Raw genomic sequence first — 57,671 nt, 5'->3', positions numbered from 1 at the left:
TCACTGGTACCTCACTCTTAAAGACTCTCGCGCTCAAGTTAAATGTGCCATGTTCCGTGGTAACAATCGTCGCGTCACTTTCAAACCAGCTAACGGCAATCAAGTATTAGTTAAAGCACGTCTGTCTCTGTACGAACCACGTGGTGACTATCAATTGATCGTCGAAAGCATGCATCCAGAAGGTGATGGTCGTCTGCAACAAGAGTTCGAAGCACTTAAGATGAAACTGGCAGCAGAAGGTTTGTTTGCTCAAACCAACAAGCAGCCTTTACCTGAGCACCCAAAACGCGTTGGTGTGATCACCTCAAAAACCGGTGCAGCACTGTACGACATCTTAGACGTATTGAAACGCCGTGATCCTTCCCTACCCGTGGTGGTTTACCCGACCATGGTGCAAGGTGAAGAAGCGGCCATTCAAATTGCGCAGGCAATCGGCCGTGCAAACAGTCGTGACGAATGTGATGTATTGATTGTTGGTCGTGGTGGCGGTTCGTTAGAAGACCTTTGGTGCTTTAACAACGAAGTCCTTGCTCGCACTATTGCTGCAAGCCAAATTCCGATCATCAGTGCAGTTGGTCATGAGGTTGATGTGACAATTGCTGACTTTGTAGCGGACATGCGAGCGCCGACCCCATCAGCGGCGGCTGAATTGGTAAGTCGCGATAACAGCCACAAAGATCAAGCTTTGGTGACTCGCCAACATAAGCTAGCCAGTGCAATGCGTTACTACCTAGCGCAACAAAAACAGCAATCGGCTCAACTGATGCACCGCTTAGATCGCCAGCATCCAAGCTATCAATTGCAGCGCCAGACGCAACAACTTGATGAGTTGGACATGCGCCTACAACGCGCAATGCAACGATTCATCACAACGCGCCAACAAGCTGTTGAGCGTAAGCATCATCGCCTACAACTGAACTCACCAGTAAAGCGCTTGGCTGAGCAGAAGTCGAAGCTTGATCGAGTCGAGCAAAAATTGCTGGATGCGATGGACCGTAAGTTACTGACCATGCGCCATCAACTGGCCATCGCGGCTGAGAAGCTAGATACGGTAAGCCCACTGGCAACGCTAAAACGTGGCTACTCGATCACTCAAACTGAGCAAGGTCAGGTTGTTACTCAAGCGAAAGATGTAAAAACGGGCGACGTATTGGTCACCCGCTTATCTGATGGTGAGCTTCGCTCTACCGTTAACTGATTTTTTGAAACTCAAATCGAACTCGTGATTTCGATTTGAGTTCATTACAACTGTTGCAGAAATAGTTCGCCGCACCACAAGCTTGTAGCTTTTCTAGTTCAGCATCACAATCTGGACAAAATCCCACTTTCTTATAATCCGACTCACACTGATTACAGTGGTATTGACCTGTCCACTCCAGCTCAATATTGCATGTTGGGCAAATATTCGGTTGCATGGTTACCCCTAAAAACTTCTATTTACTGACTCACAGTCTAATCATACGGCAATCTTGTGCTTTGATCTTAATCACGCGCGTTTGGCACGCTTGTTTTGATACATCGCCACATCTGCTTTTTGAATAAGCTCTTGTAATACTGCGCGCTCACTCATGGTACTCCAAGCGGCACCTATACTGGCTTTTACTTTGTATTCCTCTAACTGGCATACTTGGTTAAGCTCTTGAACTAGACGGGTTGCAAAGTTTTGGTATGTATCCAAATCATGAAAGCAGCTGAAACCCACAAACTCATCGCCACCATAACGCCCTATCACTGAACATGAACGGAACGCTTGCTTTAAATGCTCAGCCACCAGCACCAAAACTTGGTCTCCGGTCTCATGCCCAAAGCGATCGTTGATGTACTTAAACTCATCGATATCAACGAAAAAGCATCCCACCACAGCGCTGCGTGCACATTTGTGGTTGATCTTGCGATCGACTTCGGTCAAAAGCGCACGGCGGTTGAAGCAGTGCGTCAGTGGATCGCGACTGGCGTGAAAATGAAGTTGTTCTTCTAGGCGATACTTCTCTAAGGCTACCGCATACAAAGCGGCTAGCATTTCGAGAACTTCGAGTTCATAAGGATGAGGTTCAGAAGGTGTATTGCTGTAAATGGCAAATGTCCCAAGCACATGGCCATCCGAAGCAATAATAGGCACAGACCAGCATGCACGGAGTTGAGCTTGTTGAGTCAGCTCAAGGAAAGCGGCCCAGTTAGCGTGATGATCAATATCACTAACGACCACGGTTTGCTTTAAGAATGCAGCAGCGCCACATGAGCCAATATCAGGTCCAATAGGGACGCCTTCAATCGCTTGATTGTAGAAATCAGGTAAGTGTGGGGCAAACTCCAAATGCAGTGTGTTGGTATCGGGGTGCAATCGTAAAATGGAAGCTTGCCTCTTCCCAAATAGGTGTTCACTTAACTTGATAACCTCATGGTTGAGGCTATCGCGTTCCATTCCCAGAGCAAGCTTACCTAAAAGACGATTGACTGCTCGGTGAGCATCTAACAGTCTATCTTTGTCCATTGTGGCGTATTCATATCGTTATTATGTTAATTAGCCTGAAATATAATAAATCTATTAATATGACACAGGTAACTAACTCACATTATGCGCACGCGGCACTATAAAAGATCGAATGCTGATCTTCGGATATTTCCCTTTTGATCAGCGATCACCCCTTAAAAGAATATTTATATAACCACATACCGAAAGCATAAGTTACATATTCTGTCTCTCAATTTTAATCAGAACTAAAAACTACACTTTCAAACAAAAAACCACGCAAACAGGATTTAATAAAAAGATCAGAATCCAAATTTAGCGTCTTACATCGGTGTGCATTTCGATAGTTTGTGAGTCTATTTCCACTAGTGTGACATGGATAGAACCGAAGTCACTCAAATGGCTCGCATGCGTTCCCCCACAAGGGATGACAGCAATTTCACTTTCACCTAAATCACATTGCCAATAACGTGAATCCGTAAGGTGTTCCCCATGGCAATCGACAGTGATCGCAACGTCTCTTTTTAGCCAATCCCCCAACAGAACATTCACCTGTTGTTCGATGCTTTTTAGGTCAGACAGCATATCTGCACTGTTTAACCCTCTTTTGCGGAGTGTTTTGCCTAAACGGTAGGTATCCAAACATTTATCTGGGGTAACAAAACTGGTTTCTTGCGCATAGCTGTTGAAATCGTAGTTACCATGCGGGTCTTTGCGGTCGGCATCTTTACGCCAATAGTTCTGCGCCAGCACCTTATTGAGTGCAAGGTATGCGATGTGCCCTGCGCTATGACCGCGACTTAGAGACAGTTGATATTCTTTATCTACTTCCAGCAACGCAATATCACCAGCATCAAACGTATCGGTGAATGGCAAGACATGCACGACAACAAACGCCCACCCTTCCGTATCACGTTTTACCGGAATAGCTTGGCCAACATATAACTCTCCGCTTGCTAGTTCTACAGCACCCACTTGGCAGTCAACCACATCAAAGCTCTTACCATTCACCGTCATCGTGCCTTTATCTGCTGGGTGATCAGGCCAAATATGGCTAACGGGATGAAAAGGCGTGACATCAGTAACAACGTGGGTAGCTTCTGATGTAGATTGAACAAATTGTACGTGCGCCTCTAACTGCCAAGTTTGATGACAGAAACGCGTCTTGGTTGCTGTGATTGTCATGTGTTGATTACTTCTTATGAAAGCTTTGAATAAAAAAATACCCAAGTCGAAACTTGGGTATTCATAAAATCTTAGGCGATTACTTGTTGCGGTTCTTCACTGCAGACATCATACGTTTGCGCTTACGCTCTTGAGAAAGAGTCAGCTTGCCACCACGGTTTTCATACGGGTTATCGCTGTTCTGGAAGTTAATACGGATTGGTGTACCCATGATTTCCAGAGACTTACGGAAGTAGTTCATCAAGTAACGCTTGTACGAATCAGGTAGATCGCGAACCATGTTACCGTGAACAACCACGATTGGTGGGTTGTAACCACCCGCGTGTGCGTATTTAAGCTTAATACGACGGCCACGAACCATAGGCGGTTGGTGATCGTCTGTAGCCATTTTCATGATACGAGTAAGAACAGATGTACCTACACGTGTCGTTGCCGACTTGTACGCTTCTTGAATCGATTCGAACAAGTGACCAACGCCTGTACCGTGAAGCGCAGAGATAAAGTGAATACGTGCAAAATCAACGAAACCTAAACGGCGGTCGAGTTCTTTCTTCACGTTCTCTTTTACATCGTTATCCAGACCATCCCACTTGTTTACCGCTAGTACGATTGAGCGACCAGCGTTCAATGCGAAGCCAAGTAGGCTTAAATCTTGGTCAGAAATGTTTTCACGTGCGTCGATAACCAATAGAACCACGTTTGCGTCTTCTACGGCTTTCAGCGTTTTAACAACAGAGAATTTCTCTACTGTTTCATTGATACGACCACGACGACGAACACCCGCAGTATCGATGAGAACATACTCGCGACCATCACGTTCCATTGGAATGTAGATTGAGTCACGCGTAGTGCCTGGCATGTCATATACCACAACGCGTTCTTCACCAAGGATACGGTTAGTCAGTGTTGATTTACCAACGTTTGGACGACCGATAATAGCCAGTTTGATTGGCTGGTCTTGCAAACGCTTGAACTCAGCTTCTGCGTCTTCTTCGGTGTAATCCTCAACCGCTAGCTCTTCATCTTCAAATTCAGTCAGATCTTCAATCTCACCTTCTTCAGATTCACTTGCCAGTAGATCATCAAAGAATGGCGCTAGAGCACGCTCAAGTAGCGCAGTTACACCACGACCGTGTGCTGCTGCGATTTGGTACATGTCGTCAACACCAAGCTGCCAGAAATCAGCACAAGCGGCGTCAGCATCAATACCATCAATCTTGTTTACCACCAGCATTGCTGGCTTTTCAATTTTACGCAGGTGCGCGGCAATCGCTTCATCCGACGGCGTTAATCCAGCACGACCATCAACAAGGAATAGCACAACGTCAGCTTCATCAATCGCTGCTAATGACTGCTGTGCCATTTTTGTTTCTACGCCTTCTTCTGTGCCATCAATACCACCGGTATCAATAACGATGAATTCGTGTTCTTCACCAAGACGAGCTTGGCCATATTTACGGTCTCGCGTTAGGCCAGGGAAGTCCGCAACCAACGCGTCACGTGTGCGTGTCAATCGGTTAAATAGTGTAGATTTACCTACGTTCGGACGCCCTACTAGAGCAACAACAGGTACCATAACAACCTCTACAATAATCTTTCTTCTGTAGTTATAGGTAACGACTTGCTTGATGCCAAATCAAACCAGCTTTTTACCTATAACCACGTCAGGAATAACGGTTAATAAATAATAATTTCAAACAACAAAACGGCTCCTAACTGTTACCAGCCAGGAGCCGAATGTGAATTATATCACGATATTATTCGTTAATGGTTAGTTTCTTTACATCGCCATTGCGAGTGGTAATCACGTAACCATCAGACAACAACGTCGGGCCAACAGCAAAACCACTGTCATCGACGTATTGTTGTGCAACGAATTCACCCGTTGAGCGGTCAATCCAGTGTAGGTAACCCAATGTATCACCTACCACTAGGTAGTTATCAACGATGACTGGCGCTGTAAGCTGGCGGTATTCCAACTTGCTGTTTTCCCACAACTCTGTACCACTACGAGCATCGACTGCCACGACGTGATCTTTCTCGGTGATCACGAAGATACGGCTGCCATCTGTCGCGATATCGTTCGCAGATGAGTAGTTGCGTTTCCAGATTGGGTTTGCACTACGCAAATCGATAGCGATAAGCTGACCGTTATAACCCACGGTGAAAAGAGTGCCGCCCAGTACAATCGGTGAAGAGTCTACGTCAACAAGACGGTCAATTTCGGTCGCACCTTTTGGTGTACCTACCGGTTGTTGCCAAATCAATTGACCACGTTCAACAATCGCTGCCGCTAGTCGGCCATTTGCCGTGCCCCAGAAAACACCCCCCCCAATCGCTGTCGGAGTACTATCACCGCGCAACGTTAGGTTTGGAACTTCTGTGCTCAATGCCCAGCGCTGTTCACCTGATGCTTCGTCTAGTGCAATCAACATACCGCGACTGGTGTTCACGATGATCATGCCTGAGTCAGCAACTGGTCTCGCTAACACTTCGCCACCGACTTCAATACGCCAGTTGATTTCACCTGTTTCTTGGTCAAGTGCAATCACTTCGCCATTTTCAGAGCCGATGTACAGGTTACCGTAAGCGGCAGTAATACCACCAGAAAGACGCGCAATCACATCTTCTTCTAGATCGGTTTGCCACTTTTGCTTGCCATCTTCTGGATCCAGCGCTTTCACTAGACCATCACGGCTTGCAACGAACAAGGTATCATTTGCTACAACAGGCGACAGTTTTGAGAAGTAATGACCTACACCATCACCAATCGATGCTGTCCATTTCGCACTTGGCGTAAACTCACTGTCTACCTGAGGTAGTGGAGCCATAACGATAGTATCTTCTTCGCTAGCACAACCAGCTAGAATTCCCACCGTTAATGCCCCTAATAAGGCTTTCTTAAAGACTCTTTTCATCCAATGCGGTCCTTATTTCGCCAGGTCGTCCAATTTCATTTGTAGCGTTGGGCTAGCATCTGCAGCTTGCTGAGCTTCAGTGTACGCCGCGTATGCTGCTTCTTTGTCACCTTGACGAAGAGCGATATCACCACGCTGTTCAGCAATACGACCAGTCCATACTGCATCTGTCACTTTATCTAGTTCTGCGTTTGCTGCGTCAAAGTTGCCCATTTCAGCTTCAATGCGCGCAATACGGTAGCTAATAAGTGGAGATAGCGCGGCATCTTTGGTGTTGCTTTGAGCCCACTTCAGTTGCTCAAGTGCTGCTGAAAGATCTTTCGCATCCACTTGTACTTTCGCTAGCTGAAGTGCTGCAAGTACTGAGTACTCTTTAACTTCGTTTGAATCGATGAACGCTTGAATGTCCGCTTGTGCGTCTGCACCTTTGGTTTGAAGAGCGTTCATTACTGTTGTGTAGCTTTGAGAAGCTGCTTCACTCGCCTGAATCACAGAATCCTGGTAGTAACGCCAGCCAAATAGACCACCTAAACCAACAACCGCACCGATGATGACGGCTTTACCGTTTTCCTTCCACCAGTCTTTAATGGCTTCAACTTGTTGTTCTTCAGTATCGTAAAGTTCCACTTCCTGTCCTCTTAAAACATGTAAATGGCAGCGAGGCTGCCATTGTCCCTATTTCGTCGAAAGGCTCCTATCTTGGGAGCCTTGGTATTACGAATTAGGATTTAATCTTTAGCTTATTAAAAGACTTAAATCAGTGCTGCGATCTTCTCAGCAACTTCTGCTTGGTTGTAAGTCTCTTGCTCACCACCCACCAAGTCTTTTAGTACTACGGTGTTTTCTGCAACTTCATTTTCGCCCAGAACCAATGCTACTACAGCACCAACTTTATCTGCGCGCTTAAACTGTTTCTTGAAGTTACCGCCACCGAAGTGACTCATAACACGAACGCCCGGAATAGCTTCACGAAGCTGTTCTGCTAGCTTCATACCAACCATCATTGTGCCTTCGCCTGCTGTCACAACGTAAACATCTACACTGCGACGAACGTCTGTTAGCTCTAGTGTTTCTAGCATCAGAACAAGACGCTCTAGGCCCATAGCAAAGCCAACGGCTGGTGTTGCACTACCACCCAATTGTTCTACAAGACCGTCGTAACGACCACCGCCACATACTGTGCCTTGAGCACCTAGGCTCTCAGTGATCCACTCAAATACTGTGCGGTTATAGTAATCCAGACCACGAACTAGACGCTCGTTAACTGTGTATTCGATACCTGCAGCGTCTAAAAGTTCACATAGACCTGCGAAGTGTGCTTTAGATTCTTCACCTAAGTACTCAGAAAGACGAGGTGCATCACCTAAAATAGCCTGAACGTCAGGGTTCTTCGTATCCAGAACTCGCAGTGGGTTCGTGTGCATGCGACGCTTACAATCTTCGTCTAGCACATCGATATGTTGCTCAAGGAATGCAACCAGCGCCGTGCGGTAGTCCGCGCGATCTTCTTGAGAACCGATAGAGTTAAGCTCAAGACGAACATGTTCATTGATACCCAGCTCACGCCATAGACGTGCCGTCATCATGATAAGCTCAGCATCAACATCTGGACCATTTAGACCGAACACCTCAACACCACACTGGTGGAATTGACGGTAACGACCTTTCTGCGGACGCTCGTGGCGGAACATAGGGCCCATGTACCATAGACGTTGTTCGTCACGGTTAATCAGGCTGTTTTGAATACATGCACGTACACAGCCCGCCGTACCTTCAGGGCGAAGTGTTAGGCTGTCTCCGTTACGATCATCAAAGGTGTACATTTCTTTTGAAACAACGTCTGTCTCTTCACCAACCGCGCGGCTGAATAGGTTTGTTTCTTCAACGATTGGCATGCGCACTTCGTTGTAGCCGTATGCGCTCACAGTGCTTTTTACTGCGTTTTCAAGTTTCTGCCACAGCGGAGACTGAGTTGGAAGGCAGTCGTTCATGCCTCGGATTGCTTGGATTTTCTTTGCCACAATTATTACCGTCGCTTAGTAACCCGAGCACACTTAGCGTGCTCAAGCTATGAGATTAATCTTCTTGTTTGATATCGATGCGGTTAGCTTGGTCTAATACAGACGCTTTCGCACGGATTTTCGCTTCTAGCTGGTTCACTAGATCATCGTTGTCGAAACGCTCTTTCTGACGTTTGCCGTCTTCGTAGAATGCACTCTTCTTATTGCTACCAGCTAAACCTAGGTGTGAAACCTCAGCTTCACCAGGGCCGTTTACGACACAGCCGATGATAGACACATCCATAGGTGTGATAATGTCTTCTAGGCGCTCTTCCAGTGCGTTTACTGTGTTAATCACGTCGAATTCCTGACGTGAACAGCTTGGACAAGCAATAAAGTTGATACCACGTGAGCGAATACGCAGAGACTTAAGAATATCAAAGCCAACTTTGATCTCTTCTACCGGATCTGCCGCCAACGAGATACGCAGCGTATCACCGATGCCTTCAGCTAAAAGCATACCAAGGCCAACCGATGACTTCACAGCACCAGCTCTTGCACCACCTGCTTCGGTGATACCTAGGTGTAGTGGCTGGTCAATCTGTTTTGCCAATAGGCGGTATGAATCCACCGCAAGGAATACATCCGACGCTTTCACACTGACTTTGAACTGGTCAAAATTAAGACGGTCTAGATGATCCACGTGACGCATCGCCGACTCTACCAATGCTTCTGGCGTTGGCTCACCGTATTTCATCTGCAGATCTTTTTCCAAAGAACCGCCGTTAACACCAATACGGATTGGGATGTTTTTATCACGGGCACAATCAACAACCGAGCGAATACGCTCTTCGTTACCGATATTACCTGGGTTAATGCGCAAACAGTCGACACCGTACTCCGCCACTTTCAGGGCAATACGGTAGTCAAAGTGAATGTCCGCCACCAGCGGTACAGACACTTGCTGTTTGATGAGCTTAAAGGCTTCCGCAGCATCCATGGTAGGGACAGAAACACGTACAATGTCTGCACCCACTTTTTCTAATGCTCGGATTTGTGCGACTGTGGCTTCCACATCAGTCGTGCGAGTGTTTGTCATTGACTGTACAGCAATTGGTGCACCATCACCAATTGGCACATCACCCACATAAATACGCGTCGATTTACGACGAATAATTGGAGATTCGTGTTGCATAATATTTATAACGGTAAAGTGAATCTAGCTACTTTGCCTGAAGTATACCCAGAAAGGTCGACAGGTTCACTTGCAAATGTCATTGTTACGCCTTCAGGTGCGCCTAATATCACTTTAAAAGGTGCTTTTCCGGCAAGTTCTACGTCTTGACCCGGTTTACGAGTGCCGCTAACCAGAGTTTTGCCGTTTGCATCTTTTACTTGAATCCAACAGTCTGCTTTGAACTTCATCGTTAGCAGCGTCATACCTTCTGGTACAACTGGAGCCGCAGGCTCTTCTGTTTCTTGAGCATCCTCAATCACCGCTACCGGTTCTTGAGCCGCTTCCTCAGTCACTTGTTCTGTCGCGGCAGCAACAGGCTCAGTTATATCACCTGCAGCGCTCATTGCCGTATCCGCTTGAGAAACCACAGCTGGCGCAGCTGATACAGGTGCAATCTCTGCAGGCGTGCTTGCGATAAGTTCATCTGCGCTCATCTGATCGATGTCAGCGTCATCAGCAACTTGTTCTGTTTCTGCGGTCTCTGCACTTAACTGAGCAAGGCTGTTCTCTTGTTGGTTTTGCCACCACCACGCACCAGAAATACCAGTGATAACGATCGCAATCGCCCAAGTTAACAGCATAATGCGGCTGTTATGTTTCTCGTGTTTGGTTTTACGAGAGAAGCTCTGCATTTCTGTTTCTTGTGGCTTAACATGCACTTCAGATGTTTGCTCTAAAGCTGCCAAAACAATCTTTTCATCGAGACCAACGAGTTTTGCATATGAACGCAAATAGCCACGAGTGAACGTGGTGACTTGTTGTTCCTCAAATCGATTGTTTTCAATATCTTCAATAACAGAAACGCGAAGTCTAAGGCGATCAGCAACGTGCTTCTGAGTCATGCCTAGAGATTCGCGTTTGTTTTTTAGCAACGTGCCTGCTTCCATCGAAAGCGGCACTTCATTGGTTTTTTCGTGTTCTGTCATAATGGCGGTATTTAATCTGTTTGGTGGCTAACACGGTTATTTATTTTCGTTTTTGTTCTAATCAAGCCTAACTTAAAGATAGCTAGCCTAAACGTGTTAACCAAAATAATCTTTTAGAAATTCTCAGTGTACAAAGTAAGAATGCTCGTTTTGCAATGGTTCAGCAAAGCGTATTGGAAAAAATACTGAGAATTGTCAGTGTCGTAGTTATATTTCACTTACCATGATAAGCGAATGTTTAACGAAGACAAAAACTCTTTGCTCTCAAATTAACAGATAGCTCAAGCTTTTGTCCAAAAATTGACACAACAAAACGAAATTAGCGCCAATAAGTCTGTAACCATCGGATTACAATTCGCACGTGACAAACAAAATAGCCAGAGCATAAGGCTCTGGCTATTTTTCTATTCTCTGTGAATTACACCGCTTTCACGTCAATGGTTTCTGCACCACGTGCCGCTTTTAGCGCTGCTGTACGTTTAGTTCGGTCAATAACATCACCGACTAACTGACCACACGCAGCGTCAATATCATCACCACGTGTTTTACGAACCGTTACTGTGTGGTCATATTGCATCAATGTTTTTTGGAAACGGTCAATACGTGAGTTGCTTGGTTTCTTGTAAGGAGAACCTGGGTACGGGTTAAACGGAATCAGGTTGATCTTACATGGCGTATCTTTCATTAGCTCCGCCAACTCACGTGCGTGGTCCATGTCATCGTTCACATGATCAAGCAGTACGTATTCAACCGTTACTTTACCGCGGTTCGCGTTTGAAGACGCAATGTAGCGACGTACAGATGCTAAGAAATCTTGGATATCCCAACGGTCGTTGATTGGCATGATTTCACTACGCAGCTTATCGTTTGGCGCATGTAGGGAGATCGCTAATGCGACATCAATCTTACCCGTCATCTGATCAAGACCAGAAACCACACCTGACGTTGATACAGTAACGCGACGCTTAGAAAGACCGAAGCCAAGATCATCAAGCATGATTTCAAGCGCTGGGATTAGGTTCTTCATGTTAAGAAGTGGCTCACCCATGCCCATCATCACGACGTTAGTGATTGGACGGCGACCGGTTTCTTTTTGCAAACCGATTTCACGAGCAGCACGCCATACCTGACCGATGATTTCAGATACTTTTAGGTTACGGTTGAAGCCTTGTTGAGCAGTTGAGCAGAACTTACATTCCAATGCACAACCTACCTGAGAAGACACACACAATGTCGCGCGATCATCTTCAGGGATGTATACCGTTTCTACGTCTTGATCGCCCACTTTCATCGCCCACTTAATCGTGCCGTCTGAAGAGTGTTGCGCTTCTGCTACCGTCGGTGCTTTGATTTCACACTTGTGTTGCAGTTTTTCACGTAGCTTCTTGTTGATGTTCGTCATATTGTCGAAGTCATCAACACCGAAATGGTAGATCCACTTCATAACCTGATCCGCACGGAACGCTTTTTCGCCTAGCTCTTCCGCGAAAAATTGACGCATGCCTTTGCGATCAAAGTCGAGTAGATTGATTTTTTCAGTGGTCATGTTGCCTCTCAATGACTGAAACAAGAATAAGGGCGCGAATTGTACAGCCTTTATGCAGTCACAACAAGGGTTCTAAAACCTTGAGTTTGCTAAGGCATTAAAATCTTGATGATTAAATTTTAGCCAACAATTTATCACCCTTTCCCACTGGCAAGCAGATAATAAAAAGCCCCGGAAAAGTCCGAGGCTTAAAAATCAAATTAATACAAGATTAGCGAGGGCAAATCTCTGACTCTGGGAAAAAGTACTCGATTTCACGAGCTGCTGATTCTGGGCTGTCTGAACCATGAACAGAGTTATGACGCATGCTCAGTGCGTAATCCGCACGGATTGTACCGCATGCCGCTTCTTCTGGGTTTGTTTTACCCATAAGCTCACGGTAACGAGCGATGGCATCTTCACCTTCAAGAACCTGAACCATGATAGGACCAGATGTCATGAACTCTTTCAGTGCTGGGAAAAAAGGTTTGCCTTCATGTTCTGCGTAAAAACCGCTCGCCTGTTCTTCTGTCAGATGAACCATTTTTGCAGCAACGATACGTAGACCTGCTTTCTCAATGCGGTGGTAAATTTCACCAATCAGATTGCGTTCTACAGCGTCAGGCTTAACAATTGAAAACGTTCTTTCTAGAGCCATAAGGTTTCCTTTTTGTACTTGTAATAATAGTTTTATATGAGTGACTTGCGTCTCTCTTAGTTATACCAGTACAGACAGGGTGTCTGCACTGGTAAAAGTCTTATTTTGCGGCTTGTTCGTTCAGGAAACGAGCAAGTGTGCGAACACCCATGCCTGTCGCGCCTGCCGCCCACTTATCAGACGCTGACTTACGGTACGTACCTGCGCAATCGAAGTGCAACCAACCTTTCTTGTAATCTTCAACGAAGTAAGACAAGAATGCCGCAGCTGTACTTGCGCCTGGCGAGTAATCACCAGAACTGATGTTAGATAGGTCAGCAAAGTTTGATGGCAGCATGCCACGGTGAAAATCAGCAAGAGGCAGTGGCCATAGGCCTTCTTTCTCTTGATTCGCCGCCGTTAGCGCTTGGTGTGAAAGCTCATCATCAAAGCTCATTAGTGCATGGTAGTCATTACCTAGTGCATTCTTCGCTGCGCCCGTTAAGGTTGCACAGTCAATGATCAGCTCAGGATTTTGCTCACTTGCGTAAATAAGACCATCAGCAAGAACCAAACGACCTTCTGCGTCGGTGTTCATGATCTCAACGGTCTTACCGTTTTTGTAAGTGATGATGTCGCCAAGTTTAAGTGCACGACCAGAAACCATGTTCTCCGCACAACAAAGGATCAGCTTCACACGCTTATTAAGACCGCGAAGAATAGCTAGACCAAGGCCGCCAGTAATCGTACCTGAACCGCCCATGTCCGCTTTCATTGCTGTCATGAAGTTTGATGGCTTAAGGCTGTAACCGCCTGAATCAAAGGTAATGCCTTTACCAACAAGACACGCAAATACTGGCGCGTTTTCATCACCTGTTGGGTTGTAATCAAGTTGCAGCATCGCTGACGTGCGCTCAGAGCCACGACCTACTGCGTAAATGCCTTCCCAACCTTCTGAAAGCAGATCTTTATCTTTAACGATACGAGCCGTTACTGTGCCTTGTGGTGCGATTGATTTGATGAATTCAGCTGCCATGGTTGCCAATTGACGTGGCGCCACTTCTTCAGCTGTTTTGTTGATGATATCGCGAGTAAAGTCCGTAGAGGTGATACGAGCGTGCAGCTCGGCTTGGTCTTGCTCAGAAAGCTCAACCCACTCTAGCGTACCGTGTTTTTTCGGGTTGCGGTAACCTTGGTGGAATGCCCAAACGCTCTCCAAATCCCAGTTGTCACCAGCAAGTAAAATTGAACGAATTCCTTGGCCATCGAGTTGACGCGCTGCACGTTGAATCGCACCAAGATCGTGACCTTCACCTAGGTGAATGGTTGTGCCATTCTCAGCGAAAGAAAGCAGTGCTTTGTCGCCCCAATGTGGTGCCGCTGGTTCTTGGCTAAGAAATACAGACATCTGTGTAGACATGGTTTCTCCTTGTCTTATAACGGCGTTGCCTACGCCTCTTCTTTTTTGATAACTAACGGATGTTAGCATTATGTAGGGTAAAAATGTCAACTTGATAAAAAAACGGACCTAAAGGTCCGCTTTTTTTAGTGAGAATTGTTAACTCTGCTGCGTTTTACCGCCGAATCGAGCATTAATCCGCTTCGTCCATCCAGCACAGTATGACCGCCTCAAGAATCTTTTCATTAGAACGGTTTGGCTCATCGTCAAACTCATCTAATTCCATGATCCATTGGTGGAGATCGGTAAAACGCACGGTTTTAGGATCGACATCTGGAAACTTGTCACAAAGCTCAATCGCGATGTCGCGAGAATCTGTCCATTTCATTGCTCATCTTCCTTATGCTTCGCCCCTATATTGGGGAGATAGTATTAATGATCTTCTGACGCGTGGTTTAGTGTGTACTTTGGAATCTCTACAACCAAATCTTCGTCTGCAACTTTAGCCTGACAACCAAGACGAGACTCAGGCTCTAGACCCCATGCTTTATCAAGCATGTCATCTTCTAGCTCTTCACTCTCTTCTAACGAGTCAAAACCTTCACGAATGATCACGTGGCAAGTTGTACATGCACATGATTTTTCACATGCATGTTCAATACCGATACCGTTTTTTAGTGCAACATCTAGAACAGTGTCACCAGTGTTTGCTTCCAACACTGCACCTTCTGGGCACAAATCTTCGTGCGGTAATACAATAATCTTAGGCATAACTACTTATCTCTTATATATCATTAACTGACTGACCTGACAGTGCAGCTCGAATTGATTTATCCATACGGCGCGACGCAAAATCTTGGCTTGCTTTGTCGGTATCTTTAATGCCTTGCTCGATGGCATCGGCATCTTCGCCATTACGCAGTTCAATCAGCGCTTCAATTACTTTGATTAAATCTTGCTTTTCTTGCTCAGACAGCAGTTCATCGCCATCCGCTTGCATTGCTGCGATCAAACCTTCAATTACACGATCCGCTTCTACACGCTGCTCAGCTAAAGCGCGAGCTTGCATGTCTTCTTTCGCGTAAGTCATCGAATCACGCAGCATATTTGCTACTTCATCATCACTTAGGCCGTAAGATGGCTTCACTTGAATCTCAGATTGAACACCAGTGCTTTTTTCCATTGCCGTAACAGACAATAGACCATCGGCATCCACTTGGTACGTCACACGAATGTGTGCAGCACCCGCAGCCATAGGAGGAATGCCTTTTAATGAGAAGCGAGCCAGTGAACGACAGTCTTCAACCATCTCACGCTCACCTTGTACAGTGTGCACACTCATGGCTGTTTGACCATCTTTGAACGTCGTAAATTCTTGTGCGCGAGCCACTGGGATCGTGGTGTTGCGAGGAATAATCTTCTCAACCAAGCCACCCATGGTTTCGATACCAAGAGACAGTGGAATGACGTCAAGGAGCAGCATTTCCGAGTCGGGTTTGTTACCCGCTAGGATATCTGCTTGAATACCGGCACCGATTGCAACAACTTCATCTGGGTTAATGCTTGTCAGTGGTGTACGGCCGAAGAATTCACCTACCATTTCACGTACAAGCAATGTGCGTGTTGAACCGCCAACCATGACCGCTTCAAGTACGTCTTCCGCATCTACATCCGCATCTTTCAGCGCACGGCGGCAAGACATCAGGGTTTTCTTCACTAGCGGACGAATCAAATCTTCGAACTGCTCGCGAGTCACTGAACCTTTCCAGCCAAATACATCCACATCAACGCTGTCTTGCTCAGAGAAAGCAATCTTCGTCGCCGTTGCAATGTTTAATAATGCGCGGTTTTTCTCAGCAGAAAGCGGCGCTTCTAGTCCCGCTTGCTCCATTAGGTAATCTGCTAGTAGGTGGTCAAAATCATCACCGCCTAGTGCAGAGTCGCCACCGGTTGCTAATACTTCAAATACGCCTTTCGACAAACGTAGGATAGAGATATCGAATGTACCACCACCTAGATCGTAAACCGCAATCACGCCCTCTTGGCCAGAGTCTAGCCCGTAAGCGATCGCTGCTGCTGTCGGCTCGTTAAGCAGACGCAGCACATGAAGACCAGCCAATTTCGCCGCATCTTTTGTACCAGCACGTTGAGCGTCATCAAAGTAAGCAGGAACAGTAATAACCACGCCAGCTAACTCACCACCTAGCGTATCTTCAGCACGTTTACCTAACGCTTTAAGAATGTCGGCAGACACTTCAATCGGGTTTTTGTCACCTTGAGCGGTTTGCAGAATTGGCAGACCGTTGTCGCTTTCTTTAAATTGGTAAGGCAAAGATGGGTAGCGAGCTTGAATGTCTTTCAGTGAACGGCCGATCAAACGTTTTACCGAGATAATGGTGTTTGCTGGTTCTAGCTCTGCTTTTGCTTTGGCATCGTAACCAACTGACGCTGAATCTTGCGTGTAGTTCACCACTGACGGCAAAATGCTACGGCCTTGCTCGTCTTTCAGCGTGGTCGCGTCGCCACTGCGTACAGAGGCAACCAAAGAGTTGGTGGTACCTAAGTCGATACCCGCTGCTAGCTTATGCTCATGAGGTGCCGAGCTTTGGCCCGGTTCTGCGATTTGAAGTAGTGCCATGATGGGTCCTTGTCGCGCTAACTAGCCGAGGAGCTTGTCTTCAACCAGTTCAATTTCGTTTTTTAGCTTGGCAATGAATTTGAGTTTACGAACTCGGTCAGCGGCTTCAGCCCAAAGACCTTGGTCAAGTTCTTGCTCTACACTCGCCAAATGCTGTTTGTACATTTTGCTGACCTTAGAGTCGAAGTCAAAAAGCGCTGATTCCGGATCAGAGCTGCCAGCAATGTCTTCCAGTTCTTCACGCAGTTCCATTTGCTCCATTAGGAACATCGGGTCTTGCATGGTTTGTTGCTCACCACGAATTTCTGTGCCGTTTTCTGCCAAAATGTATTCAGCGCGAGAGATAGGATGCTTAAGCACTTGATACGCATCGTTGATTTGCGCTGCTTTTTGAACAGCCATCAAGCGATCACGCTCTGAGGCAGTAGCAAAGTTATCTGGGTGGAAGCGTTTTTGTAGTTCTCGGAACTGAGAAGAAAGAAGGCTACCATCCAGCTGAAACTGACTTGGTAGCCCAAATAATTCAAAGTGATTCATTAAGATCGGGTCCTAGTAAAGCCTTCTGGACTCGTTTGCCCAGAAGGACAGTCAATTAGACGTTGAAGCTTTCACCACAACCACATTCACTTTTTGCGTTAGGGTTGTTGAATTCAAAACCTTCATTCAACCCTTCCTTAACGTAATCCAACTCAGTACCGTCTAGGTATACCAAGCTTTTCTTATCAATGATGATTTTCACTTCAGACAGTTCAAAAACTTCGTCTTCTTCGTTTAGTTCATCAACAAACTCAAGAACGTAAGCCATGCCGGAACAGCCTGTCGTCTTCACTCCAAGACGCAAACCGATACCTTTGCCTCGGTTATCTAGGAATGCTTTTACGCGACTCGCCGCTGATTCTGTCATTGTGATGGCCATACTGCACCTTAGTCTGTCTAAATTACGTTTTGGAATGGGAGCGTTTAAGGGCTCCCATTATATACGGAATAATTATTCCTGGTGTTTTTTCTTGTAGTCAGCAACCGCTGCTTTGATTGCGTCTTCCGCTAGGATTGAGCAGTGTACTTTCACTGGTGGAAGCTCTAGCTCTTCTGCAATCTCAGAGTTTTTGATAGATGCCGCTTCGTCAATAGACTTGCCTTTTACCCACTCAGTTACTAGTGAGCTTGAAGCGATTGCACTACCACAACCGTATGTTTTGAATTTCGCGTCTTCAATGATGCCTTCTGGCGTCACTTTGATTTGAAGCTTCATTACGTCACCACAAGCTGGCGCGCCAACCATGCCGCTGCCTACTGATGGATCTTCTTTATCGAACGAACCAACGTTACGTGGGTTTTCGTAGTGATCAATTACTTTTTCGCTGTATGCCATGATAAATTACCTCGAATCCTCTATTCAGTCCGTGAGATTAATGGTGAGCCCATTCAACAGTGCTCAGATCAACCCCTTCCTTGTACATATCCCATAGAGGAGACATGTCGCGTAGCTTAGTCACTGCAACGCGGATTTGTTCAATTGCGTAATCAATTTCTGCTTCAGTCGTGAAACGACCAAATGAGAAACGTACTGAGCTGTGTGCTAATTCGTCGTCTAGGCCAAGTGCACGAAGAACGTAAGATGGCTCTAGGCTCGCTGATGTACAAGCACTACCAGAAGATACTGCTAGGTCTTTTAGTGACATCAGTAGAGATTCGCCTTCTACGAATGCAAAGCTCACGTTTAGGTTGTGAGGAACACGCTGTTCTAGGTCACCGTTTACCGTTACGGCTTCTAGATCTTTAACGCCATCTAGAAGACGGTTACGAAGTGCTAGTGCGTGATCGTAATCTTTTTGCATGTCTTCTTTTGCCACACGGAACGCTTCACCCATGCCCACGATTTGGTGAGTTGGAAGTGTACCAGAGCGGAAGCCACGCTCATGACCGCCACCGTGCATTTGCGCTTCAAGACGGATACGAGGTTTACGACGAACGTAAAGTGCACCGATTCCTTTAGGGCCGTAAGCTTTGTGCGCAGACAGTGAAATAAGGTCAACTTTCATTTCTTGAACGTCGATTGGCAGTTTGCCCGCAGACTGTGCAGCATCCACATGGAACACAATCTTACGTTCGCGACATAGTTCGCCGATTGCGGTGATGTCTTGGATCACACCAATCTCGTTGTTAACGTGCATGATTGAAACCAAAACAGTGTCTTCACGCATTGCTGCTTGAAGTTTGTTTAGGTCAATCAGACCGTTTGATTCTGGCTCTAGGTAAGTCACTTCAAAGCCTTCGCGCTCTAGTTGACGGCATGGGTCAAGAACGGCTTTGTGCTCTGTTTTACAAGTGATTACGTGTTTACCCTTCTTAGAGTAAAAATGAGCAGCACCTTTAATTGCAAGGTTGTCAGACTCAGTCGCACCTGATGTAAATACGATTTCGCGTGGATCTGCATTTAGAAGGTCAGCAATTTGCTCACGAGCAGTATCTACAGCTTCTTCTGCCTGCCAGCCGTAACGGTGCGAACGCGAAGCTGGGTTGCCAAATGTGCCATCCATTGTCATGTACTGAACCATTTTTTCAGCAACACGAGGATCTACTGGACATGTAGCGGAATAATCAAGATAAATCGGCAGTTTCATTCTCTACTCCAATGTAAAATGCAGACCGCTAAGAGCGGACGTTTACACCGATGGGCGCGGCGGTTGTATTTTTGTTTGATAACCCATGAGTTACCGCCAGATCAATGTCCTGACGATCAGAAATTTGTAAGACTTCGTTGTCTGTCATTAGCTCACCGAGCGTAATGTTGTTCAAGAAGTCACTAATGCGAGAGCTTAGGTCACGCCATAGGGTGTGAGTTAGGCAACGTGTACCGCCTTGGCAATCTCCTTTACCTTGGCATTTAGTTGCATCAACTGACTCATCAACCGCTGCGATTACTGTGCCGATCGCAATACTATGCGCCTCTGCTCCTAGGCGGTAACCACCACCTGGGCCACGAACGCTGGCTACAAGACCTGCTTTACGCAGTTTTGAAAAGAGCTGCTCTAAGTAAGAGAGCGAGATACCCTGACGCTCTGAAATATCAGCTAGAGGGACTGGGTTTTGTTGCGAGTGCAGTGCCACGTCCAGCATGGCTGTCACCGCATATCTTCCTTTAGATGTAAGTTTCATTCCACACCGTATCCACATGGTTTGTAATGACAAGGATATTCCCATACCTGACTATTTTGGTCAAGTATTTATTTGACTAATTTAGTCAGGTATTCATCCTTACACCTAAAGCGGTTATTATTTGTTCAGAGTTTCTTTTCAATCGCAGTCAAAACACCGCGTAAAATGTTCAACTCTTGCGCCTCTGGCCTTGCTCGTGAGTACAAGCGGCGTAGCTTGTTCATCACCTGACCTGGCTGTTCTTTGTTAATAAATTGGGTCTCCACCATCACCTTTTCAAGGTGTTCAAAGAACATTTCTAGCTCTTTATGACGTGGATATTCTTCAGGCTCACTTGGTGTGTATTGGCTTTGCTCCAAGTTGAGATGTGCAACGCGCACTTCATAACTCAAGGTTTGAACCGCCATCGCCAAGTTTAGCGAGCTGTATTCAGGGTTAGCAGGGATACAAACATGGTAGTGGCACTTCTGCAATTCATCGTTAGTTAGGCCAGTTCTTTCGCGGCCAAACACCAACGCTACAGGGTGCTTTTGACCTTCAATAGCGAACTTTTCACCACATTCACGAGGCTCAAGCATCGGCCACTCAAGTGTGCGTGAGCGAGCACTTGAACCGACTACAAGACCGCAATCTTCAATGGCTTCTTCAAGCGTACTTACTACGGCTGCATTTTGTGCAATGTCACCAGCACCAGCGGCAAGAGCAAGTGTTTGCTCATCCACTTCACATTGTGGATCAACTAATACAAGTTGGCTTAAACCCATAACTTTCATTGCTCGCGCAGCGGAGCCAATGTTGCCTGAATGAGAAGTTCCGACGAGTACGATTTTTACTTGATCCAACATCTGTATTTGCTACCTAAATTAAAACCGAAGGATGTTACCATAATTTTTTTACACACCCTAGGGTGAAGCAGGTTTCTATTCGTATTCTCATCAATTGTTTTCTTCTCTAGCGAGAGAGATATCACGGCGAGCTCTTCCTGCGAACAAAAAATAACCACTTCCCTTTTCCCTTGACTCTGGTATACTCGCCGCCGCTTTAAATTGTTCTTTAACATCCGTTGGGAAATTCGTATGCATCCAATGCTAAACATTGCTATTCGCGCTGCGCGAAAAGCAGGCAATCATATTGCTAAATCATTAGAAAACACAGATAAAATTGAATCTACGCTAAAAGGCACTAATGACTTTGTTACTAACGTAGACAAAGAAGCAGAAGCTATCATCATCGATACTATCAAGCACTCTTACCCAGAGCACTGTATCGTTTCTGAAGAAGCTGGTCTTATCGAAGGTAAAGATAAAGACGTACAATGGATCATCGACCCAATGGATGGCACTAATAACTTTGTAAAAGGTTATCCAACTTTCGCAGTATCTATCGCGGTTCGCTTCAAAGGTAAAACTGAAGTAGCTTGTGTATACGATCCAATGCAAAACGAGCTATTCACTGCACAACGTGGTGCTGGTGCTCAACTAAACAACGCTCGTATCCGTGTTACTCAACTTAAAGACCTACACGGTACTGTTCTAGCGACTGGTTTCCCATTCAAACAGAAGCAACACTCTGAGTCTTACATCAAGATCGTAGGTTCTCTATTCACTGAGTGTGCTGACTTCCGTCGTAGCGGTTGTTCTGCTCTTGACCTATGTTACGTGGCTGCTGGCCGTGTAGATGGTTACTTCGAGCTAGGTCTAAAACCTTGGCAAATGGCTGCAGGCGAACTTATCGCTCGTGAAGCTGGCGCAATCCTAACTGACTTCGCTGGCGGTACTGACTACATGAAGTCTGGTAACATTGTTGCTTCTAGCGCTCGTGGCGTAAAATCTCTTCTTAAGCACGTTCGCGAAAACGGCAACAGCGCGATCCTTAAGTAAGATTCTAAAGTCATACTAAGCCCGTCACGCTGATGACTTTTGAATAGCCCTGCTCATTGAGCGGGGCTTTTTTATATCTGAAATTCACTAACCAGTTCAAACGGCACTTAAGCAAGTTTCTTCAGGTATAAAAAAACCGCTGACTACTCAGCGGTTTTTGTTTTCGGTTCTCAATCTGCCTTATGGCATCTCGTCGAACTCTGCACCTTCTTTTTCTACTTGAGGTGGCATCAAGTGCTCTTTCTGGATACCCAGTTTCAGCGCTAGTGCTGATGCTACGTAGATAGAAGAGTAAGTACCTACCGTGATACCAAGTAGAAGTGCGGTTGCGAAGCCGTGAATCATCGCACCACCTTGCATGAACAGTGCAATTACTACGAACAAGGTTGTACCCGATGTAATCAATGTACGGCTCAATGTTTGAGTGATTGATGCATCCATGATGTCTGAAGGTTCGCCCTTACGCATCTTACGGAAGTTTTCACGAATCCGGTCGAATACAACGATGGTATCGTTGAGCGAGTAACCGACTACCGTTAGTAGCGCCGCTACGATGGTAAGGTCAACTTCGATTTGTAGGAACGAGAACACACCCAGCGTGATGATGATATCGTGTGCTAGTGCCATTACCGCACCAGCCGCTAGACGCCATTCAAATCGCATCGATACGTAGATCAGGATACAGATCAGCGATACAAGAATCGCTAGACCACCCGCTTCTGTCAGCTCATCACCAACGTTTGGACCTACAAACTCGATACGACGCATTTCTACGCTTTCGCCCGTACCTTCTTTGATAGCACCAATGATTTGGTTACCTAGTGTTTCACCAGACATATCGTCACGAGGACGAAGACGAACCATTACATCGCGAGCACTACCAAAGTTTTGTACTGTCGCATCACCGAAGCCTTTTGAATCTAGCGCTGCACGAATCTCTTCAAGGTTTGCTGGTTGTTCAAAACCCACCTCGATAAGCGTACCGCCAGTAAAGTCTAGGCCCCAGTTCAACCATTTGGTTGATAGCGTGAAGATAGAAGCAGCGATCATAACGATAGAGAATACGAACGCGACTTTCGACCAACGCATAAAGCCGATCGTGTTTTCTGCTTTTAGAATTTGAAACATATTAATTCCCAGCCTTAGATCGACAATTTATCAACGCGTTTGCCACCGTAAATCAGGTTCACGATACAACGTGTACCCACAATAGCGGTGAACATTGAAGTTAAGATACCGATAGATAGTGTTACCGCGAAACCTTTCACCGCACCTGTACCCACTGCAAATAGAATGATTGCAGTGATAAGTGTTGTGATGTTCGCATCGGCAATGGTACTGAATGCGTTAGCGTAACCTTGGTGAATCGCTTGTTGTGGACTGCGTCCATCTCGAAGTTCTTCACGGATACGCTCGAATATCAGCACGTTCGCATCGACCGCCATACCGACGGTTAATACGATACCGGCAATACCTGGCAGCGTCATGGTAGCGCCTGGAATCATCGACATTACACCAATGATAAGAACCAAGTTTGCCATCAATGCAATGTTAGCAATCAGACCGAAGCCACGGTAGTAAAGCAGCGTAAACAGCATTACCGCAACCATACCCCAGATACATGCTTGGATACCCATATCGATGTTTTGCTGACCCATTGATGGACCAATGGTACGTTCTTCAACGATAGAGATAGGTGCGATCAGTGCACCAGCACGTAGTAGAAGTGCTAGGTTGTGCGCTTCTGCAGCAGAGTCGATACCTGTGATACGGAAGTTACGACCAAGAGCCGATTGAATCGTTGCTTGGTTGATGACTTCTTCATGCTTATCAAGAATAACTTTGCCTTCAGGCGTACGACGACCACTGTCTTTGTATTCTGCAAATACGGTAGCCATTAGCTTACCGATGTTCTTCTTAGAGAACGCAGACATTTTGTTACCACCTTCGCTGTCTAGCGAGATGTTAACTTGTGGACGACCGTATTCATCAACACTTGAGCTTGCATCCGTGATGCTTTGACCACCAAGAATAACGCGCTTCTTAAGCACAACTGGGCGACCATCACGGTCCATCTTGATTTCGCTACCTGCTGGCGCGCGACCATTTGCCGCCGCTGATAGGTCAGCTTTATCGTCAACTTCACGGAACTCTAGTGTTGCCGTAGCACCTAGAATTTCCTTCGCACGAGCTGTGTCTTGAACACCAGGTAGTTCAACTACGATGCGGCTAGCACCTTGACGTTGAACCAATGGTTCAGCAACACCCAGTTCGTTAACACGGTTACGAAGAATCGTGATGTTTTGTTCAACTGCGTAGTTACGTATCTCTTGTAAACGTTGCTCGGTAAAGGTGGCAATCAACGCGTAACGACCATTAGAATCAGAGTCGACAAAGTTCATGTCTGGGTGATTCTTTTCTAGCGTTGCTTTCGCTTCCGCTAGTTGCTCCTCATTACGTAGCAATACTTCCACACCTTCTGTACCAGAAGGACGGATTGCACGGTAACGGATCTTAGCTTCACGAAGTTCGCTACGGAAAGCTTCTTCTTGTTGACCAACCAACTTCTCCATCGCCGCGTCCATGTCAACTTCCATTAGGAAGTGAACACCACCACGTAGGTCAAGACCTAGCTTAAGTGGCGACGCACCGATTGCTTCTAGCCAATCTGGCGTAGCAGGAGCAAGGTTTAGTGCAACAATTTTATCTTGGCCAAGCGCTTCGCTGATGATATCGCGGGCACTGATTTGAGTGTCAGTGTCATTGAAACGAACAAGGATTGATCCATTCTCGAGAGCAATGGATTTATGAGAGAGTTGCTCTTTATCAAGAGCTTTGGTGACAGCATCCAGCGTTGACATATCTACAGAGGCGCCACGCGCCCCTGTAACTTGAATAGCCGGATCTTCACCGTAGATATTTGGAAGTGCGTACAACGCAGCGGTGATGATGGCAAAAAAGACCATCAAGTACTTCCATAATGGATAACGGTTTAGCACAGCGAGGATCCTTTAGCTGTTTTATAGAGACTTCAGCGTACCTTTTGGTAGCACTGCAGTTACGAAGTCTTTCTTGATTACAACTTCATTGTTTGCGTTTAGCTCAATTGAAATGAAATCGTTGTCTTCAGCGATCTTAGTGATTTTACCCACTAGGCCGCCGCTTGTTAGAACTTCATCACCTTTGCCCATAGAAGACATTAGGTTCTTGTGTTCTTTAACACGCTTAGATTGTGGGCGGTAGATCATGAAGTAGAAGATCACCGCGAACATGCCTAGCATGATTAGCATTTCAAAACCGCCGCCTGCTGGTGCGCCTTCTGCTGCTGCGTGAGCTTGAGAAATAAACATTAAAACATCCTCATTATATTTTATTGATAATCCAACAAGTTGGGCTTTCGTAATTTAGATTCAAGTTTGAGAGTGAGTAATAGAGATCACCTTCTCAAAAATAACGTACGTTAGCCTACTTTATTAGCAAAAGCCTCTGGCAACATGCCAAAGGCTTTAATTCTTTTAATCTGTCAATTACTGCTCTTTTGCTAGTGGTGGTACTTCACGACCACGACGCTCATAGAACTCAGTAACGAACTCATCGAAACGATCTTCATCAATCGCCTTACGAATGCTTTCCATCAGACGCTGGTAGTAGCGCAGGTTGTGGATAGTGTTCAGACGAGCACCTAGGATTTCGTTACAACGCTCTAGGTGGTGAAGGTACGATTTGCTGTAGTGCTGACAAGTGTAACAGTCACAATGCGGATCTAGCGGAGTTGTATCCGTTTTATGTTTCGCATTACGGATCTTGATCACACCACCAGTCACAAATAGGTGACCATTACGCGCGTTACGCGTTGGCATTACACAGTCAAACATGTCGATACCACGACGAACACCTTCAACCAAGTCTTCCGGCTTGCCTACGCCCATTAGGTAACGAGGCTTGTCTTCTGGAAGCTGTGGACATGTGTGCTCAAGAATACGGTGCATGTCTTCTTTCGGTTCGCCTACTGCAAGGCCACCAACTGCGTAGCCATCAAAGCCGATTTCTGTCAGACCTTTGATAGACACATCACGTAGATCTTCGTAAACACCACCTTGAACGATACCAAATAGGTTGTTCGGGTTTTCTAGCTTATCGAAGTGATCACGTGAGCGTTGTGCCCAACGTAGTGACATTTCCATCGACTTTTTCGCTTCGTTGTGTGTCGCTGGGTATGGCGTACACTCGTCGAAGATCATTACGATGTCAGAACCTAGGTCTTTTTGGATTTCCATCGACTTTTCAGCGTCCATGAAAATCTTGTCACCGTTTACAGGGCTACGGAAGTGAACACCTTTCTCAGTGATCTTACGCATTTTGCCTAGGCTGAATACTTGGAAACCGCCTGAATCGGTAAGAATAGGACCGTGCCAGTTCATGAAATCGTGCAGGTCACCGTGCATTTTCATCACTTCTTGACCAGGACGTAGCCATAGGTGGAAAGTGTTACCTAGCAAGATTTCTGCGCCAGTACCTTTCACTTCTTCTGGTGTCATGCCTTTAACAGTACCGTAAGTACCTACTGGCATGAACGCAGGAGTTTGAACAGTGCCACGTTCGAAGGTCAGTTGACCACGACGCGCATTGCCGTTTTTCTTCTTAAGATCGAATTTTAATTTCACGATGCCTCCGGGTGTCAGAGAAACAGTCTGACTATGTATCCAGGGTGGTAAACCCTATTTTAAGGAGCGGTCGCTTTTCCGTGCGAGAGACAAAGCAGAGATTCCGCTTTATTTCCTAGCTTACTGCTAGCACTCGTAAATCGTTAGCTTTCTCCCCCTCCTTTCCTCCCCCTTTTTTGAGAAGAGGGCTAGAGAGGGGTTAAAACATTATGCGGTATTCTTTTTAATAAACATTGAATCACCGTACGAGAAGAAACGGTATTTGTTTTCCACCGCGTGCTTGTAAGCATTCATGGTGTTCTCGTAACCTGCAAACGCACTTACCAACATGATCAGGGTTGATTCAGGTAAGTGGAAGTTGGTGATCAAGCAATCCACCAGCTGGTACTCGTAACCAGGGTAGATAAAGATTTCAGTATCGCCAAAGAATGGAACCAGTTCTGTGCCTTTCTTTAGCGCGTCTTGCGCTGCACTTTCTAGTGAGCGAACAGACGTTGTACCCACTGCGACGATACGACCGCCGCGCGCCTTAGTTGCGTTAATCGCATCCACTACGTCTTGTGGTACTTCAACGTATTCTGCGTGCATGTGGTGATCGTTGATGTCATCCACTTTAACTGGCTGGAACGTACCCGCACCTACGTGCAGAGTGACGTACGCAAACTCTGCGCCTTTCGCTTTGATTTTATCAAGTAGAACATCATCAAAGTGAAGACCCGCCGTTGGTGCAGCAACCGCACCTGGCTTTTGGTTATAAACCGTTTGGTAACGCTCTTTATCCGCGTCTTCATCTGGGCGGTCGATGTATGGAGGAAGTGGCATGTGACCAATTTCTTCCAGAATCTCGAGTACCGTCTTATCAGAGTTAAATTTCAGCTCAAACAGTGCGTCATGACGAGCGACCATTTGCGCTGAGTATTCATCGTTTTCGCCAACCAGGATAGTTGTGCCTGGTTTTGGCGATTTAGAACAGCGAACGTGTGCCAGAATGCTTTTCTCGTCGAGCATGCGCTCCACCAGAACTTCTAGCTTACCGCCTGATTCTTTACGACCAAACAAACGCGCAGGAATAACGCGAGTATTGTTGAAAACCACTAGGTCACCGGCTTGAACCTGCTCCAGCACATCGGTAAACGTGCCATCAATAAGTTCACCAGTATTGCCGTCCATTTGCAGCAGTCGGCTAGCGGTACGCTCTGGTTGAGGGTAGCGAGCGATGAGTTCATCTGGAAGGTCGAAATGGAAATCTGATACTTGCATGTTACTTGTCTTATCTATTGGTCAAATCACGTCAAAGACGACGATAAAATTGCGACGAGTTTTTCGCAGCAGACTAGTATATGTTTACATGCTGCAATAGCAAGCAAATCCCCTTAGATTGACTGTAAAAGCTTTCACTAAGAGTGTAATAAAACGTGAAAGGTGCAGGATAAGCACACATAAAAAAAAGCAGCGAAGTGCGCTGCTTTTTAAAATGTCTAAATGCGTTTAACAGATACTGAAAGTTTAACTTTTGCGTCGGCGCATCCAAGCCACTGGAACCAACAAGCCAAACAACCAAGCGCCTACGCTACCACCGTCGTCTTCAGAACCTCTGAAATCACAATTGTTGGTCGCAATGCCATCATGGCACTCTTCTTCCCCACCACCATTTCCACTACTCGCTTCTTTGATGAAGTTCGGCTCAATAATGTAACTGCCCGGTGGACCATCGGCGGTGATATAGGACTGCACCCAATCGTAATATTGGCCCACTTTAGTGTAGAAGCTTGGGATCGTTAAAGAGCCGCACGTTGGCAGAATAAGAGGCGCACCACTTACGATACCAATCTGCTTCCCCGTTGCGACATCAATGAGGGGGCCACCACTGTCACCTTTACACGCGGAGTTACCATATTGAGTATTACTATCCGGCTCCAACACGCGGTTCTCCGTTGGTAGCGTGCAAATTTTGGTTTGGTTTTCTCTTGAATCAATGACTCCCGGAAAACTGCTGCCAATTTCTAGACGCTCATAACATTTGTCGATAGGCAAAAATGTGCTGATGGTGGTTTTGAGCGTATTGGAAGATTCAGAAGCATCGGGCTGAGTGGTTCCCCAGCCAAAAACTTGTACGTTTTCGACACGTTGATTAGTCAGATAATTATCGTTCCAATCCGCTGCCAAACGCGCTTCGATATTTTCCATATCGGCTTTATTTGCTAAATCAGCAAAGCGCGCGTTCGCCACTGGGCGAGTGAGGTACAACAACGCGATGTCTGAATCTAAACCAGTTTGGATAGGCTTTACGTTGCCGTTGCTGTCAATCTCAGCTTTTGAAATTCGGGTGTAGTCAGGGTGAACCACAACGTGAGAGACAGGATAAAAGTTATCCAGCCCTGCAGAGTTAAGTTCGTACACATTGGCATTCACCGACAGTTCTCCCGGCGGGGTAACATAGTAGCTCGCTTCGTTGGTTCCCTGCCCCATCACCACACAGTGTGCCGCAGTTAATACCCACTGTTCTGTTAGCATGGTGCCGCCACACAGCGGAAACTCTGCCATGTTACTTGCGCGTAAAGTCACACGATCAACCGGGTCGGTTTGCTCATCTCCTAACACAATCGCTTGAGCGGATTGCACACTGAATGCCGCTACTGCCAAAGCAATGAGCTTGTTACACGTCGTTCGTTCCATTTAGGTTGTAATCTTCAATCTGGTAAGCCTGAGCGTATCTTCTTCCAGAGACTTATCTTGGAAAATCAAGCAAGTAAAAATGTGCGATTCAACTCATTAGATTACATTCCGACCACATCCCTTATCAGTGAAAAATGCAAACTGACTCGCATTGAGTTTTTCAACGGCAAATAGCAATAATTAACAAACCAATCAGTAATAATTTCTTTGAACTATAGTGAGGGGGAGCATTTGCTCTTTGAACATTTATTGAGGTAAGTATGAAGATGTTAACTATGGCGTTAAGTGCTGCCGTACTCGTGTTTTCTTCCGGTACACTCGCAAACTCTAACCACCAGAAAATCACCGCAATGCAACAAGCGTGTGACTTAAAGCAGGTCCCTCGTTTATGTGCGGTCAACCTTCCTGATAAAAGCTATATCGGCCGATGTGTGGACGCGAAAGCTTATGGTCTTATCTGTGTGCATTTTAAGCAACGTTAAGAGTAACCAAAGCTAAGGTTTTAACGCCTTAGCTTTGGTTATTTATGATAGCGCTTACATCCTAGATTCGTCCTAAATGAGTAGCTGGATTTATGGAAAACACCAGTTCATTTTCACCTCTGATTGATCTCCATCTAATCGTTTTATTTTATTAGTGAAAAACGAGTTAGCTCCCAGATATACAGCAAAATATTCTCTATATTTAAGAGAAGGACAATGCCGCTGGAGGTCTCTATGATCAAGGTTGAAGACATGATGACTCGCAACCCTCATACCTTGCTGCGTGAGCACACATTACGTGACGCAAAAAGCATGATGGAAGCGCTTGATATTCGACATATTCCGGTTGTTGATGCCAATAAACACCTAAAAGGCTTGGTGACTCAACGCGATATTCTTGCCGCACAAGAATCCTGCTTGCACCCAGATGAGGCTGAACAATCTTTTACCCTCGACACGCCGCTTTACCAAATGATGCACACCAACATCATGACCGCTGAACCAAGAGCAGGTTTAAAGGAAAGCGCAATCTATATGCAAAAGCACAAAGTTGGCTGTTTGCCAGTGGTCAATAAAGGTCACTTGGTGGGCATCATCACCGATACAGACTTTGTAACCATTGCGATTAACTTGTTAGAGCTGCAAGAAGAAACAGAACCAGAAGAAATCGAAGCAGAGTAATAAGCAGCGAAACGTTAGTTGCCCAGATTACAGGCAAAAAAAAAGAGCGGCTCAATCGCCGCTCAAAGATGTCATTACTAACGTAGTAATTGTGGACTCTATGCTGATTAGAATTGGTCTTCTTCAGTAGAACCTGTCAGTGCTGTCACTGATGAGTTGCCACCTTGGATTGTGTTGGTCATTCTATCGAAGTAACCCGTACCAACCTCTTGTTGGTGCGCTACGAACGTGTAGCCTTTTTCTGCCGCTTCAAACTCAGGACGCTGAACCTTCTCAACATAATGACGCATGCCTTCGCCTTGTGCGTAAGCGTGTGCCAGTTCGAACATGTTGAACCACATGTTGTGAATACCTGCTAGCGTGATGAACTGGTACTTGTAGCCCATGTTAGCCAGCTCTTGTTGGAACTTAGCAATGGTTTCTGCGTCTAGGTTCTTCTCCCAGTTGAATGAAGGCGAACAGTTGTATGCCAACAGTTGGTCTGGGTACTCTGCATGAATCGCTTCTGCAAACTTGCGTGCTTCTTCTAAACAAGGCGTTGCTGTCTCACACCAGATTAGATCCGCATATGGCGCGTAAGCTAGACCACGAGAGATAGCTTGGTCGATACCTGCACGTACACGGTAGAAACCTTCTTGAGTACGCTCACCTTCGATGAAGTCTTTATCGTATGGGTCACAGTCAGATGTTAGTAGGTCTGCTGCGTTTGCATCGGTACGTGCGATTACTAGTGTTGTCGTACCAGCAACGTCCGCTGCTAGGCGAGCCGCGACCAGTTTTTGCACTGCTTCTTGAGTTGGAACCAGTACTTTACCGCCCATGTGACCACACTTCTTCACGGATGCCAGTTGGTCTTCAAAGTGAACACCTGCCGCACCTGCGTCGATCATCGATTTCATTAGCTCGTAAGCGTTCAGTACACCACCAAAGCCTGCTTCCGCATCCGCTACGATTGGTAGGAAGTAATCAATACCGCCTTCGTCTTCTGGTGACTTACCAGCTGACCACTGAATTTGGTCTGCACGACGGAATGAGTTGTTGATGCGTTTTACTACCGACGGTACAGAATCTACTGGGTACAGAGATTGGTCTGGGTACATCGTCGAAGCGGTGTTGTTATCCGCCGCTACCTGCCAACCTGATAGGTAAATCGCTTCAATACCCGCTTTCGCTTGCTGTACGGCTTGACCACCTGTCAGTGCACCAAGACAGTTTACGTAGCCTTTCTTGGAACTACCGTTGACCAGTGACCAAAGTTTGTCAGCACCACGTTGTGCGATTGTGTTCGCAGGCACCATAGAGCCACGCAGTTCTACTACTTCTTCTGCTGTGTAAGTGCGCTTTACGTTTTTCCAGCGTGGGTTGGTTGCCCAATCTTTTTCCAGAGCTTCAATTTGTTGGCGGCGAGTTAAGTTAGTCATTGGTCTATCCCTCTTATAATGTGCACTTGTGCATGTGCGTTGAGTTTTCCGTTCTCAGGCAGTACATCCTTATCTGCCTCGAATCCTTCACGTATTGGTTAAATAAACATGTATTAGTGAAATAAAATTAGTGTTCTAAATCTTTGGGTTAATCCAAGTAGTCATAACCTGGAATGGTTAAAAAGTTGGTCAGTTCATCGCTGGTGGTGAGCCTTGCCATCAAGTCTGCCGCTTCTTCAAATCGACCTGCTTGGTAACGCTGCTCGCCAATTTCTTGCTTCACGACTTCAATCTCTTCTTTCTGATACAGTTCGAACAGCTCTTTAGTGACCTTCAATCCGTTGTCGAGCGACTTGCCGTGTTGAATCCATTGCCAGATAGAAGCGCGGGAGATTTCTGCCGTTGCTGCGTCTTCCATCAGTCCGTAAATCGGCACACAACCGTTGCCAGAGATCCAAGCTTCGATGTATTGCAGCGCAACACGGATGTTGTGGCGCATACCTTCTTCTGAGCGCTCACCCTCACACGGTTCAAGCAGCTCTGCGGCGGTGATTGGTGCGTCTTCTGAGCGGCTCACGTCCAATTGGTTGGTGCGCTGCCCCAGCGTGGCACTGAACACTTCCATTGCGGTGTCTGCCAACCCCGGGTGAGCAACCCAAGTACCGTCATGACCGTTGTTAGCTTCTAGCGATTTATCGTTGTGGATCTTATCCAGTACTTTTTGGTTTTCTTGTGGGTCTTTAGCCGGAATAAAGGCTGCCATGCCGCCCATCGCAAATGCGCCACGTTTATGACAAGTTCGCACCAACAATCTTGAGTAAGCGTTGAGGAATGGCTTGTCCATCGTCACTACTTGGCGATCCGGAAGTACGCGATCTGGGTGGTTTTTCAGTGTTTTGATGTAGCTAAAGATGTAATCCCAGCGACCACAGTTCAAACCAACGATGTGCTCTTTCAGTGAGAACAGAATCTCATCCATTTCGAATACGGCTGGTAAGGTTTCAATCAGCACAGTCGCTTTGATGGTGCCTGTATCCAAACCGAAATACTCTTCGGTGAAATGGAACACTTCGCTCCACCACTTCGCTTCATGATGCGATTGCAGTTTTGGAATGTAGAAGTAAGGACCGCTTCCCTTTTTCAGTAGCGCTTTGTAGTTGTTGTAGAAGTACAGAGCGAAATCGAATAGCGCACCTGGAATGATCTGACCGTGCCACGTTACGTGTTTTTCTTTTAGATGCAGTCCGCGAACACGGCAGATCAACACCGCTGGGTCTTCTGCCAGCTGATAGTGTTTGCCATTGCCAGGGTTGGTGTAGCTGATGGTGCCATTAACAGCGTCGCGCAGGTTGATTTGACCATCCAGCACTTTACTCCACGCAGGGGACATCGAATCTTCGAAGTCTGCCATGAACACTTTTACATTCGCATTCAGTGCGTTAATCACCATCTTGCGATCAGTCGGTCCTGTAATCTCCACTCGGCGATCTTGCAGATCTTGCGGGATTCCAAGGATCTTCCAACTTCCTTCACGAATGTCTTGTGTCTCTGGTAGAAAGTCTGGCAGTTCACCAGCGTCGATGCGTGCTTGCTTCTCTTCTCGTGCTTCTAGCAACTGTTCAACACGTCCGGCAAATTTTTCACACAGTAGAGTTAAAAAGGTTTGGGCTTCAACAGGGAAAATTGCTTGATGTTCAGGAGCAACGACTCCATTCACCTCAAGCATGCCTTGGGTTTGCTTTAGTTGTTGTGTTTTTTGTTCTGTCTGAGCAAGCATAATCATTCATCCTTAACGTGCTTTATTCATCTTGGGCAGTCAGCCTAAAGCTACATTTGTAAGTTATGAACAACAAATTACATCCTTCGATTTGGTGTTCACTTCGCTTCGTTGTGTCTATACATTGCGCAACCTGAATTGCTTTTTCAATCTAGACATAAGTCTTACAAGCCTTTAATTAAGCTAACCCAACAAAGGTTTAAGCGAAACCCCTTAAGTAAACAAAACGTTAAATTCAAAGTTTTATTCGGTATCAAACAAGTGTTTGATTTTTGAGTTTAATTTGTAAGTTATTACGTAATTAAATTACATTAAATTTACAGGTTATTTTTGAATTCAAACAAGCGTATGAATAGTGAGGCAGGAGAAAAATCCTTGTATTCACAAGGGCTAGGAAGAGGAAATTAAACGCGACTTAAACGCGTTACACAGGCAGTTGTGTAAAATTAACATTGTGAAATTTCACTATTTTATGAAAGCTTCATGAAAGTTCATCTGTAAAATTTTACAAGTCAAAGTTCACGCGCAGAATAAAATGCTAAAAAGCGCACTATTTCCAGTGCGCTTTTTGATATTAGATCGGGAGTAGCAGGCTAATACTAATAGCTAAAGCAGTTCAGAGACGACTTCTGCCAATTGATTGAAAGTGTTTGATCGTGACGAGCTCGGACGCCAAACCAAACCAATATCGCGATATGCTTGCTGACCAGGAGGGTCGATTACCACCAAGTTCTGGTTGTGTAGCAAACCATGATCAATCGCCATTTGCGGGATAAACGTGGTGCCCAGACCATTCGCCACCATTTGCACCAATGTATGAAGACTGGTTGCGGTGAATGGGTTGATCTTCTCTTTGTCCGTTAGCTTACATGCTGAAACCGCGTGCTCTGTAAGACAGTGCTCTTTCTCTAATAAGAAGACGGATTCATCTGGCAAGTCTGCATAACGGATCGGCACAGGTACGGAATCCGCTTGATTGGCGCTGATCACCATGCGGAACGGGTCTTGCCCCACCACTCGGCTTTCCATTCCCTCTATTTCTACTGGCAGAGCCAGAATCAACACGTCCAACTCACCGTGGCGAAGTGCTTGCAGCAAGTTGGTCGTCGTATCTTCTCTTAATAGAAGGTTTAATTGAGGGAAGCGGTAGTTCACCTCTTGGACAAGGTCGCACAATAAGAAAGGAGCAATGGTCGGAATACAGCCTACTTTAAGCTGCCCTTCCATATCATCGCCTTGGCATAAACGCCCCAGCTCAACAAGATCTTGCCCTTTGGCGAGAAGTTCTCGACCATGCTGCACCACCATCTCACCAGCTTGGGTGAAAACCAATGGGCTTTTTTTATCTTTCTTTTCATAAAGCGGGCAACCAATCAACTCTTCAAGGTTTTGGATGCCTTTACTTAAGGTAGATTGACTGACAAAACAACGCTCAGCAGCATCACTAAAATGTCGAGTTTCGTGCAGAGTGACCAAATAGTGTAACTGCTTCAAGCTAGGCCATTTATTCATAATTCTATTTGTATCTATTGCTGTTCCAGTGATCGAGATAATAGTTTCGGTGTTATCGCTTTTTTCGATGAACTCAATCTATTTATTTCGCTTTTTTCAATACTACAATCTGTACTATAGTTTGTCTCGCACAAACACGGACCAAACCTAAATAACTGAATGTAGGTTTGGAGCAAACCAAAATTTTTAGGAGCAAAAAAATGGTACTAGTAGGTCGTCAAGCCCCTGACTTTACTGCAGCAGCTGTTCTAGGTAACGGCGAAATCGTTGAAAACTTCAACTTTGCAGAATTCACTAAAGGTAAGAAAGCAGTAGTATTCTTCTACCCACTAGATTTCACTTTCGTTTGCCCATCTGAGCTAATCGCATTCGACAACCGTCTAGCTGATTTCCAAGCTAAAGGTGTTGAAGTAATCGGTGTTTCTATCGATTCTCAGTTCTCTCACAACGCATGGCGTAACACTGCTATCGAAGATGGCGGTATCGGTCAAGTTAAATACCCTCTAGTTGCTGACGTTAAGCACGAAATCTGTAAAGCGTACGATGTAGAGCACCCAGAAGCAGGCGTTGCTTTCCGTGGTTCTTTCCTAATCGACGAAGACGGTCTTGTACGTCACCAAGTAGTTAACGATCTACCTCTAGGTCGTAACATCGACGAAATGCTACGCATGGTTGATGCACTAAACTTCCACCAGAAGCACGGCGAAGTATGTCCTGCACAATGGGAAGAAGGTAAAGCAGGTATGGACGCATCTCCAAAAGGTGTTGCAGCGTTCCTATCTGAGCACGCAGACGACCTAAGCAAGTAATAGACACTGCCGCCCAAGCTCAATGGGTGTGTTGGTTGGATGTATATATAAAGCAAAAAGCTATAGCGGAAAAACCGCAAACGCCAATCAGTCTAAGTAAAGTCATAAAAAAGCCCAGAGTTCGCTCTGGGCTTTCTTTTTATCTGCACTTTTGAAAAGCAAAAGAGGCAAGCATCACGCAAAAACTTTACCTCTATTTCCCTCGGTCTCAGTACAGATTCTCCCCTTTCGTCCTGCTAGTATTTGCTGTAATTACAATAATTCAGGACAACCTCGTGAACACTCAACTTGAAGTCTGTATTGATAACATTGAATCTCTCCACAACGCGATTGCCGGTGGTGCAACCCGCATCGAACTCTGCTCTTCACTTGCTTTGGGTGGCTTAACCCCAAGCTATGGCTTTATGCAGCAAGCCGCTAAACACTCTACTATTCCGGTTTACGCTATGATTCGCCCTCGCCAAGGTGACTTCTTCTACAGTGAGGAAGAAATCGAAATGATGCGTTGGGATATTGAAGCCGCTAAACAAGCTGGCTTGAATGGTGTCGTGCTCGGCGTGCTCACTCAAGACGGCGACATTCATATGCCGTACGCAACGGCACTGTGTGAATTTGCTCAAGCGCTTGGCTTAGGCGTGACTTTCCATCGTGCCTTTGACCAGTGTCGCGATGCAGAAAAAGCATTAGAGGAGGTGATCAGCTTAGGCTGTGAGCGTATTTTGACTTCCGGCCTTGCACCTTCTGCACCGCAAGGGATCGATGTACTTAAAGCCTTAGTTGAGCAAGCGCAAGGACGCATTGCGATCATGGCGGGCGCCGGTGTGAACGCGGACAATGTTGGTCAGATCGTTGAACAAGCCAAAGTCACCGAAGTGCATTTATCTGGCAAGACAACTCGCCCTAGTCACATGACCTTTATTGCCGAGCAAAGCAAAATGGGCGCTGCCGATGTGGATGATTTTTCGATTCCTGTCACCAACACCGATGCTATCGCGAACATGGTAACAGCTCTCAATTAAGCGCTTTCAAATCCCGTCTTTGGTTATTGGGTGCTAACATATTGATAACTAAGGACGGGAGGAAACATGGCGAAACTGAAGAAAAAGGAATACGAAGAAGCACTAGAACACCTGCAAATTGAATTAGTTAAGCTCCAAGAGTGGGTCAAGCACAAAGGGCTTAAAGTCGTGGTACTGTTTGAAGGACGCGACGCCGCTGGCAAAGGTGGCACCATCAAACGCATCACTGAAAAACTCAACCCTCGTGTCTGCCGTATCGCAGCCCTTCCCGCCCCAACAGAGAAAGAAAAAACACAATGGTACTTCCAGCGCTATGTGGCACACCTGCCTGCTGCTGGGGAAATCGTGCTGTTTGATCGCAGTTGGTACAACCGTGCCGGCGTAGAGAAAGTCATGGGCTTTTGCACCCCAGACCAATATGAAGAGTTTCTCCGCTCTTGCCCTGAGTTTGAACGTATGCTGCAACGCTCTGGCATCATCTTAATTAAGTACTGGTTTTCGGTCTCCGATGAAGAGCAAGAAAAGCGTTTTCTAGAACGTATCAATACCCCAATCAAACGCTGGAAGTTCAGCCCGATGGATTTGGAATCACGTAATCGCTGGGCAGAGTATTCAGAGGCAAAAGACAAAATGTTTGCTTACACAGACACTAAACACTGTCCTTGGTGGGTAGTGCCTTCTGATGATAAAAAGAAAGCACGTTTGAATTGTATCAGCCACTTGCTCAGCCAAGTAGAATACGAAGAGCTCGAACATCCGGTGATTGAACTGCCAGAACTGAACAAAGAAGGGTATGTTCGTGCACCTATCGACGATCAAACCTTCGTACCCGATAAATATTAGAGATGTACCATGGCGAAAGACCTGTTTCACACCCTTGACCTGAATCTGCTCAAGACCTTTATGATTTTGATGCAAGAGAAAAACATGCGTAAAGCCTCTCAGCGCTTGTTCGTCTCACAGCCCGCCATCAGTCAAGCGCTACAAAAGCTACGTAATCACTTCGATGACGAGCTGTTTGTGAAAGTAAAAACAGGTCTTGAACCGACACCGTTCGCCGAATCTCTCGCCAACGATATTACGCCGCACCTCGATGGTTTAGCGGCTGCGGTTAACCGCTCTCATCAATTTGATCCTGCTGAAGTGGACAACAAAATCCGAATTGCATTGGCACCAATTACGATGACTTGCTTGCCCGGTTTCCTCTTCGAACAAATGAGAACGTTGGCCCCTAACGCTCAACTTGAATTAGTTGGTTGGTCGAACAGTACGGTTGATGAGATCTTGAAAGGTGAAACACTGATGGGAGTAAATTACGAGTTACTGCTAACCAATAAAGAGATCTACACGCCGAAGTTACTGGATTTAAAAGGGCGTATTTTTGTCCGTGAAGCTCACCCAATCACCAAACCTCATGTTGAACCGCATGATCTTGGCGGATACCCAATTGCTTCTTTGATTTCCCCAGGGTGGAACGACAAGTTCAGTTACGCGTCTGAGCTTCTAACCGAAATGGGCGTTGAACACAGCATTGGATTTCGCTCAGAAATGGTCTCTGCAATACTTGATGTCGTCAAACACACCGACATGTATTTGCCTCACTCCAATTTACTTCCGGTTGAGCAATTTCCGGGATTAAGAGCCGTTGATGTCACGATTGATGGTCAACCACAAATGAAGTCTATTCACGCTCATATGCATGTGAGAAACCGCAATAATCCACTCGTCAGTTGGCTCGTTGGCCTTATCCAACAAGGTTTAACAATACAAGCTAACAAGCCTTAACCTGATAAGAATTTGTTATCACCAAAATAATTAGACCTGCTTAGTCATAAAAAATACTTCTCAATAAGATAGCCCTGCTTCAAAGGGAATTTAGAAAGAGCGATTGCTTACAGTAAGGATGCTGTTCCTCGTTTACTTATTGAGAGTTCAGACATGACAAATAAACTTGTAAAGCTTACTGCTGCTAGTGCCCTTCTTGCTTCTTTAAGCTCATTCGCAGGCCACATTCCAGATCGCCCAAACCCAGGCACTCCAACCAACCCAATTCAAGGGGTACCAGAGCAACCGGTTTTGCCTGAAGTTGATAACGGTGTTCCCGGTGTGCCAGATCGTCCACGCCCAGATTTATCGCCAACACCACCAATTGAAGCGACACCTGAACATCCAACGCTTCCTGAACCAGACAACGGTATTCCTGAAGTCCCAGAGCGCCCAACGCCACAACTGCCATCAAACCCTATCGAGAATAATCCGACGGATGATCGTCTTAACCATTTAGAAGGCTTGGCAGCAGAATACGATTACCGCCTAAACCAACAAGCAGAACAAATGGATGGTATTCGCGCAAGTCTACATGCTGTCACCAACGCTCGTCCTTATGCGACTCATGGCGAACTGGCCATCGGTGCAGGTGTTGGCTTCTCAGGTAGCAAAGAAGCGGTCGCGGTTGGCGGTGCCTACGGCCTAACAGACCAAGTTAGTTTATCAGGCACCTTCCACTACGAATCATCGGGTAAGTACTCTTCCTCTGACGTTGCTGGCGGCGTTGGTGTCCAAATCAGCTTTAAGTAAGCACAAGTTCATTCAGTAAGTCCATTTGCCAAGGAAGGCATCTTTTTAGGTAGAACTATGAAACGCACCCTTTCTCTTATCGCCCTGATTATCACACCGCTTTCAGCCCAAGCTTCTGGTGTATTTATTTCTCCAGAAGTGAAAGTTGGCTCGTTTCGTGGCGCTGGTATTCAATTTGGCACCAATGATATTGCTGGCTTTGATGCGCTCTATTTTGATTACTCTCGAGTCACCTACACCAGTGGAAACTTTGACGAAACCATCGATGCTTATCGCGTTGGTTTTCAACACATGTTTGACCACCAGCCACAAATGGGCTTTCAAGCCAGTCTTGGTATAGCCAGTTATGATGGAACTTACAAAGAAGAGAAAAGAGATACTACAGGATTGAGCATCGGTGGTGCCTATGTATATCAGGTGAATCCGATTCTCTCAGTCAGGGCGGGAGCGGATTTAGATATCTTTAAAGACGACAAAACCCACACGTTTACCGATACGGCAATTAATTTCTCTGTGGGTTTTGGTCTGCGGTTATAAGGTTATTTCAGCACGTCATCGATGCTTTGATCACCTAGGTGGCGTACATCTTTCCCTTTCACGAAGTAGATAATGTATTCACAGATGTTCTGGCAACGGTCACCTACACGCTCAATGGCACGTGCAGACCACATCACTTGCAGAATGTGTGGAATGTTTTTCGGATCTTCCATCATGTAAGTCATCAGCTGACGAATCACCGCTTCGTATTCCGCATCCAACTTATCATCAAGCTTGTGCACTTCTGCTGCTGCTTCGACATCCATGCGCGCAAAGGCATCGAGCACTTGGTGAAGCATTTGGATTGCTTGACGACATAAAGGCTCTAACGAAACTTGGAATTGGCGCTCTTTCGATGATGGGCTTTCAATCGCCACGTAGGCAATACGCGTCGCAACATCACCAATACGCTCAAGATCTGTGATGGTCTTAATGATAGCCATGATCAAGCGTAAATCTTTTGCCGTAGGCTGACGCTTAGCAATGATGCGAGTACAAGCGTCATCAATCGACACTTCCATCGCATTAACTTTGTGATCATCACGCACAACTTTACGCGCCAGTTCGATGTCTTCCTTATGCAAGGCTTGAATAGCATACGACAACTGCTGTTCTACCAAGCCTCCCATGGTAAGTACATGGGTACGAATCGATTCTAGCTCTACGTTAAATTGTCCTGAGATGTGACGTCCAAAGTGCATGGCTTTCCTTTTAATCCTTGAAAGGTCGCGGCTTAACCGTAACGACCGGTAATGTAATCTTCGGTTTGTTTCTTCATTGGAGAAGTGAAGATCGAATCCGCATCCGAGTATTCAATCAGCTTACCCATATGAATGAACGCAGTGTGATCGCTGACGCGCGCCGCTTGCTGCATGTTATGAGTAACGATAACCACAGTATATTGAGTCTTGAGCTCGTTGATAAGCTCTTCAATAGTTAAAGTTGAGATTGGATCCAAAGCCGACGTTGGCTCATCCAATAATAGTACTTCTGGCTCAATCGCGACGGCGCGAGCAATCACTAAACGTTGTTGCTGACCACCAGAAAGTCCAAATGCGTTTTCATGTAGACGATCTTTTACTTCATCCCATAATGCCGCAGAACGCAGTGAACGCTCGACCGCATCGTCCAACATGCGACTGTTCTTCACACCTTGTAAACGAAGACCGTAAACCACGTTTTCGTAAATCGACTTAGGGAATGGGTTTGGGCGCTGGAATACCATGCCTACTCGGCGACGCAGCGTGGCAACATCCACGCTTGGGTTGTACACATTCTTACCGTGCAAACGTACTTTTCCTGTCACCTTACAACCTTCGACTAAATCGTTCATTCGATTGATACAGCGCAGCAATGTGGATTTACCACAGCCGGACGGTCCGATGAATGCTGTTACGCGCCCCTTTGGAATACGCATTGAAATGTCGTGCAGCGCCTGAGTCTGACCATAGAAAAGATTAAGGTTCTCAATCGAGATAGCCGTTTGTTCATCCGTCAGGTTGTGCACATCCAATGGCGGCTCATAACCTAATGTATTATCAAAGTTAAACATGCTTAATCTTGTCCTAAAGTTCGGTATTTCTCTCGCAGATTATTACGAATACTGATTGCTGTTAAGTTTAGTCCGACAATAACCGTCACGAGTAAGAAGGAAGTCGCGTAAACCAACGGACGCGCAGCTTCGATATTAGAGGTCTGGAATCCGACATCGTAAATGTGGAAGCCTAGGTGCATAAACTTTCTGTCTAAATGCACGTAAGGGAATTGCCCATCCACCGGCAAGCTCGAAGCTAATTTCACGACCCCCACCAGCATCAATGGTGCTACCTCACCCGCAGCGCGAGCAATCGCAAGAATCAAACCAGTGATTATCGCAGGGGTTGCCATAGGCAAAACCACACGCCAAAGCGTTTCGAACTGCGTTGCGCCCAAGGCTAACGAACCATGACGAACGGAACTCGGAATACGGGTTAAACCTTCTTCTGTGGTAACAATCACCACAGGTAGCGTTAAGACTGCTAGCGTCAATGCAGACCACAACAAGCCCGGCGTACCAAAGGTTGGAGCAGGTAATCGCTCGGCGTAAAACAGGTTATCGATTGAGGCACCAATGGTATAAACAAAAAAGCCCAAACCAAATACGCCGTAAACGATAGAAGGAACACCTGCAAGGTTAATCACCGCAATACGGATCACTCGAGTTAGGGCATTGTTTTTAGCATATTCATGCAAATAAATCGCCGCAACCACACCCAATGGCATCACGATGATCGACATGATGATAACCAAGAAAACCGTACCGAAAATCGCGGGGAAAACACCACCTTCTGAGTTCGATTCACGAGGGTCTTCGGATAAGAACTTCCAAACCTGTTTCCCCCAATGGGCAACTTTTTCAGGCAGTGACATTTGGTTTGGATACCAGTAGTCCAAAATGTCTTCTAATGGAATCGAAACTTGAGTCCCAGTCATGTCTTCGACAATCAGCGCATAATCAGAGAAGCCCAAGCGCAGCCCGTCAAGTTGCATGTCTAGCTTGGCTAACTCAGCTTCAATTTCTGCCTTACGCTTGCTGTTGTTTGCTAAAAACTCTTCAGTGATGGTGTCGTTAAGCTCGTGCTTGCGTTTATCTAAGCGAAGCTGCTCTAACTGCCATCCCAAGTCTTTTACTTGGTCATCCACCAGCATGTCGATTTCGTGATGCAAGGTTTCGGCATCATCGAGCTTTTGATCCAAAAGCTTTTGAATGTCATTTTCGTAACGCGTGTTACCATCTTGGAAGGCAACAAACTTACCGAAGAAGTAGCCACCGCTGCTGCGTTCAATCACTGCCCATTCGCCCGGCGTCGTTGGGTCATCCAACTGCATTCTCAACACAGAAATAAAGTCCGCTGGGTACAATTCACGGTTGGCAATTTTGATGTTTAGGCGCGTCGCAAACTCTTCGTCTTCTGCGAGTTTATCTGCTGCTTCTTTTGGCAGGTAACTTCTTGGCACGAAGCTGCGTTCGTATACCTGACCAACCAGAATCGAGTTTTCATGCAGCACTTCGCCCTGCACCGGAGTCAGCGCAGCAACATTCCATTGATAAAGTGGCGCAGGCCAGAAGTAAGTAAGCCCCTTCCAGCCAATCAATAGCAATAACCCGAGGACAGAAAGCAGACTGATGCTTACCGCTCCCCCAGTTAACCAAATCCAAGGTGCGCCAGAACGAATCCAATTTAACACGCTATTACTCGCTCTTTCGTTAACTGATTACAACGCACGATATTTATCTCTTAGTCTTTGACGAACCCATTCCGCCAAGGCGTTCACCGCAAAGGTGAAGACAAACAAAATTAATGCCGATAGGAACAACAATCGGTAGTGCGAACTGCCTACTTCCGACTCTGGCAATTCAACCGCAATGGTCGCCGACAAGCTACGCAAGCCCTCTAGTACGTTCCAATCCATTAATGGCGTATTACCCGTCGCCATTAATACAATCATTGTTTCGCCCACAGCGCGCCCAAGTCCCATCATGATTGCCGAGAAAATCCCCGGACTGGCTGTCAGCAGGACCACATAAATCAGGGTTTGCCATGGCGTCGCGCCAAGTGCTAATGAACCATCCGATAAGTGTTTCGGCACAGAGAAAATCGCATCTTCGGCAATGGTGAAAATCGTTGGAATAACCGCAAAGCCCATAGCCAAACCAACCACCAGCGCGTTACGTTGGTCAAAGCCAATACCATGGTCAGTCAGGAACAAACGCATGTCCCCACCAAAGAAGGCTTGTTCAAGCATTGGTGATATCCACACACCCAAACCGATCAACAGCAGAAGCAAAGGCATCAATACCAAAGCATGCCACCCGTTAGGAAGGCGGTTACGTATCGGTTGTGGGATCAGCGCCCATAGACCGCCCATCACCATGGTGCTCAGAGGCAAAACAAACAACATCACCACAACGGTAATCAAATGGTCTTCCACAATCGGGGCGAACCAAAGTCCGGCAAGGAAACCAATGATAACCGTAGGCAAAGCTTCCATTAACTCGATTGATGGCTTCACCACGCGACGCATACGTGGCGACATAAAGTAAGCGGTATAAATTGCGCCCAGTACAGCCAGTGGTACCGAGAACAACATTGCGAACATCGCCGCCTTGATGGTACCAAACGCAATTGGCACTAAGCTGAATTTCGCCTCGAAGTCATCACTGGCTGAGGTAGATTGCCACACAAATTCGGGCTCTGGGTAACCTTCATACCAAACCTTTTGCCATAAGGAGGACAGAGACACTTCTGGATACGGATTATCAACAAACGCGACATTCAATTCATCGTTTTGCCATGTGATCAGGTAGCGCTCGTTATTCGACATTCCTGCCATCACTGGCGCTTGTTTGTAGGCACGTTTAAACAACACCAACTTCTCACTGGTAGTGTAGTGGCTTTGCAGAGTACCGTTGGTGTAAAAGCTGTAGAAACCTTTGCGGTGTGAATCGGGAAGTAAATACTTCAGCTCAGACGCCAACTTAAAGTCACGAATGTGAGTCAAAGTTCGCTGGTCGCCCTGCAAGGTATCAAACCATTGCGATACACGACCATCGTTATGCGTAACGAGCAGGGAATACGCCCCAGCCAACAAATCCATCGTTCTCACTGAGTGCTTTTTATCACCCTGAGTCAGATCGATCACTTCACGCACTGAGAACTTGTTATCACCTTTCACCAAGACAATCAGCTCTGATCCATTTCTCAAGTAAAGGTTATTGCCATCTGGCGTTAGCAACATTTGGTCTGGCGCATCAAAACCTGAAGAGAAGGTGTAATCATGGGTAACAGGTGATGCATCTAATAGTTGAGGAACTTGCCAACGCGCTTTTATTACGCCGCTTTGTGTTTGCCAAACAAGGGTTGGAGCTTGCGTGGAAGTACTAAAAACAAACTTCTTAACTGGATCGGATACATCTGTCAGTTGCATGTCCATTGAAGTGCGAAACGGCACTACTTCTGGTGGGCGAGTGTTTTCGCGCAGTGTTGCGTTGAATTCCGGTTTGAAGATGTGTGCTTTGCCTTGGTCATCAACCAAACCATACCAACCTAACCCCGGCGCAGACTGAGAAAATGCCACTGGATTGTTGGCTATCTGCTGAGTGTACAGCGCAGGTTTGCTGGAATCATCGAGAGGAAGAAAACGCACTTCCCCGGATTGGGTTAACACCAAACCGATTTGAGAGTAATCATCAACGGAAATTGCGAGTGGCTTCCCGCTTTGGGTAGCACGAGCGGCATAATTGGTTTCGATCTCTGCATCAGAAAACAGAGGAATGATCACCATCGCAAGGTAAACGAAGATCAACACAAGAGCAGCAAGAACGCCTACACCACCGGATGTCACTGCAAATCGAACCAAACGATCTTTGATCAATCGTTTTTTATCTTTTTCCTGCAATGAAAACTCGGCTTGTGCCATTGATCTCTCTACCCTTTTTGACTTAGTACTAGAATATGTCGTTAAGATGACAATTATATTACAGATCACATTAAACAACTGAAAAGAATACAACTCTTATGCAGACCGTGTTATGAAATAAATCTGTAACGTAAACCTCATAATGTTCAGGCTCATCTTTTTTATCCCACAGATGAGTGCGGATTTACTTCATTTTAGGCTAGGTAAGGTTATGAGCGCAGAAAAACTCTATATAGAAAAAGAACTTAGTTGGTTGTCTTTTAACGAGAGAGTATTACAAGAAGCCGCTGATAAAACCGTCCCCCTAATCGAACGTATTCGCTTTCTGGGGATCTTTTCCAATAACTTAGATGAGTTCTACAAGGTTCGCTTTGCAGACGTAAAACGTCGGATCTTGATCAGCCAAGAACGAGGTGGAAGCGATAACTCTAAGCACTTGTTAACTAAGATGCAAACCAAAGCATTGAGGCTGAACGAACAATTTGATGAACTGTACGGTGATTTGATCCGAGAAATGGCGCGGCGCCGCATTTTCTTGGTTAATGAAAACCAACTGGATGACACCCAAAAGCGCTGGATCACCAAGTACTTTCGCAAAGAAGTCATGCCACACATCACTCCGCTGTTGATTAAAGATGACATCGATGTGTTGCAGTTTCTTAAAGACGAATACGCCTACATTACCGTCGACCTGCGCAAAGACGATCATTCCCAATACGCTTTACTCGAAATCCCAACTGACCACCTACCCCGCTTCGTTATGGTTCCGGAGCAAAAAGGCAAACGTCGCAAGACCATCATCTTACTCGATAACATCATCCGTTACTGTCTGGATGAGCTGTTTAAAGGCTTCTTCGATTATGACGAGCTAAATGGCTACGCGATGAAAATGACCCGCGATGCCGAATACGATTTACGCCTAGAGATCGAATACAGCTTGCTCGAACAGATGTCTGAAGGAGTGAACCAACGCTTAACTGCCATGCCTGTGCGCTTTGTTTATGAACGTGAAATGCCGCAAGAGATGCTCGATTTCTTGTGCAGCAAACTGCAAATCTCCAACTATGACAGTTTGATTCCCGGTGGGCGTTACCACAACTTTAAAGACTTCATTGGCTTTCCAAATGTTGGTCGTGAGTACCTAGAAAACAAACCCATGCCACCGATGAAGTGTGCCGACTTCGAAGGCTACGCCAACAGTTTCGATGCGATCAAAGCCAAAGACATTTTGCTTTACTACCCTTATCACACCTTTGATCACATCTCTGAACTGGTTCGCCAAGCTTCCTTCGATCCTAAAGTGTTGGCAATTAAGATTAATATCTACCGCGTTGCCAAAGATTCGCGCTTGATGAACTCACTGATCGATGCAGTCCACAATGGCAAAAGCGTAACTGTGGTGGTGGAGCTGCAAGCCCGATTTGATGAAGAAGCCAACATCGAGTGGTCAAAAGTTCTCACCGATGCGGGCGTGCACGTTATCTTTGGTGCGCCGGGTCTAAAAATTCACTCAAAGCTGCTCCTGATCAGCCGCCGCGAAGAAGGTGAAATCGTGCGTTACGCGCATATCGGTACAGGTAACTTCCACGAGAAAACCGCACGTATCTACACCGACTTCGCACTGCTAACTGCAGATCAAGAAATTACCAATGAAGTTCGCAACGTCTTTGGCTATATAGAGAACCCATATCGTCCAGTCAGGTTTAACCACCTCATTGTTTCACCACGCAATTCGCGTAAACAACTCTACCGTTTGATTGATGGGGAGATTGCCAACGCAAAAGCCGGCAAGAAAGCAGCACTGACGATCAAAGTGAATAACTTAGTCGACAAAGGCATCGTCAATAAACTCTATGGGGCGAGCAATGCAGGGGTGAAAATCAATATGATCATCCGCGGCATGTGTTCACTCGTACCGGGTATTGAAGGCGTGAGCGAGAACATTCGCATCATCAGTATTGTTGACCGCTTCCTTGAGCACCCTCGTGTCGTGATCACCCACAATGACGGCGACCCGCAGGTTTATATCTCATCAGCGGACTGGATGACGCGAAATATCGATCATCGTATTGAAGTTGCCGCTCCGGTTCGTGATCCACGTTTGAAACAGCGAATTATTGATATAACTAACATTCACTTTACCGATACAGTAAAGGCTCGTTTGATAGATAAAGAGATGAGCAACAGCTACGTACCGCGAGGTAATCGTAAAAAAGTTCGCTCACAAGTTGCCATCTACGACTATCTTAAAAATATAGAGAAGCAAACAAGAAAACAAAAAGCAGATGCCTCAAATACTTGAACAAGATGTACGCCATATCGCAGCCATTGACCTTGGGTCGAACAGCTTCCATATGGTGGTGGCGAAAGTTGTTGGAAGTGACCTGCAATTAGTCAGCCGCCATAAACAGCGAGTGCGCTTAGCTGCCGGACTCGATTCAGAGCTCAATCTTAGCCATGCTGCAATGGAGAGAGGTCTTGAGTGCCTCGCGATGTTCGCCGAACGCTTGCAAGGCTTTGAAGCTTCAAACGTAAGAATTGCAGCCACCCACACTTTAAGGCGTGCTAACAACGCCCACCTCTTTATCAAACGTGCCAAAGAGGTGCTGCCTTTCCCAATTGAAATCATCCCGGGCGAAGAAGAAGCTCGCCTCATCTATCTCGGCGTCGCGCACACCCAAGCGGAGTCTAACTCCAAGTTAGTTGTCGATATCGGTGGCGGCAGTACCGAGATGATCATTGGTCAAGAGTTCGAGCCAGAGCTTCTCAACAGTAAGCAAATGGGCTGTGTGAGTTTTACCGAGCAGTTCTTCAATAATGGCAAACTGTCGCGCAAAAACTTCAGCAAAGCGATTCTCGCCGCAGAGCAACGCATGGAGTCCATTGCTGCAAAATACCGCAAGAAAGGCTGGGATATTGCCCTCGGCTCTTCAGGTACTATTAAAGCGATTCGCGAAGTCTTGATTGGTTTAGGTCATGAAGATGGGCTGATCACCAATAAGCGTTTGGGCAAGCTCATCGACACATTGTGCGAGTTTGAGTCCATTGATGATATCGAGCTTGTTGGTCTGACCGATGAACGCAAGCCAGTCTTTGCCGCTGGTGTAGCCATTTTATCTGCCATCTTCCAATCACTAAAAATCAACCAGATGTTCTTCTCGGATGGTGCATTGCGTGAAGGTCTGCTTTACGAGATGGAAGAACGCTTCGCTCGTTCTGATATTCGTATGCGCACCACAGAAAACCTAGCAAAACAACATCGCGTTGATATCGAACACGCTGCACGCGTAAAAGGTCATGCAAGAGAGATGCTGTGCAATGTTCGTTCTGAACTAGGTATCAAGAAGAAAAGTGAGTTGTTTGATTTACTGGAATGGGCGGCTTTGCTGCATGAAGTCGGCTTGAGCATCAGTCTGCGCGGTTTCCATCGTCACTCATTCTACATTCTGCTGCACTCCAACTTACCCGGCTTTAACCGCGAACAGCAATTGGTATTGGCGACTTTAGCTCGCTTCCAACGTAAATCCCTCAAGCTGAATGAGTTCCCAGAGTTCAATCTCTACAAAGAGAGTGACATCATCAACTTAATTAAGGTTCTGCGTCTAGCCATTGTGGTCAACGGTCAACGCAATGATGATCCGCTGCCCGAGCTGACATTATCGATAGAAGAAGATAAGTGGGTACTTACCTGCGTAGAAGAAGATTGGTTAGAGAATAACAAACTGCTCGATGCCGATTTGCAGGAAGAGCAGCAACGCTGGGAAAGCGCAGGATGGACATTGAGCTTCTAACTATAAACTCAGTTAACTATGAACTCAGTGAGACAAAGAAAAAGGTCGGCTTATAAACCGACCTTTTTTAATTCCTCTGCAGCGAAATCGGCAGTAATGGGAACATAACCGTCTTTCGCAACCAGCGCTTGCCCTTGGGCTGAGAACATAAAGCGAATGAACTCAGCTTCTATTGGGCTTAGCGGATAGTCCGGATGTTTATTCACGTACACATAGAGGTAGCGCGATAGTGGGTACTTACCTGAGATAATATTTTCACGCACAGGGCTAACGTAATCGGTGCCTGTTTTCGCAATAGGAACTAAACGAACCCCCGCCACGCGATAACCTACACCTGAATAACCAACACCACTGATCGTTGATGCCACAGACTGCACCACTGACGCCGATCCCGGTTGCTCGTTCACACGAGTTTTAAAATCACCGCCACACAAGGCATTACTTTTAAAATAACCGTACGTACCCGATACTGAGTTACGACCAAACAGCTGCAAGTTACGTTTTGCCCACTCAGCTTTGATGCCTAACTCACGCCAGTTGGTGATGAACTCACTTTCGCCGCAGCGTAAAGTCGCTGAGAACATCGCATCCAACTGATGGAAATTAAGCCCTTTGATCGGGTTATCTTGATGTACAAAAATACCAATCGCATCAATCGCAACACGAAGCGCCGTTGGCTTGTAACCATGCACCCGCTCAAATGCTTCAATCTCACGCATACGCATTGAGCGACTCATTGGACCGAATTGCGCGGTTTGTTCTGTTAACGCCGGTGGCGCAGTCGATGAGCCAGACGCTTGTACCTGAGCATTAATGTTCGGGTAGATAGATTTAAACTCTTCCACCCAAAGCGTGGTCATGCCCGCTAACGTATCCGAGCCGACAGACAATAAATTGCCCGCAATACCCGTTGTCTTTTGATAATTCGGCAGCGGTTTATCTTGTGCAACAGCCACGCTGGAAAGCACTAACGTGGCTAGAGTGATTTTCTTGATTGCTTTGGATACGATACTCATTACTTCACCACCAAACGACTTGGTAGGATGAAGGAGAACTTACTGCCGACACCAACTTCACTGTAAATTTCGAGATGAGAGTCATGGTGGCTCAACGCGTGCTTAACGATGGCTAGGCCTAAACCACTGCCACCGGTATCGCGTGAGCGAGCTTTATCAACTCGATAGAAACGTTCGGTCAATCGATGCAAGTGTTGTGGCTCAATACCATCACCGCTGTCTTCTACTTCTAGGCAAGCGCCTTGCGCAGTTTGATACCAACGAACGTTAATGTGTGCACCAGGTGGTGTGTATTTCACTGCGTTGTACACCAAGTTGGAGATCGCACTACGCAGTTGGTCATCATCGCCGAGCACACGCAGACTAGAATCGACATCGAACTTCAACTGATGCTGATCATCACCACTTAGGCTTACCGCTTCCTTCTCTAGCACTTCTAACATGCTAGGGACATTGACCACATCTTCCAACTCATGCATTGGTGCCGCTTCAATCTTAGACAGTGTCAGAAGCTGATTAACCAAGCTGTTCATGCGGTTGAGCTGCTCTGTCATCACCCCATGTGCCTTCGTCCACATCGGGCCAACAATCATGTCTGGATCTTCCGTCATCTCAAGATAGCCTTGCAGTACCGTCATCGGTGTACGAAGCTCATGAGATACGTTAGCGAAGAAGTTACGACGCATACCTTCAAGCTGTTTAAGTTGGCTCACATCACGTACCACCATCAGGTGTTCCCCTTCGGTGTAAGGTACGATACGCAGCTCCAACATTCGCTCGACATTCAGTGGTGAGCGCATTTCTAGCGGCTCTGAGAAGTCTTGCTTGTTGATGTACTTAATAAAATCTGGAGTACGAATAAGGTTAGAGATAGGTTGCCCAGAATCTTCCGGCCAGTGGAACCCCAAAAGGTGCTGCGCGAGCTTGTTACACCATACGATGTTACCTTCCGCACGAAATACCACCACCGCATCCGGCAACGATTCAGCACCATTACGGAAACGGCGAATCAAATTGGTAAGCTCTTTACGCTTACGACGCTGACGTTGTTGCAATCGGTATAAACCGTTGAATAACGATTCCCAGTTTCCACTACCTGACGGTGGCGTAAGACGCTTTTCATCCCACAACCAAGCCGACAAGCGCACCTGATTGTGCAAGTGCCATACAAGCTGCAAAGCCGTGGCCGCCAAAAGCAACCACGGCATATAACCGAATATCCAACCTATGATCACCCAAGGGGTGTAAAAAAAAGCCAGCTCCCAGGCCAGCTTTTTCCAAGTCAATCTTTCAACCACTCATTACTCCAGAAATGGTATTGATAAGCTGCTAGCGATGTTATGCCTTCGTCGAAAAACGGTATCCTGCGCCACGAACGGTTTGGATGAGTTTGTCGTGACCTGCCGCCTCAAGCGCTTTACGCAGACGACGAATATGTACGTCAACGGTGCGGTCTTCTACATACACGTTGGTGCCCCAAACGTTGTTTAGCAGTTGTTCACGACTGTAAACACGCTCTTGGTGCGTCATGAAGAAGTGCAGCATTTTGAACTCTGTTGGTCCCATATCAACCGCTTCATCATTTGCAGTCACGCGGTGAGAAACAGGATCCAACTTCAGACCTTGTACATCAATCACATCTTCAAGCGCAGTCGGTGTTACGCGGCGAATAACGGCTTTAAGGCGAGCAACCAACTCTTTTGGTGAGAAAGGTTTGGTGATGTAGTCATCCGCGCCAACTTCTAAGCCGCGCACTTTGTCTTCTTCTTCACCACGAGCTGTCAGCATTACAACGGGAATGTTGCGAGTTAACTCTTCGCGCTTCATGTGTTTGATGAAGTTAATACCACTGCCACCTGGTAGCATCCAGTCTAGTAGCACTAAATCCGGGAAGGGTTCAGCCAGCTTGGTTACCGCAGAGTCGTAATCTTCTGCTTCTACTGCTTGATAACCTTTCTGTTCAAGCACGAAGCATAGCATTTCGCGAATCGGAGCTTCGTCTTCAACAACCAGAATCCTTCTAGACATAATTGAATAACCTTATGTTAGTTGAGCTAATGAATTTAAAGGACAAAGCGCCCCTCTATGCATAAGCATTATTACTACCAATTATGACACTTTTGTGACCTTTGAAAACAAATTTTCATATAACTTTCTTTTGAGATTCATCATGATCTTTTTCAATTCAATTAGGACAACGCCGGGAAAATTCCCTATGATTAGTCCCTTGTCATCAAGCCTAGAGAAGATTTATGTGGTTTAAAAACTGTCTGGTATACCGCGTTAACCGCGAGGTTAACTTCAACGCCGATCAACTGGAAACTCAACTAGCCGAGTTCCGATTCACCCCTTGTGGCAGCCAAGATAAACAAAAGTTTGGCTGGGTTAGCGCGATGGGTAGAAATGGCGACATGATGACGCACGTTTCTGAAAACCGCATTCTGATTTGCGCTAAGAAAGAAGAGAAGATGCTGCCTGCTTCAGTGATCAAAGATTCACTAAACGCAAAAGTAGAAGCAATGGAAGCACAAGAAGGTCGTCCTCTTAAAAAGAAAGAGAAAGACAACCTTAAAGATGACATCGTAATGGATCTACTGCCACGTGCATTTAGCCGCAGCAGCCACACTTACGTACTGATCATGCCAAAAGAAGGCTTCATCCTTGTTGATGCAAGCAGCTACAAAAAAGCAGAAGACGTATTAGCGCTATTGCGTAAAACAATGGGTAGCCTACCTGTTGTACCTGCAATCCCTGAAGTTGCGATCGAAACGACGCTAACTGAATGGGTAAAAACTGGTGATACACCACAAGGCATCACAATGATGGACGAAGCAGAGCTTAAGTCTGTACTAGAAGAAGGTGGTGTGATTCGTTGTAAGAAGCAAGAACTGACAACCGATGAAATCCGCAATCACATCGCTGCAGATAAAGTGGTAACTAAGCTAGCACTGAACTGGCAAGATCGTATCGAATTCATCATGGCAGAAGATTCTGGCATCAAACGTCTGAAGTTCTCTGATGAACTAAAAGATCAAAACGATGACATCCCACGTGAAGATCAAGCCGCTCGCTTCGACGCAGACTTTTCTCTAATGTGTGGCGAGTTCAGCGCTTTCCTACCAAATCTATACGAAGCATTGGGCGGTCTGCCAAACCCTAACACTTAATTTCGTACAAAGATTAACCATAACGCCCTCACTTTTTTTGAGGGCGTTTGTTTATCTAAACCATAATTCTCCTAGTCACAGGTCACATTTTGACGTAAAATTTGCGCCCCATTTCCATGAGGTGGAATTGGCCTGACTTGTGATCAGATACTAAGAGAATTGAGCAATGACAACAGAGAAAGCATTCGTACCAGAGCTACTGTCTCCTGCAGGTAGCCTTAAAAACATGCGTTACGCATTCGCCTACGGCGCAGATGCAGTATACGCTGGCCAACCTCGCTACAGCCTTCGCGTACGTAACAACGAGTTCAACCACGAAAACCTACAAATCGGTATCAACGAAGCGCATGCCCTAGGCAAAAAGCTTTACGTGGTATGTAACATCCAACCGCACAACTCTAAGCTTAAAACTTTCATCCGTGACCTTAAGCCAGTGGTAGAAATGGGCCCAGACGCACTTATCATGTCTGATCCAGGTCTTATCATGATGGTTCGCGAAGCGTTCCCAGAAATGCCAATTCACCTGTCTGTACAGGCGAACGCAGTAAACTGGGCAACTGTGAAGTTCTGGGCTGCTAACGGTGTTGAGCGTGTGATCGTTTCTCGTGAGCTTTCTCTAGAAGAAATCGAAGAAATTCGCGAGCACTGTCCTGAAACTGAACTAGAAGTTTTCGTTCACGGTGCTCTATGCATGGCTTACTCTGGTCGCTGCCTACTGTCTGGTTACATCAACAAACGTGACCCTAACCAAGGCACTTGCACTAACGCATGCCGTTGGGAATACAAAGTAGAAGAAGGCAAAGAAAACGACGCTGGCCAAATTGTTGAAGCATTCGATCCAAACGAAGCTCAAGCAATCGAAGTCGCTGACGAACGCCCTGAAACGACTATCGGTCGCGGCAAACCAACTGACGAAGTGGTATTGCTTTCTGAAAGTCACCGTCCAGAAGAAAAAATGGCGGCGTTCGAAGACGAGCACGGCACTTACATCATGAACTCGAAAGACCTTCGTGCAATCCAACACGTAGAACGACTAACTAAGATGGGTGTTCACTCTCTTAAAATTGAAGGTCGTACTAAGTCTTTCTACTACTGTGCTCGTACAGCTCAAGTTTACCGTAAGGCGATTGATGACGCAGTTGCTGGTCGTCCATTTGATGAAAGCCTAATGGGTACGCTAGAAAGCCTAGCTCACCGTGGTTACACAGAAGGTTTCCTACGTCGTCATACTCACGACAGCTACCAAAACTACGATTACGGCTACTCTGTATCTGATGCTCAGCAGTTCGTTGGTGAATTCACTGGCAACCGTCGTGGTGACATGGCGGAAGTTGAAGTGAAGAACAAGTTCATCGTTGGTGACAGCCTTGAACTAATGACGCCAAAAGGCAACGTAATTTTCACGCTAGAAGCGATGGAAAACCGTAAGTCAGAATCAATTGAAGACGCAAAAGGTAACGGTCACTTCGTATTTATCCCAGTTCCAGAAGATATGGATCTAGAATACGGTCTGTTAATGCGTAACTTAAATGCTGGTCAGGATACCCGTAACCCAACTGGTAAGTAATCATGGCACTACTTATTACCGATAAGTGCATCAACTGCGACATGTGTGACCCAGAGTGCCCTAACGGTGCAATTACTATGGGTGACAGCATTTTCGAGATCGACCCTGCTCTATGTACAGAGTGTAAAGGTCACTACGAAAAACCAACATGTCAGTCAGTGTGCCCAATAACGAAGTGCATTATTACCGACCCAAATCATGTAGAAACTGAAGAGCAATTGCTAGAGAAGTTTGTGATTATTCAAGGGTTAGCGTAATCGAAAGAGGTTCAACTTTGCCGACAAAGTTGAACCTTTTTTTAACCCGATTTTTCGATAGGATAGATATTACAAAACAGCTCTTTCTCGAAGTGATACTCTAGCCTCTCACGCCAATTTTCAGCTTGCGAGACAGGGATAAGATAGAAGTTCTCCCTACTTGTATCAGTAACGAAAGCCATTCCATATTGCATCAGCTCGTAATGCACGTCATTAACAAAGCCTGGGTCAAGGCGTTGGCGCCCAGTCAGGTGATTAACATCCTCTCGAGTCAAAAAGACTCCTTTAGTATCACTGCTAAATCTGTGTCTTAACCACTCTGCAAACTCTTTTGCACAAATCATAGTCATGGTTTTATCCTTGATTAACTCTCGATGGGGAAAAGCCTCCTTACCCATCTCAATACACTTGTCTGCGTTGTCGTTTGTCCTTCACCAACCAACAGACATATTGTTAAGAAATCAGAGAATCGCGACGAAAAGATCTTTCTTAATATTGAATTGCTACCACACTTAAAAACCATGCAACTCTTTGTTTATATGAGATTTCTATAATATGTCACAAAAAACCAAAAGGTCAGTTTTTGTACTGGTATTATTCACTGTAGACAAAAGTATGATCTTTCTCCAGTTTCATAATAGAGATCCAGAGAAAGCATCTTTGGTATTTCATTGGTAGGACTCGCCACTTATTTCTGCGTAATAAGCGGCTGGCATTGCGCTGGCAGTATCTTTTTCTTCTTCGGTTTAGGCGTTACCTTCGTTTTTTTTGTCACAGGAGGAGGTGTTGCTTTGGGCTTCCAACTTGCTAACTCTGCTCCACAGCCATCTCCTGCAGGTGGCGGCGCTTGGTTAACACAATTAGAGCTCGACTCAGGGCAAGTTAATCTTACGTGGAAGTGGTAATGATGCCCCCACCAAGGGCGAACCTTACGTAACCAGTTTCGGTCTTTCTCACCTTCTTGCTTACATAATTGCTCTTTAATCACTGGATGAACAAAGATACGAGCAACATCCTGACTCTTCGCTGCACTGCGAATCAGTTCAAAGTGCCTATCTTCCCAACGGTGTTCTAGAATCTTGTATTTTTTAAGATCGACGACACTCATGGGTTTTGGAAGTTGAAGCTCATTGTAAGAAAGCGGTTCATCAGCCAAGCGCAGCCAAATATCAATATCCAAGCCGGTTTGATGACTAGAGTGGCCAGTAGAAAAACGTCCACCGCGAGCTAAGGATAAGTCCCCAATAAGTAACGTTGTGTTGAGATCTTGATTGGCTTTTTTCGCTAACTCTTCAACAAAGCTAATCGTGTGAGGGTGCCCATAGTAACGCTTCGTTTTACTGCGTAAAACCTGATAACCAATACCATCAAGCGGGAGAGGAGAAGCTCCATCTAAACAGCCATTAGCATAACTGCCGATAGAAGAGGATGTGTTATTTGTGGGACCAGAGACCTGCTCCCACGGAGTAGCATAAAGAGAAGCTGAGAATAGAAAACTTAAACAAAAAGAAAGACTCAGCTTCATCACGCTCATTCCTTAATAGTGGTCACCATTATCATAGTAGCCTTTAGGAGAGAGTGCAGAGAAAATTACCGCAACATCGATATCTTCACCGACAATACCACGAACTTGCTCAGTAATCGCTTTAGCCACTTTATTCTGAGTCTCTTGCCCACGGTCAAACCACAACACCTCAACAAAAGGATAAGCAGCACTTACTTCACCTTCGCTAAAAAATGTACTGTAGATGTATTCGAAAGTGAAATCTTCACGAGGACAATCCATTAATGGTTGCAGTTCATCGGTAAGAGGTTTTGATAGCGCTTGAACCGTTTGAGGCTCAACAGCTCTAAATCGAAGATGTGGCATAGACTTGCTTCCTAATTATTAGAATTCAGCGCCGATAATAACAGGAACTCGCTCTCTTATCACGCTGAGAGCTTGCAGGCATGCATAAGCCTAAATACCTTAAGGCACACAACTGTTGCTAGGTTACTTGAGAAGAGATGACTCATAGGCCTACGGAGCAGCCTGCACTTCAAATACTTTAAATACCTTCTCTCAGAGAGAAATTTGAAAAGGCCGCAGAAACGAAAAAGCCCCAGCATTGCTGCCGGGACGCGTAGTCTGAGTTTAATATATGACAGGGGTGGACCTGACGATCCAGAGGTTCGACTGAGCTGGCACCCCAGATCCCAACACGCGCTGTTTTGAGTATCAGGGGATCCGTTGCTTTGGTCTTGAGATACAAATACGAAAAAGGCTCTAGTCTTTCGACTAGAG

The 57,671-nt window shown here is 46.1% G+C and carries 55 protein-coding genes (1 of these 55 running past the window's edge); 15 read left to right on the top strand and 40 right to left on the bottom strand.

Features of this window, described 5'->3' with window-relative positions; all coding sequences use genetic code 11:
- Window positions 1-1,198 carry the 3' portion of an exodeoxyribonuclease VII large subunit gene (gene xseA / locus VCHENC03_RS15855; RefSeq protein ID WP_009705586.1) on the top strand. The gene continues 134 nt to the left of window position 1, outside the view, so only the last 1,198 of its 1,332 coding nucleotides appear in the window; the start codon falls outside the window, past its left edge; the stop codon is at window positions 1,196-1,198.
- On the opposite strand, the gene VCHENC03_RS15860 is transcribed toward xseA, so the two are convergent.
- From VCHENC03_RS15860 to trmJ, 21 genes are all read right to left on the bottom strand, one after another.
- The gene (locus VCHENC03_RS15860) at window positions 1,191-1,415 is read right to left on the bottom strand and encodes a zinc ribbon domain-containing protein (protein ID WP_009705585.1); all 225 of its coding nucleotides are present in this window, start codon (window positions 1,413-1,415) and stop codon (window positions 1,191-1,193) included. The two genes, xseA and VCHENC03_RS15860, sit on opposite strands and share 8 nt — an antisense overlap.
- Window positions 1,416-1,486: 71 nt before the next feature.
- Entirely contained in the window at window positions 1,487-2,491 is a 1,005-nt protein-coding gene (locus VCHENC03_RS15865) for a GGDEF domain-containing protein (protein ID WP_009705584.1), read from the bottom strand.
- Between the two features lie 294 nt (window positions 2,492-2,785).
- On the bottom strand, window positions 2,786-3,655 hold the full coding sequence (locus VCHENC03_RS15870; protein WP_009705583.1) for a metal-dependent hydrolase: 870 nt from the start codon (window positions 3,653-3,655) through the stop codon (window positions 2,786-2,788).
- A 79-nt stretch (window positions 3,656-3,734) separates the two neighbouring features.
- Window positions 3,735-5,231 (bottom strand): ribosome biogenesis GTPase Der, encoded by a 1,497-nt coding sequence (der, locus tag VCHENC03_RS15875; protein WP_005440296.1) that lies wholly within the window; start codon window positions 5,229-5,231, stop codon window positions 3,735-3,737.
- A gap of 181 nt (window positions 5,232-5,412) precedes the next feature.
- On the bottom strand, window positions 5,413-6,573 hold the full coding sequence (gene bamB, locus VCHENC03_RS15880) for an outer membrane protein assembly factor BamB (protein WP_009705582.1): 1,161 nt from the start codon (window positions 6,571-6,573) through the stop codon (window positions 5,413-5,415).
- 12 nt (window positions 6,574-6,585) lie between these two features.
- Window positions 6,586-7,200, bottom strand: a complete 615-nt coding sequence (locus VCHENC03_RS15885; protein WP_009705581.1) for a YfgM family protein — start codon at window positions 7,198-7,200, stop codon at window positions 6,586-6,588.
- A 125-nt stretch (window positions 7,201-7,325) separates the two neighbouring features.
- The gene (gene hisS, locus VCHENC03_RS15890) at window positions 7,326-8,594 is read right to left on the bottom strand and encodes a histidine--tRNA ligase (protein ID WP_005424690.1); all 1,269 of its coding nucleotides are present in this window, start codon (window positions 8,592-8,594) and stop codon (window positions 7,326-7,328) included.
- A 55-nt stretch (window positions 8,595-8,649) separates the two neighbouring features.
- Window positions 8,650-9,768 carry a flavodoxin-dependent (E)-4-hydroxy-3-methylbut-2-enyl-diphosphate synthase gene (gene ispG / locus VCHENC03_RS15895; protein ID WP_005424674.1) on the bottom strand — a complete coding sequence of 373 codons (1,119 nt, stop codon included), beginning with the start codon at window positions 9,766-9,768 and terminating at the stop codon, window positions 8,650-8,652.
- Window positions 9,769-9,773: 5 nt separating this feature from the next.
- Complete coding sequence (gene rodZ / locus VCHENC03_RS15900) at window positions 9,774-10,736, bottom strand: cytoskeleton protein RodZ (protein WP_009705580.1); 963 nt, start codon at window positions 10,734-10,736, stop codon at window positions 9,774-9,776.
- A 418-nt stretch (window positions 10,737-11,154) separates the two neighbouring features.
- Window positions 11,155-12,282 (bottom strand): bifunctional tRNA (adenosine(37)-C2)-methyltransferase TrmG/ribosomal RNA large subunit methyltransferase RlmN, encoded by a 1,128-nt coding sequence (locus VCHENC03_RS15905; protein WP_009697672.1) that lies wholly within the window; start codon window positions 12,280-12,282, stop codon window positions 11,155-11,157.
- 211 nt (window positions 12,283-12,493) lie between these two features.
- Window positions 12,494-12,919 (bottom strand): nucleoside-diphosphate kinase, encoded by a 426-nt coding sequence (gene ndk, locus VCHENC03_RS15910; protein ID WP_005440311.1) that lies wholly within the window; start codon window positions 12,917-12,919, stop codon window positions 12,494-12,496.
- 100 nt (window positions 12,920-13,019) lie between these two features.
- Window positions 13,020-14,318: an aminopeptidase PepB gene (gene pepB / locus VCHENC03_RS15915; protein ID WP_009705579.1), complete on the bottom strand. Its 1,299-nt coding sequence runs from the start codon at window positions 14,316-14,318 to the stop codon at window positions 13,020-13,022.
- Between the two features lie 172 nt (window positions 14,319-14,490).
- Window positions 14,491-14,685 (bottom strand): Fe-S cluster assembly protein IscX, encoded by a 195-nt coding sequence (gene iscX, locus VCHENC03_RS15920; protein ID WP_009705578.1) that lies wholly within the window; start codon window positions 14,683-14,685, stop codon window positions 14,491-14,493.
- Window positions 14,686-14,729: 44 nt separating this feature from the next.
- Window positions 14,730-15,068 carry an ISC system 2Fe-2S type ferredoxin gene (fdx, locus tag VCHENC03_RS15925; protein WP_005424889.1) on the bottom strand — a complete coding sequence of 113 codons (339 nt, stop codon included), beginning with the start codon at window positions 15,066-15,068 and terminating at the stop codon, window positions 14,730-14,732.
- A 13-nt stretch (window positions 15,069-15,081) separates the two neighbouring features.
- Window positions 15,082-16,935 carry a Fe-S protein assembly chaperone HscA gene (gene hscA, locus VCHENC03_RS15930; RefSeq protein WP_005440313.1) on the bottom strand — a complete coding sequence of 618 codons (1,854 nt, stop codon included), beginning with the start codon at window positions 16,933-16,935 and terminating at the stop codon, window positions 15,082-15,084.
- Between the two features lie 21 nt (window positions 16,936-16,956).
- Complete coding sequence (gene hscB / locus VCHENC03_RS15935) at window positions 16,957-17,472, bottom strand: co-chaperone HscB (RefSeq protein ID WP_009705577.1); 516 nt, start codon at window positions 17,470-17,472, stop codon at window positions 16,957-16,959.
- Between the two features lie 55 nt (window positions 17,473-17,527).
- The gene (gene iscA / locus VCHENC03_RS15940; protein ID WP_009705576.1) at window positions 17,528-17,851 is read right to left on the bottom strand and encodes an iron-sulfur cluster assembly protein IscA; all 324 of its coding nucleotides are present in this window, start codon (window positions 17,849-17,851) and stop codon (window positions 17,528-17,530) included.
- Window positions 17,852-17,923: 72 nt separating this feature from the next.
- Window positions 17,924-18,307 carry a Fe-S cluster assembly scaffold IscU gene (gene iscU, locus VCHENC03_RS15945; RefSeq protein WP_005424883.1) on the bottom strand — a complete coding sequence of 128 codons (384 nt, stop codon included), beginning with the start codon at window positions 18,305-18,307 and terminating at the stop codon, window positions 17,924-17,926.
- Between the two features lie 37 nt (window positions 18,308-18,344).
- Window positions 18,345-19,559 carry an IscS subfamily cysteine desulfurase gene (locus VCHENC03_RS15950; RefSeq protein ID WP_009705575.1) on the bottom strand — a complete coding sequence of 405 codons (1,215 nt, stop codon included), beginning with the start codon at window positions 19,557-19,559 and terminating at the stop codon, window positions 18,345-18,347.
- Between the two features lie 28 nt (window positions 19,560-19,587).
- Window positions 19,588-20,094, bottom strand: coding sequence for a Fe-S cluster assembly transcriptional regulator IscR (gene iscR, locus VCHENC03_RS15955; protein WP_027726597.1), 507 nt, complete (start codon window positions 20,092-20,094; stop codon window positions 19,588-19,590).
- Between the two features lie 125 nt (window positions 20,095-20,219).
- Window positions 20,220-20,939 carry a tRNA (cytosine(32)/uridine(32)-2'-O)-methyltransferase TrmJ gene (gene trmJ / locus VCHENC03_RS15960; RefSeq protein WP_009705573.1) on the bottom strand — a complete coding sequence of 240 codons (720 nt, stop codon included), beginning with the start codon at window positions 20,937-20,939 and terminating at the stop codon, window positions 20,220-20,222.
- A gap of 231 nt (window positions 20,940-21,170) precedes the next feature.
- Between trmJ and suhB the strand changes: the two genes are divergently transcribed.
- Window positions 21,171-21,974: an inositol-1-monophosphatase gene (gene suhB, locus VCHENC03_RS15965; protein ID WP_005440321.1), complete on the top strand. Its 804-nt coding sequence runs from the start codon at window positions 21,171-21,173 to the stop codon at window positions 21,972-21,974.
- Window positions 21,975-22,154: 180 nt separating this feature from the next.
- Here suhB and secF read toward each other — a convergent pair whose 3' ends face one another.
- The 6 genes from secF to VCHENC03_RS15995 all read right to left on the bottom strand — a co-directional run bounded on the left by secF (window position 22,155) and on the right by VCHENC03_RS15995 (window position 29,314).
- A complete protein-coding gene (secF, locus tag VCHENC03_RS15970) occupies window positions 22,155-23,102 on the bottom strand; it encodes a protein translocase subunit SecF (protein WP_009705572.1) in 948 nt (315 codons plus the stop codon).
- A gap of 14 nt (window positions 23,103-23,116) precedes the next feature.
- Window positions 23,117-24,973 (bottom strand): protein translocase subunit SecD, encoded by a 1,857-nt coding sequence (secD, locus tag VCHENC03_RS15975; RefSeq protein ID WP_080637354.1) that lies wholly within the window; start codon window positions 24,971-24,973, stop codon window positions 23,117-23,119.
- A 21-nt stretch (window positions 24,974-24,994) separates the two neighbouring features.
- Window positions 24,995-25,324, bottom strand: coding sequence for a preprotein translocase subunit YajC (gene yajC, locus VCHENC03_RS15980; RefSeq protein ID WP_005424903.1), 330 nt, complete (start codon window positions 25,322-25,324; stop codon window positions 24,995-24,997).
- A 177-nt stretch (window positions 25,325-25,501) separates the two neighbouring features.
- Complete coding sequence (tgt, locus tag VCHENC03_RS15985) at window positions 25,502-26,638, bottom strand: tRNA guanosine(34) transglycosylase Tgt (protein ID WP_009705571.1); 1,137 nt, start codon at window positions 26,636-26,638, stop codon at window positions 25,502-25,504.
- A 207-nt stretch (window positions 26,639-26,845) separates the two neighbouring features.
- Entirely contained in the window at window positions 26,846-27,898 is a 1,053-nt protein-coding gene (queA, locus tag VCHENC03_RS15990; protein WP_009705570.1) for a tRNA preQ1(34) S-adenosylmethionine ribosyltransferase-isomerase QueA, read from the bottom strand.
- Window positions 27,899-28,144: 246 nt separating this feature from the next.
- On the bottom strand, window positions 28,145-29,314 hold the full coding sequence (locus VCHENC03_RS15995) for a S1 family peptidase (protein ID WP_009705569.1): 1,170 nt from the start codon (window positions 29,312-29,314) through the stop codon (window positions 28,145-28,147).
- 260 nt (window positions 29,315-29,574) lie between these two features.
- On the opposite strand from VCHENC03_RS15995, the gene VCHENC03_RS16000 reads away from it, so the two are divergent.
- Both VCHENC03_RS16000 and VCHENC03_RS16005 read left to right on the top strand, forming a co-directional pair.
- Window positions 29,575-29,796: a hypothetical protein gene (locus tag VCHENC03_RS16000; RefSeq protein WP_032802582.1), complete on the top strand. Its 222-nt coding sequence runs from the start codon at window positions 29,575-29,577 to the stop codon at window positions 29,794-29,796.
- Window positions 29,797-30,030: 234 nt separating this feature from the next.
- Window positions 30,031-30,477, top strand: coding sequence for a CBS domain-containing protein (locus VCHENC03_RS16005; RefSeq protein WP_009705566.1), 447 nt, complete (start codon window positions 30,031-30,033; stop codon window positions 30,475-30,477).
- 107 nt (window positions 30,478-30,584) lie between these two features.
- On the opposite strand, the gene aceA is transcribed toward VCHENC03_RS16005, so the two are convergent.
- The 3 genes from aceA to VCHENC03_RS16020 all read right to left on the bottom strand — a co-directional run bounded on the left by aceA (window position 30,585) and on the right by VCHENC03_RS16020 (window position 35,187).
- Window positions 30,585-31,898: an isocitrate lyase gene (aceA, locus tag VCHENC03_RS16010; RefSeq protein ID WP_005440333.1), complete on the bottom strand. Its 1,314-nt coding sequence runs from the start codon at window positions 31,896-31,898 to the stop codon at window positions 30,585-30,587.
- A gap of 148 nt (window positions 31,899-32,046) precedes the next feature.
- Window positions 32,047-33,675 carry a malate synthase A gene (gene aceB, locus VCHENC03_RS16015; RefSeq protein ID WP_009705565.1) on the bottom strand — a complete coding sequence of 543 codons (1,629 nt, stop codon included), beginning with the start codon at window positions 33,673-33,675 and terminating at the stop codon, window positions 32,047-32,049.
- Window positions 33,676-34,281: 606 nt separating this feature from the next.
- Window positions 34,282-35,187, bottom strand: coding sequence for a hydrogen peroxide-inducible genes activator (locus tag VCHENC03_RS16020; protein ID WP_005440336.1), 906 nt, complete (start codon window positions 35,185-35,187; stop codon window positions 34,282-34,284).
- A gap of 200 nt (window positions 35,188-35,387) precedes the next feature.
- Between VCHENC03_RS16020 and VCHENC03_RS16025 the strand changes: the two genes are divergently transcribed.
- The 6 genes from VCHENC03_RS16025 to VCHENC03_RS16050 all read left to right on the top strand — a co-directional run bounded on the left by VCHENC03_RS16025 (window position 35,388) and on the right by VCHENC03_RS16050 (window position 40,129).
- On the top strand, window positions 35,388-35,996 hold the full coding sequence (locus VCHENC03_RS16025) for a peroxiredoxin C (RefSeq protein WP_005424820.1): 609 nt from the start codon (window positions 35,388-35,390) through the stop codon (window positions 35,994-35,996).
- A gap of 275 nt (window positions 35,997-36,271) precedes the next feature.
- The gene (locus VCHENC03_RS16030) at window positions 36,272-37,015 is read left to right on the top strand and encodes a copper homeostasis protein CutC (protein ID WP_009705564.1); all 744 of its coding nucleotides are present in this window, start codon (window positions 36,272-36,274) and stop codon (window positions 37,013-37,015) included.
- A 66-nt stretch (window positions 37,016-37,081) separates the two neighbouring features.
- The gene (ppk2, locus tag VCHENC03_RS16035) at window positions 37,082-37,858 is read left to right on the top strand and encodes a polyphosphate kinase 2 (protein WP_009705563.1); all 777 of its coding nucleotides are present in this window, start codon (window positions 37,082-37,084) and stop codon (window positions 37,856-37,858) included.
- Between the two features lie 9 nt (window positions 37,859-37,867).
- Window positions 37,868-38,800 (top strand): LysR family transcriptional regulator, encoded by a 933-nt coding sequence (locus VCHENC03_RS16040; protein WP_009705562.1) that lies wholly within the window; start codon window positions 37,868-37,870, stop codon window positions 38,798-38,800.
- A 153-nt stretch (window positions 38,801-38,953) separates the two neighbouring features.
- Window positions 38,954-39,592 carry a YadA C-terminal domain-containing protein gene (locus tag VCHENC03_RS16045; protein WP_009705561.1) on the top strand — a complete coding sequence of 213 codons (639 nt, stop codon included), beginning with the start codon at window positions 38,954-38,956 and terminating at the stop codon, window positions 39,590-39,592.
- A gap of 57 nt (window positions 39,593-39,649) precedes the next feature.
- Complete coding sequence (locus tag VCHENC03_RS16050; protein ID WP_009705560.1) at window positions 39,650-40,129, top strand: hypothetical protein; 480 nt, start codon at window positions 39,650-39,652, stop codon at window positions 40,127-40,129.
- A 2-nt stretch (window positions 40,130-40,131) separates the two neighbouring features.
- On the opposite strand, the gene phoU is transcribed toward VCHENC03_RS16050, so the two are convergent.
- The 4 genes from phoU to VCHENC03_RS16070 are packed head-to-tail and all read right to left on the bottom strand — an operon-like array spanning window position 40,132 to window position 45,589.
- Window positions 40,132-40,830, bottom strand: a complete 699-nt coding sequence (gene phoU, locus VCHENC03_RS16055; RefSeq protein WP_005440349.1) for a phosphate signaling complex protein PhoU — start codon at window positions 40,828-40,830, stop codon at window positions 40,132-40,134.
- 32 nt (window positions 40,831-40,862) lie between these two features.
- Entirely contained in the window at window positions 40,863-41,681 is an 819-nt protein-coding gene (gene pstB, locus VCHENC03_RS16060; RefSeq protein WP_009705559.1) for a phosphate ABC transporter ATP-binding protein PstB, read from the bottom strand.
- A 2-nt stretch (window positions 41,682-41,683) separates the two neighbouring features.
- Entirely contained in the window at window positions 41,684-43,357 is a 1,674-nt protein-coding gene (pstA, locus tag VCHENC03_RS16065; protein ID WP_009705558.1) for a phosphate ABC transporter permease PstA, read from the bottom strand.
- Window positions 43,358-43,384: 27 nt separating this feature from the next.
- A complete protein-coding gene (locus VCHENC03_RS16070; protein ID WP_009705557.1) occupies window positions 43,385-45,589 on the bottom strand; it encodes an ABC transporter permease subunit in 2,205 nt (734 codons plus the stop codon).
- Between the two features lie 211 nt (window positions 45,590-45,800).
- Here VCHENC03_RS16070 and ppk1 point away from each other — a divergent pair, with 211 nt between their 5' ends.
- Complete coding sequence (ppk1, locus tag VCHENC03_RS16075) at window positions 45,801-47,891, top strand: polyphosphate kinase 1 (protein WP_005445285.1); 2,091 nt, start codon at window positions 45,801-45,803, stop codon at window positions 47,889-47,891.
- Complete coding sequence (gene ppx / locus VCHENC03_RS16080; protein ID WP_009705556.1) at window positions 47,875-49,380, top strand: exopolyphosphatase; 1,506 nt, start codon at window positions 47,875-47,877, stop codon at window positions 49,378-49,380. Before ppk1 ends, ppx begins: the two co-directional genes overlap by 17 nt.
- Before the next feature lie 50 nt (window positions 49,381-49,430).
- On the opposite strand, the gene VCHENC03_RS16085 is transcribed toward ppx, so the two are convergent.
- Genes VCHENC03_RS16085 through phoB form a run of 3 tightly spaced genes read right to left on the bottom strand, consistent with a single transcriptional unit; the run spans window position 49,431 to window position 52,424 of the window.
- Entirely contained in the window at window positions 49,431-50,396 is a 966-nt protein-coding gene (locus VCHENC03_RS16085; RefSeq protein ID WP_009705555.1) for a PstS family phosphate ABC transporter substrate-binding protein, read from the bottom strand.
- The gene (phoR, locus tag VCHENC03_RS16090) at window positions 50,396-51,694 is read right to left on the bottom strand and encodes a phosphate regulon sensor histidine kinase PhoR (RefSeq protein ID WP_005445279.1); all 1,299 of its coding nucleotides are present in this window, start codon (window positions 51,692-51,694) and stop codon (window positions 50,396-50,398) included. Before phoR ends, VCHENC03_RS16085 begins: the two co-directional genes overlap by 1 nt.
- 40 nt (window positions 51,695-51,734) lie before the next feature.
- Window positions 51,735-52,424 (bottom strand): phosphate regulon transcriptional regulator PhoB, encoded by a 690-nt coding sequence (gene phoB, locus VCHENC03_RS16095; RefSeq protein ID WP_005424836.1) that lies wholly within the window; start codon window positions 52,422-52,424, stop codon window positions 51,735-51,737.
- A gap of 224 nt (window positions 52,425-52,648) precedes the next feature.
- Here phoB and rdgC point away from each other — a divergent pair, with 224 nt between their 5' ends.
- From rdgC to VCHENC03_RS16110, 3 genes are all read left to right on the top strand, one after another.
- Window positions 52,649-53,563 carry a recombination-associated protein RdgC gene (rdgC, locus tag VCHENC03_RS16100; RefSeq protein ID WP_009705553.1) on the top strand — a complete coding sequence of 305 codons (915 nt, stop codon included), beginning with the start codon at window positions 52,649-52,651 and terminating at the stop codon, window positions 53,561-53,563.
- A 166-nt stretch (window positions 53,564-53,729) separates the two neighbouring features.
- Entirely contained in the window at window positions 53,730-55,130 is a 1,401-nt protein-coding gene (gene trhP / locus VCHENC03_RS16105; RefSeq protein WP_009705552.1) for a prephenate-dependent tRNA uridine(34) hydroxylase TrhP, read from the top strand.
- A gap of 2 nt (window positions 55,131-55,132) precedes the next feature.
- Window positions 55,133-55,387: a YfhL family 4Fe-4S dicluster ferredoxin gene (locus VCHENC03_RS16110; RefSeq protein ID WP_005445273.1), complete on the top strand. Its 255-nt coding sequence runs from the start codon at window positions 55,133-55,135 to the stop codon at window positions 55,385-55,387.
- A gap of 41 nt (window positions 55,388-55,428) precedes the next feature.
- Here the strand turns inward: VCHENC03_RS16110 and VCHENC03_RS16115 are convergent, their stop codons facing one another.
- The 3 genes from VCHENC03_RS16115 to VCHENC03_RS16125 form a co-directional block, all read right to left on the bottom strand.
- Complete coding sequence (locus VCHENC03_RS16115) at window positions 55,429-55,737, bottom strand: hypothetical protein (protein ID WP_009705551.1); 309 nt, start codon at window positions 55,735-55,737, stop codon at window positions 55,429-55,431.
- 338 nt (window positions 55,738-56,075) lie between these two features.
- Window positions 56,076-56,912 carry a penicillin-insensitive murein endopeptidase gene (gene mepA / locus VCHENC03_RS16120; protein ID WP_009705550.1) on the bottom strand — a complete coding sequence of 279 codons (837 nt, stop codon included), beginning with the start codon at window positions 56,910-56,912 and terminating at the stop codon, window positions 56,076-56,078.
- 12 nt (window positions 56,913-56,924) lie between these two features.
- The gene (locus tag VCHENC03_RS16125; protein ID WP_009705549.1) at window positions 56,925-57,257 is read right to left on the bottom strand and encodes a DUF1904 domain-containing protein; all 333 of its coding nucleotides are present in this window, start codon (window positions 57,255-57,257) and stop codon (window positions 56,925-56,927) included.
- Window positions 57,258-57,671: the final 414 nt, after the last annotated feature.

Origin of the sequence: Vibrio sp. HENC-03 (genome assembly GCF_000305755.2) — a bacterium.
GTDB lineage: Bacteria > Pseudomonadota > Gammaproteobacteria > Enterobacterales > Vibrionaceae > Vibrio > Vibrio owensii.
The sequence above is the reverse complement of the archived record's forward strand: the minus strand, read 5'-3'. Positions and strand labels throughout refer to the sequence as shown.

Excerpts from the sequence above, each read along its gene's own strand:
- VCHENC03_RS15860 (WP_009705585.1), bottom strand. The coding sequence starts at position 1,415 with ATGCAACCGAATATTTGCCCAACATGCAATATTGAGCTGGAGTGGACA.
- VCHENC03_RS15865 (WP_009705584.1), bottom strand. The coding sequence starts at position 2,491 with ATGGACAAAGATAGACTGTTAGATGCTCACCGAGCAGTCAATCGTCTT.
- VCHENC03_RS15870 (WP_009705583.1), bottom strand. The coding sequence starts at position 3,655 with ATGACAATCACAGCAACCAAGACGCGTTTCTGTCATCAAACTTGGCAG.
- der (WP_005440296.1), bottom strand. The coding sequence starts at position 5,231 with ATGGTACCTGTTGTTGCTCTAGTAGGGCGTCCGAACGTAGGTAAATCT.
- bamB (WP_009705582.1), bottom strand. The coding sequence starts at position 6,573 with ATGAAAAGAGTCTTTAAGAAAGCCTTATTAGGGGCATTAACGGTGGGA.
- ispG (WP_005424674.1), bottom strand. The coding sequence starts at position 9,768 with ATGCAACACGAATCTCCAATTATTCGTCGTAAATCGACGCGTATTTAT.
- rodZ (WP_009705580.1), bottom strand. The coding sequence starts at position 10,736 with ATGACAGAACACGAAAAAACCAATGAAGTGCCGCTTTCGATGGAAGCA.
- VCHENC03_RS15905 (WP_009697672.1), bottom strand. The coding sequence starts at position 12,282 with ATGACCACTGAAAAAATCAATCTACTCGACTTTGATCGCAAAGGCATG.
- ndk (WP_005440311.1), bottom strand. The coding sequence starts at position 12,919 with ATGGCTCTAGAAAGAACGTTTTCAATTGTTAAGCCTGACGCTGTAGAA.
- pepB (WP_009705579.1), bottom strand. The coding sequence starts at position 14,318 with ATGTCTACACAGATGTCTGTATTTCTTAGCCAAGAACCAGCGGCACCA.
- iscX (WP_009705578.1), bottom strand. The coding sequence starts at position 14,685 with ATGAAATGGACAGATTCTCGCGACATCGCGATTGAGCTTTGTGACAAG.
- fdx (WP_005424889.1), bottom strand. The coding sequence starts at position 15,068 with ATGCCTAAGATTATTGTATTACCGCACGAAGATTTGTGCCCAGAAGGT.
- hscA (WP_005440313.1), bottom strand. The coding sequence starts at position 16,935 with ATGGCACTACTTCAAATCGCAGAACCGGGCCAAAGCTCGGCACCTCAT.
- hscB (WP_009705577.1), bottom strand. The coding sequence starts at position 17,472 with ATGAATCACTTTGAATTATTTGGGCTACCAAGTCAGTTTCAGCTGGAT.
- iscA (WP_009705576.1), bottom strand. The coding sequence starts at position 17,851 with ATGGCCATCACAATGACAGAATCAGCGGCGAGTCGCGTAAAAGCATTC.
- iscU (WP_005424883.1), bottom strand. The coding sequence starts at position 18,307 with ATGGCATACAGCGAAAAAGTAATTGATCACTACGAAAACCCACGTAAC.
- VCHENC03_RS15950 (WP_009705575.1), bottom strand. The coding sequence starts at position 19,559 with ATGAAACTGCCGATTTATCTTGATTATTCCGCTACATGTCCAGTAGAT.
- iscR (WP_027726597.1), bottom strand. The coding sequence starts at position 20,094 with ATGAAACTTACATCTAAAGGAAGATATGCGGTGACAGCCATGCTGGAC.
- trmJ (WP_009705573.1), bottom strand. The coding sequence starts at position 20,939 with ATGTTGGATCAAGTAAAAATCGTACTCGTCGGAACTTCTCATTCAGGC.
- suhB (WP_005440321.1), top strand. The coding sequence starts at position 21,171 with ATGCATCCAATGCTAAACATTGCTATTCGCGCTGCGCGAAAAGCAGGC.
- secF (WP_009705572.1), bottom strand. The coding sequence starts at position 23,102 with ATGTTTCAAATTCTAAAAGCAGAAAACACGATCGGCTTTATGCGTTGG.
- yajC (WP_005424903.1), bottom strand. The coding sequence starts at position 25,324 with ATGTTTATTTCTCAAGCTCACGCAGCAGCAGAAGGCGCACCAGCAGGC.
- queA (WP_009705570.1), bottom strand. The coding sequence starts at position 27,898 with ATGCAAGTATCAGATTTCCATTTCGACCTTCCAGATGAACTCATCGCT.
- VCHENC03_RS15995 (WP_009705569.1), bottom strand. The coding sequence starts at position 29,314 with ATGGAACGAACGACGTGTAACAAGCTCATTGCTTTGGCAGTAGCGGCA.
- VCHENC03_RS16000 (WP_032802582.1), top strand. The coding sequence starts at position 29,575 with ATGAAGATGTTAACTATGGCGTTAAGTGCTGCCGTACTCGTGTTTTCT.
- VCHENC03_RS16005 (WP_009705566.1), top strand. The coding sequence starts at position 30,031 with ATGATCAAGGTTGAAGACATGATGACTCGCAACCCTCATACCTTGCTG.
- aceA (WP_005440333.1), bottom strand. The coding sequence starts at position 31,898 with ATGACTAACTTAACTCGCCGCCAACAAATTGAAGCTCTGGAAAAAGAT.
- aceB (WP_009705565.1), bottom strand. The coding sequence starts at position 33,675 with ATGCTTGCTCAGACAGAACAAAAAACACAACAACTAAAGCAAACCCAA.
- VCHENC03_RS16020 (WP_005440336.1), bottom strand. The coding sequence starts at position 35,187 with ATGAATAAATGGCCTAGCTTGAAGCAGTTACACTATTTGGTCACTCTG.
- VCHENC03_RS16025 (WP_005424820.1), top strand. The coding sequence starts at position 35,388 with ATGGTACTAGTAGGTCGTCAAGCCCCTGACTTTACTGCAGCAGCTGTT.
- ppk2 (WP_009705563.1), top strand. The coding sequence starts at position 37,082 with ATGGCGAAACTGAAGAAAAAGGAATACGAAGAAGCACTAGAACACCTG.
- VCHENC03_RS16040 (WP_009705562.1), top strand. The coding sequence starts at position 37,868 with ATGGCGAAAGACCTGTTTCACACCCTTGACCTGAATCTGCTCAAGACC.
- VCHENC03_RS16045 (WP_009705561.1), top strand. The coding sequence starts at position 38,954 with ATGACAAATAAACTTGTAAAGCTTACTGCTGCTAGTGCCCTTCTTGCT.
- VCHENC03_RS16050 (WP_009705560.1), top strand. The coding sequence starts at position 39,650 with ATGAAACGCACCCTTTCTCTTATCGCCCTGATTATCACACCGCTTTCA.
- phoU (WP_005440349.1), bottom strand. The coding sequence starts at position 40,830 with ATGCACTTTGGACGTCACATCTCAGGACAATTTAACGTAGAGCTAGAA.
- pstB (WP_009705559.1), bottom strand. The coding sequence starts at position 41,681 with ATGTTTAACTTTGATAATACATTAGGTTATGAGCCGCCATTGGATGTG.
- VCHENC03_RS16070 (WP_009705557.1), bottom strand. The coding sequence starts at position 45,589 with ATGGCACAAGCCGAGTTTTCATTGCAGGAAAAAGATAAAAAACGATTG.
- ppk1 (WP_005445285.1), top strand. The coding sequence starts at position 45,801 with ATGAGCGCAGAAAAACTCTATATAGAAAAAGAACTTAGTTGGTTGTCT.
- ppx (WP_009705556.1), top strand. The coding sequence starts at position 47,875 with ATGCCTCAAATACTTGAACAAGATGTACGCCATATCGCAGCCATTGAC.
- VCHENC03_RS16085 (WP_009705555.1), bottom strand. The coding sequence starts at position 50,396 with ATGAGTATCGTATCCAAAGCAATCAAGAAAATCACTCTAGCCACGTTA.
- phoB (WP_005424836.1), bottom strand. The coding sequence starts at position 52,424 with ATGTCTAGAAGGATTCTGGTTGTTGAAGACGAAGCTCCGATTCGCGAA.
- rdgC (WP_009705553.1), top strand. The coding sequence starts at position 52,649 with ATGTGGTTTAAAAACTGTCTGGTATACCGCGTTAACCGCGAGGTTAAC.
- trhP (WP_009705552.1), top strand. The coding sequence starts at position 53,730 with ATGACAACAGAGAAAGCATTCGTACCAGAGCTACTGTCTCCTGCAGGT.
- VCHENC03_RS16110 (WP_005445273.1), top strand. The coding sequence starts at position 55,133 with ATGGCACTACTTATTACCGATAAGTGCATCAACTGCGACATGTGTGAC.
- VCHENC03_RS16115 (WP_009705551.1), bottom strand. The coding sequence starts at position 55,737 with ATGACTATGATTTGTGCAAAAGAGTTTGCAGAGTGGTTAAGACACAGA.
- mepA (WP_009705550.1), bottom strand. The coding sequence starts at position 56,912 with ATGAAGCTGAGTCTTTCTTTTTGTTTAAGTTTTCTATTCTCAGCTTCT.
- VCHENC03_RS16125 (WP_009705549.1), bottom strand. The coding sequence starts at position 57,257 with ATGCCACATCTTCGATTTAGAGCTGTTGAGCCTCAAACGGTTCAAGCG.